We start from the raw sequence: 48,366 nt of genomic DNA on the forward strand, positions 1-48,366 counted from the left end.
AGTGCCCACACAGATTGCTTGATTCAAATTGTTAAAGAGCGACGCAGCTTTTGGCTGCTGCGGGAGTGGCATTCTACTCAACCGCCTTCTCGAGTCAAGCCTTATTTTCAACGACTTTTCGAGGTTATCGACTCGGGCTTTGCGTTGCCGCTTGCCGTGTCGATGGAGGCGCATTATAGGGAGCGAATTCGTTCTGGCAACCCCTCCCCTGCAATAAAATTGCAAAAAACTGCACTTTTTTAGTTATTCATATCCAAGCACAGCTTTTATACAAACTTATCCACAGAAACCAGCGCCGAATTGCTAGAATGGCCGAAAACAAGGAGGCCAAGATGGACTTGCGACTGAGACCTTACAAGGGAAAACGCCCGCAACTGGGCAAACGGGTATATGTAGACCCCTGCGCCACCCTGGTGGGCGATATCCAGCTGGGTGACGATGCCAGCATCTGGCCCATGGTGGCCGCCAGAGGGGACGTCAACCATATCCGCATCGGTGCGCGCAGCAACATTCAGGACGGCACAGTGCTGCACCTGACCCGTAAGAGTGCCAGCAACCCCGGCGGCTATCCACTGCTGATCGGCGAGGATGTCACGGTCGGTCATAAAGCCATGCTGCACGGTTGCACCATAGGCAACCGGGTGCTGGTCGGCATGGGGGCCATCCTGCTGGACGGGGCCGTGGTCGAAGATGATGTGATGATCGGTGCCGGCAGTCTGGTGCCACCGGGCAAACGGCTCGAGGCCGGCTTTCTTTATATGGGTAATCCCATCAAGCAGGCTCGCCCGCTCAAGCCCGCCGAGATCGCCTTCCTCAAGACCTCGGCCGACAACTATGTGCTGCTCAAGGACGAATACCTGCAAGAGTCCTGAAACACCGTAGCCACAAACAGGAAGCCCAGCATCAGGCCGGGCTTCGCTTCTTATATAGCTATATAGGTGTCGATGACGACTGACAGGGGATCAGTGGGCCTGATCCCAGTTGTCACCGGTGCCCGCCTCGACCACCAGCGGCACATGCAATTCGGCAGCGGCTGACATCTTCTCCTTGATGATGGCGATGTACTCTTCCAGCTTCTCTTCGCGGATCTCGAACACCAGTTCATCGTGCACCTGCATCAGCATGCGGATCGACTCGTCTTCAATCCCCCGGATCCAGCCATCCACGTTGATCATGGCGCGCTTGATGATGTCGGCGGCCGTCCCCTGCATGGGGGCGTTGATGGCAGCCCGTTCCGCCGCCTTGCGCAGACCGGCGTTGCGGGACTTGATGTCCGGCAGATAGAGGCGGCGACCAAACAGGGTTTCGACATAGCCCTGGGCTTCCGCCTGCTGGCGGGTGCGCTCCATGTACTCCAGCACGCCCGGGTAGCGCTCGAAGTAGAGATCCATGTACTTCTGCGCCTCGGCACGGCCGATCCCCAGCTGCTTGGCCAGACCGAAGGCGCTCATGCCGTAGATGAGGCCGAAGTTGATCGCCTTAGCGCTGCGACGCATGTCGCTGGTCACCGCATCAAGTTCAACCCCGAATACCTCTGCGGCGGTCGCCTTGTGGATGTCCTTGCCCTCGGCGAAAGCGGTCAGCAGCCCCTTGTCACCGGAGAGGTGGGCCATGATGCGCAGCTCGATCTGGGAGTAGTCCGCCGCCACCAGCTTGTAACCGGCGCACGGGATGAAGGCCTGCCGAATGCGACGCCCCTGTTCGTTGCGCACCGGGATGTTCTGCAGGTTGGGGTCGGTGGACGAGAGCCGCCCGGTCGCCGCCACCGCCTGGTGATAGGAGGTGTGCACCCGCCCGGTCTGCGGCTTGATCATCAGCGGCAGCTTGTCGGTGTAGGTGGATTTAAGCTTGGCCAGACCACGGTGCTCCATCAGCAGACGCGGCAGCTCATAGGTCTCCGCCAGCTCGGCCAGCACCTCTTCCGCAGTGGATGGCGCGCCCTTGGGGGTCTTTTTGATGATCGGCAGCCCCAGCTTGGTGAAGAGGATCTCCCCCAGCTGCTTGGGCGAGGAGAGGTTGAACTCCTGCCCGGCCAGCTCGTGGGCCTGTTTCTCCAGCTCTGCCAGCCGCACTTCGATCTCCTGGCTCTGCTGATGCAGCAGCTTGGGCTCGATGGTGGTACCGAGTCGCTCCATCCGTGCCAATACCGGCAGCAGCGGCAGCTCGATCTCGCTGAACACCTTGGCGAGGCCCGGCTCGGCAGCAAGCTTGCCCCATAGCGCTTGGTGCAGACGCAGGGTGATATCGGCATCTTCCGCCGCGTAGGGGGCCGCCTGCTCCAGCTCGATCTGGTTGAAGGTGAGCTGCTTGACACCTTTGCCGGCAATGTCCTCAAACGAGATGGTCTCGGCATTCAGATACCTGCGGGCCAGCGAATCCATGTCGTGGCGGCTGGCAGTGGAGTTGAGCACATAGGACTCGAGCATGGTGTCGTAGGCGATGCCCTGCAGCTCGATGCCGTGATTGAGCAGCACGTTGCGATCGTACTTGAGGTTCTGCCCCACCTTGAGGCGGGCCGCATCTTCCAGCAGCGGTTTGAGCTTGCCGAGTACCACGGCCTCGGTCAGCTGCACCGGCGCCCCCAGATAGTCGTGGCCGAAAGGCACATAGGCCGCCTTGCCCGGCTCGATGGCAAAGGAGACGCCAACAATGCGCGCCTCCATATAGTCGAGACTGGTGGTCTCGGTATCGAAGGCAAACAACGGCGCCGCCTGCAGCTGGGCCAGCCAGCCGTCAAACTCGGCCTCGTCCAGAATGCAGCGGTAGTCGGTTTCGATGGCGGCAGCCGGGGCGGCGCCTTCCTCATCACCCTCGGCACCGCTCTCCTCGCCACCGGACTCCAGCTCTTTGATCAGGTTGCGCAGCTCATACTCGCGATAGACCGCCAGCAGGGCTTCCTTGTCGATGGGGCCGAGCTCCAGCTCTTCCAGGCTCTGCTCCAGCTCGACGTCGGTCTTGATGGTGGCCAGCACATAAGAGAGGCGCACCTGCTCCTCCTGCTCGCGGAACTTGTCGGCAAAGGTCTTGGAGCCACGGAAGCCGAGGGCCGCCACCTTGTCCAGATTGGCGGCGATCTCGTCGATGCTGCCGATACCCTGTAGCAGGGCCAGGGCTGTCTTCTCGCCGACACCGGTCATGCCGGGGATGTTGTCCACCTTGTCTCCCATCAGGGCCAGGTAGTCGATGATGAGCTCGGGCGGCACGCCGAACTTCTCGATCACCCCTTCCCGATCGGTCTTCACGTCCTTCATGGTGTCGATCAGGGTTACATGGTCGGAGACCAGCTGCGCCATGTCCTTGTCCCCCGTGCTGATCAGCACCGGCAACTGCTTCTCAGTCGCCTGACGAGCCAGGGTGCCGATCACGTCGTCGGCCTCGACCCCCTCCACCATCAGGAAGGGGAAGCCCATCGCCTTGATCATCTGGTGGATGGGTGCAACCTGGCTGCGCAGATCATCCGGCATGCTGGCCCGGTTGGCCTTGTATTCGGGATAGATGTCGTCGCGGAAGGTCTTGCCCTTGGCGTCGAACACCACGGCCACGTGGCAGTCGGGATACTGCTTGCGCAGGCTGCGCATCATGTTGGCCATGACACGGACGGCGCCGCTCGGCAAACCGGTCGAGGTGCGCAGATCGGCCTGCTGAGAGGCAAAGAAGGCGCGGTAAAGATAAGAGGAGCCGTCGACCAGAATAAGGGGGTTGCTAGGGGCCATGAAATCGTCCTGCCAGAGATAAACAGCCGCTAGGATGCCACAGGGCCCCCCTCACACCAAGAGGGGGGGCGACCCGGCCGAGGGATCCTCATCGACTACCATGCTGTGGATAACTCTGTGCTCAAAAATGGAGTGATTGATGAACCCCAGTGAAACCACTGTGGATAAAAAATGAAAACTGCATACATAACAATGAATTGAGTTCGTTAAAACCGATCACCAGACCGTTGAAATGATCTCGATCAATGTGGAAAAAGTTTTAAGGGAGTAGATACGGCAGGATCCAAAACGAAACAATCCTAGCACAGCAAGATGACTTGACCAGCGGATGGCGAGCGATAACCATACAAAAGTACAACAATCCATCCTGGCTCACATTTTCAACAACGAGGAGTTTTCCATGAAAAAAGTGGCCGTGATTTTGAGTGGCTGCGGCGTCTTCGACGGGGCAGAAATCCATGAAGCCGTCATCAGTCTGCTGGCCCTGGCTCGCCATGGCGCCACCACCCAATGCTTTGCCCCGAACGTGGCGCAACTCCACGTGATCAACCACCTGACCGGCGAGGTGAGTGAAGGAGAGAGTCGCAACGTGCTGGTCGAAGCCGCCCGCATCTGCCGCAGCCAGATAAAGGACGTGGCCGAGCTGGATGCGGCCGATTATGACGCCCTGCTGGTACCCGGCGGCTTTGGCGCCGCCAAGAACCTGTGCGACTTCGCCATCAAGGGAGCCGAGTGCCAGATCCAGCCGGATGTGCTGAAGGCCTGCCAGAGCTTTGCCAGGGCCGGCAAACCGGCGGCCTATATCTGCATCGCCCCGGCCATGATCCCGCTTATCTACGGCGCCGGCACCCTGGCCACCATAGGCCACGATGAGGGCACCGCCAACGCCATCGAGACGATGGGCGGCAGCCATCTCAACTGCCCGGTCAACGAGTTCGTGGTGGATCAGGAGCGCAAGGTGATCTCCACTCCCGCCTACATGCTGGCCAGCAACATAGTGGAGGCCGCGGACGGCATCGAGAAGACAGTCAAGCAACTGCTTGCCCTGTGATCCCCCGCTGCGCCAAGACAAACGGGCCGCTCATGGAGCGGCCCGTTTTCAATTCTCGCGTATAGCGGCGGATTAGATGCTTTCACCCATCTGATCCATCTTGCCCAGCAGGGCACGCAGACGCTCCTGCCATGCAACGTGTTCGTTGCGCAGCTGATGGTTCTCGTCTTGCAGCTTGCTGTTCTGCTCTTTCAGCTCGTCCAGCTCCATCTTCAGCAGGGAGATGTTGTCGACGGCGGATTGTACTTTGGATTCGAGTTGCTCAAGGACTTCTAGTGACATATGCATACCTGTTTGTTCAATTGCGATGCCCCACAAAGGGCGATTCAAGCGCGTGAAGCCAGCATACCCCGAGCACATCGGCACAAACAAGCCAGCACGCTGTAAAATGCGCCTTCCGTAGAGGTATTGTCCAAATATGCGTCTATTTTTCTCGCATCCTGCTCCCCAAGTCGGGGCCAGCTCCGACCATCAGCCGTGCAGGGCGATATAGGCCCCCAGCAACAGGCAGGCGACACCGTACATCGACAGGCCATAACCCAGGTTCCAGCGCAGAATAGACCCCGCACTCAGGTTGTAGCGGGAGGCCAGCGCCAGGTTGGATCCCGAGAGCGGGCTGGTGCCGGTAGCGAGCCCCCACCCCAGCAAAAAGCTCATGCCGAGCAGGCTGGGATCCGGCGCCAGGGGCCAGAGCAGGGGAGCCAACCCCGAGATGCTGATGAGGGGATGCACCCCGACGATGGCCACCAGCAGGATCAGCAGCAGGGTGAGGGAGGCTTCGAGCCAGCCGAAGTGGTTGAAGAACGGTAGCCCGTGGCCGCCTCCCAGATCGATCACCGACAGGGCGCTGTTGATGCCGGCAGCCAGCAGACCCGCCCCGAGAAACAGCACCAGCTGGCCGCCGATGGCAGGGAAGCGCTCCACCACCTGGCGCTTGAGGGCCGCCTTGCGACCGGCGCTTGGCATGAAGATCAGTGCCAGCAGCGGCGCCACCAAGGCGATCACCGCCAGAATGCCGAGCTCTGGCCAGATCTGCTTGATGAGCAGCACCAGCAACGCCAGCGCCACCGGCAGCCCCAGGGTCTGCAGGCGCAGTGGATAACCGGCAAAATCCTGCACGCCGAGGCGCTCCACCTGCCAGGCAGTCAGCCCCATCGCCAACAGGGCGCCGACGATGCCGAAGGGCAGGATCGCCGAGAGCTGCAGGCCGGGAGCGTAGGTGAGCGCCACCGCCATGGCGACGAAGAAGGGGGACCAGAAGGCGGCGGCACAGAAGATCCGGCTCAGCACCATCACCTGGCGCCGCTCCAGGGTGCCGTTGCGTTCCAGTCGATCGCCGATGATGAAGAGCACCGAAAGGTTGATGACGGCCCCCAGCAGGTTGAGGCTGGCCATGGTGCACCACAACCCCTTGCGACCGGGCCAGGAGGTGGTGCCGGTGAGCAGGCCGGAGGTGGCGAGGTTGAGGGTGCTCACCGCGGCAAACATGGTGAGCATGTTGATGTTGGGCAGCAGCCAGTCGCCGGCCTTGAGGCTGGCCCCCTGCGACCAGGCGAAGAGCAACAGCAACAGGGCCGCTCCGTACAGGGCCAGCGCCTGGCGTCTGGCCGCCCCCACCAGCCAGGGCCAGGTGAGGAGAGAGGCTGCCCAGGCCGCGATGGCCGCGGGCCAGGGGGAGAATCCCAGATAGAGATGCAGCAGGTTGAGCAGCCACATCCCCAGGATCAGATAACCTGACCAGCGCTTGGCCATCGAATCGTCTCGGTCAGGGGATCAGAGGCACTGATCCATATCCAGGGAAGGCTTGTCGCACTCCGGGTGGCCCACAATCCTGGCCGGCACCCCGGCCACCGTGGTGTGGGGCGGCACCGGGTTGATCACCACGCTGCCGGCACCTATCTTGGCGCCCCTGCCCACTTCGATATTGCCGAGCACCTTGGCGCCCGCCCCTATCATCACCCCTTCGCGGATCTTGGGATGACGATCGCCGCTCTCCTTGCCGGTCCCGCCCAGGGTCACGCTCTGCAGGATGGAGACATCATCCTCGATCACCGCCGTCTCACCCACCACTATGCCGGTGGCATGATCAAACATGATGCCCTTGCCGATGCGCGCCGCCGGGTGCACATCCACCCCGAACACCACGGAGATCTGGTTTTGCAGATAGAGCGCCAGGGAACGGCGCCCCTGGCGCCACAGCCAGTTGGCGACCCGGTAACCCTGCAGGGCGTGGAAGCCCTTGAGGTAGAGCAGAGGGGTGGAGAAGAGATCGACCGCCGGGTCGCGCTCCTGCACCGCGCATATATCGGCCGCCACCATGGCCAGCAGTTCGGGTTCGCTGCGCAGGGCCAGCTCGATCACCTCGCGCAGGGCGATGGCGGGCATGGTGGCACTGTCGAGCTTGTTGGCCAGCTGGAAGCTGAGAGCCGAACGCAGATTCTTGTGATTGAGAATGGTGGAGTGAAAGAAGCTGGCCAGCATGGGCTCTTCGGCCGCCATGCAGAGCGCTTCTTGCTGAATTTTTTGCCAGGTTTTGGCAACCAGATCATCCATGTGGTGCAACCTACTGTTGTTCGGGGTGAGGACTCTGTTGTTCTTTTATCAGTACCGAGATGGGGTCCATATGGATGATGACATCCATTCGCTCGAATGCCTGGCGTATCGCCTGCTCGGCTTCATCGGCTATCTGATGGGCCTTGACCAGGGGGATCTGATCGTCAAGTTCCAGATGCAACTGAACGAATCGGGTCGGCCCGGATTGACGGGTTCGCAGATCGTGGACGCCGTGAACGCCATCTACGGCACAGCAGAGGGTCATTATTCTCGCTTGTTCTTCCGCTGGCAACTGACGATCGAGCAGCGCCTGCACCGACTCGTAGCCGATATGGACGGCGCCCCACAGCAAAATGCCACCGATCAGCACGGCAAACAGACCATCTGCCCAATACCAGCCCTGCCCCGCCAGCACCAGCGCCAGCAGCACGCCACCGTTGAGCAGCAGATCGGAGCGGTAGTGCAGCATGTCGGCCTTGATGGCCACGCTGTTGGTCTTGCGGATGACAACACTCTGGAAACTGACCAGCAGCAGGGTCAGCACGATGGAACCGACCGTCACCCAGATCCCCGCCTCCAGCCGCAGAATGGGCGTCTGGTTGAGCAGGGAGGAGATGCCGTGCATCACCAGCAACAGGGCCGATCCCGAGATGAACGCCGCCTGGATGAGCCCGGCCAGGGACTCCGCCTTGCCGTGGCCGAAGCTGTGTTCGTCATCGGCGGGAGCCAGCGCATAGCGGATCGCCAGCAAATTGATGATGGAGGCGCTGACATCCATGAAGGAGTCGGTGAGGGAGGCCAGCAGGGTCGACGAGTCGGTCATGATCCAGGCGATCAGCTTGCCGATGATTAGCAGGGTGGCTGTCGCAACCGCTGCCATGCTGGCAAAGGTCACCCAACGGGAATAGTGTTGATGGCTCAAATCCGGCTTTCCTCTGTCGCGTAAAAAATTATTATACCTTCACCCCGGCGTCAGTTTGGCGCGAAAATCTGCGGAAGAACACCCGATGAACAGAATACTCCTGGTCGATGACGATCTTGAATTGACCCAGCTGCTCACCGAAATTCTGACCCTGGAAGGATTTCAGGTCACGGTCGCCGAGGATGGTGAAGAGGGCTTGCAGCGCCTGGCGGAACAACGCTTCAATCTGGTGCTGCTGGACGTGATGATGCCCAAACTGAACGGCTTTGCCATGCTGACCCGGCTGCGCAAGACCCACGACACCCCGGTGCTGATGCTGACCGCCCGCGGCGACAGCCAGGACAGGGTCAACGGCCTAGAGGCCGGCGCCGACGACTATCTGGCCAAGCCATTTGATGATCGGGAGCTGCTGGCGAGAGTGCGGGCCATCCTGCGCCGCACCCAGAATCATCAGCCCCAGCGCGGCCACGGCTCCGACGAAATCCACTTCATGGATATCGTACTGCAACCGGGCCTGCAGCAGGCGTGCTGCGGCGACCAGCCGCTGGAGCTGACCGCCACCGAATTCGGCCTGCTGGAGTGCCTGCTGCGCAACCCGGGCCAGATCATCAGCAAGAGTCACCTCTCGGAACAGGTGCTCGGCAAGAAGCTGGAGCCCTTCGATCGCGCCATCGACATGCACCTGAGCAACCTGCGCAAGAAGTTGCCGGAACGGCTCGATGGCCAGCCCCGCTTCAAGACTGTACGGGGGCGCGGCTATCTGTGGCTAGAACAGGAGTAATCAAGGCGCCCTCGATCAGCGGTCTCTCCACCCAGATCTTCGTCTGGTTCTGGCTGATCCTGCTGGTGATGATGGCCGCCGTCATCAGCCTGCCCAACCTGGATCCGCGCAACCAGCTCCCGTTGCCTGCCCATGAGGTGATGCGGATGCAGCACAACGTGCAGATCCTCAAGGATGCCGCTGACCCGGCGCGGGATTTCGAGCTGGCAAAGGCGATGGAGAAGATCACCATGCTGCCGGTGGACAACGTCTATGTACGCGGTGCCAACGGCCAGATCCAGTCCACCGTCCATCCCCGCAAGTTCGTGGTTCGCTTCATGGTAGATGCCGACAATCCCAACCACCCCATGTTGGGTCACGAGGATCGCAAGGCCATCGCCGGCCCCTTCCTGATGGAGCATCGCGGCCAGCAATACCACGTCTATTTCGGGCTCAACGTCGATACCCCCTATCTGTTCCTGTTCATCCAGATCCTGGATCACCCGATCCGCATCCTCGGGGTCGCCATGCTGGTCAGCACCCCGCTCTGCCTGCTGCTCGCCTGGCGCCTGACCCGCCCCATACTGCAATTGCAAAAAGCGGTCTCCCTGCTGGCTGCCGGCAGCCTGGAGACCCAGATCCCCAACCTCGGCCGGGGTGACGAGATAGGCCAGCTGGCCGACAACGTGAGCCACATGGTGGATACCCTCAAGAGCATGATCCAGAAGCAGAAACAGCTGCTCTCCGACATCTCCCACGAGCTGCGCAGCCCGCTCACCCGGATGCAGCTGGCCCAGGCCCTGATCCGCCGCAAGCAGGGCGACAGCGCCGAGCTGGCGCGAATCGAGTCGGAGATTGGCCGGCTGGACAAGCTGATCGGCGACCTGCTGGATCTGTCGCGGGTACAGCAGCATGTAGAGGCCCCCGTGGTGCAGCCGCTGGCCGAGCTGCTGGAGCCCATTCTGGAAGACGCCATGTTCGAGGCCAACCAGAGCGGCAAGCAGCTGCGTCTGCCGCCACTGCCTGCCGAGTCGCTGCCGATGTGGCCCGAGCTGCTGGCACGGGCGGTGGAGAATCCCCTGCGCAACGCGCTCAAATATGCCCGTGAATTCATCAAGGTGGAGTGGTATCGGGAAGGGCGGGAGTGGGTGATGATCATCCGCGACGACGGCCCAGGCGTGCCGCCAGAGCAGCAGGAGCAGCTGTTTCTGCCTTTCTTTCGGGTCGACGATGCCCGCAACGCCAAGACCGGGGGCACAGGGCTCGGGCTCGCCATCGCCTCGGAGGCGATCCATCGCCACGGCGGCACCATCCAGGCCAGCAGCAACCAGCCGACCGGACTAACCATTACCATCCGCCTGCCCATCGCCTGATCTTTTCAACGCCACGGGCGCTGGGTATGCTGGCGCCCTTTCCGTCCCAGCAGGAGCCCTGCCATGCTCGATATCGTGCTCTACCAACCCGAAATTCCGCCCAATACGGGCAACATCATCCGGCTCTGTGCCAACACAGGTTACCGGCTGCACCTGATAGAGCCGCTGGGGTTCGAGTGGGATGACAAGCGGGTGAAGCGGGCGGGACTCGACTATCACGAATTTGCCGAGGTGAAGCGCTGGCCGAACTTTGAAGCCTTCCTGGCGGCGGTGGCGCCGAAGCGGGTGTTCGCCTGCACCACCAAGGGGCGCACCGCCCACTCGGCGGCCCAGTTTGCCTTGGGCGATGCCCTGCTGTTCGGCCCCGAGAGCCGCGGCCTGCCTGCGGATCTCATCGAGAGCCTGCCGTTCGAACAGCGGCTGCGCATCCCCATGCTGCCCCAGAGCCGCAGCATGAACCTCTCCAACGCCGTGTCGGTGTTCGTCTACGAAAGCTGGCGCCAGCTGGGCTACGAAGGCGCCCTCTAAGGTTGGAAAATCAGTGGCGGGCGTCGAGCAGGCGGCCGCTGCGCTCCAGTTGCCAGCACAGGAACCCCAGGGTCAGACCGCGCCCCACCATGAGCGCGGCCATCGCCGCCCACAGGGCAGCCACGCCCCACGACTGGGTCAGCCACCAGACCGGGAAGAAACCGCCGAAGACCGCCAGCAGCATGCTGTTGCGCATCTCCTTCGCCCGGGTGGCGCCGATAAAGACCCCGTCCAGCAGGAAGCACCAGACCGCCAGCAGCGGCATGGCCACCAGCCAGGGCAGCTGGCCATTGGCCGCAGCCACCACCTCAGGGATATCGGTGATCCGGCCGATAAACTGGCTGCCCAACAGGGCAAATCCCAGGGTAAATCCGGCCGCGATCAGGGCGGCCCAGCCCAGATTGAGCAGGATGGCCTCCCGCAGCTTCTGGCGATCCCGCTGGCCGATGGCGCGGCCCACCATGGCCTCCACCGCGTAGGCAAAGCCGTCCAGCCCGTAGGAGATCAGCATCAGGAAGTTGAGCAGTACCGCATTGGCGGCCACCGCCACGTCCCCCAGCCTGGCCCCTTGCAGGGTCATGAAGGCAAAACAGAGTTGCAGGCAGAGCGCCCGCAGGAAGATATCCCGGTTCAGCCCGAGCAGTCGCTTCAGGGGGGCGAGCCGCCGCCAGCGCTGCCAGCCGTCCTGCCACACCTCGGGCAACAACTGGCGCAGATGGTGGCGAACCAGCCAGATACCAACCGCCAGCGCGCCGTAATCCGCCAGCACCGAGGCCGCTGCCACGCCGCGCACCTGCCAGCCCAGCCCCAGCACGAACAGGGCATCCAGCGCCATGTTGACTAGATTGGTGAGGATCAGCATCACCATGGGACTACGGGCATCCTGCATTCCCAACAACCAGCCCATGAGCACCAAATTGCACAGCGCCGCCGGCGCGCTCCAGATCCGCACCGCCACGTACTGGCCGGCATAGAGCTGCACCTCGGCAGAGCCGCCACTCAGAGCGATAAGCCAGGGCAGCAGGGGAAAGAGCAGCACAAGCAGCCCCAATCCCATGACGATGGCTAACCCCAACGCCCGCACCAGGGCATCGAGCTGGGCGCGCTGATCGGCGGCGCCATGGGCCTGGGCCGTGAGCCCGGTCGTGGACATGCGCAGGAAGCCGAGCAGCCAGAAGATCAGGTTGATGAGGGTCGAGCCGACCGAGACACCGCCGAGAAACCAGGCCTCGCCGAGATGACCGATCACCCAGGTGTCCACCAGCCCCAGCATGGGGGTGGTGATGTTGGAAAACACCATGGGCAGGGCGAGGGCAAAGACGGCGCCGTGGCGAGCGGGATCCCGCCACCAGGGCGCAACCGGACGGGTCACTCCCGGTTGCCCGACAGCTTCAGAATGCGGGAGAAGTCAGAGAGCAGGGTCGCCATCTGCACCCGTGGCACCTGACCCGGCGTCACCTGCGGGCGAAACACGCCCTGCAGCTTGCCCTTGGGGTTGATGAGTACGATGGAGGCGGAGTGATCGATCAGGTAATCCTTCTCCCCCTGATTGGCGATGGAGTAGATGAGCCCCAGGTTGCGCACGAAGGGGAACAGCTTGTCGTGATCCGCCGTCACCGCCTTGAATTCGGGATTGAAGAAGGCGGTATAGGTCTTGAGGCGCTCCAGGGTATCCCGCTGGGGATCCGCCGAGACGAACACCACCTGGCTGTTGGGCGCCAGCTGCTTGAGCTCGCCGTAGATGGAACGCAAATCGGCCATGGTGGTGGGGCAGATATCGGGGCAGAAGGTGTAGCCGACGAACAGGAAGGTCCAGTGTCCCAGCAGATTGGCGGGGGTAAAGGGCTGATTGTCCGCGTCGGTAAAGGTGAAGTCATTGATGTCCCGTGCGGCGGGATAGTAGTCGGCATGCTCCGGCATCTCTGGCCGGGTAACGTAGAACGCGAAGATGAGGCAGCTTGTCAACAGCAGAAAAATCAGGGGATAACGAAGCTTCATCATAACAAGAGACCCTTTCAGTTCGGTGCATCTGACCTGCAGTGGTCACATGGAGGCCGGTATTGTAACTCCAATGGGCCGGAAACGGGTCGTCATCGCGCATCAACCTCTTGTCGGGCAATTTGCCAGCGCCAGATCCTGTAAAAACAAAAGCCCCCTCTATAACGAGGGGGCTTTGGGATGGAGCCCGCCAATGGGGCCCCGGGCATAGAGAACGCGTAGACGCTACTCCCGCTCCTTCACATAAGGGGTGCCGAGCGCCTTGGGCGCCACCGCACGACCGATAAAACCGGCCAGCAGGAACACCGTCAGGATATAGGGAAGCGCTTCGATGGCCTGTACCGGGATGGCAAAGCCCCCCACGCTCACCCCTTGCAGGCGAATGGCCACCGCATCGAGGAAGCCGAACAGCAGGCAGGCGGCCATGGCATTCCAGGGGCGCCACTTGCCGAACACCAGCGCCGCCAGCGCCATGAAGCCCTTGCCAGCGCTCATGTTGGGGATAAACTGGGCAGTCTGGGCCACCGACAGGTAGACGCCGCCCAGCCCCGCCAGCAGGCCGCCGATGATAAGCGCCGTGTAGCGCATCCGCACCACAGAGATGCCGGCAGTATCGACCGCCGCCGGCGCCTCGCCCACCGCCCGTAACCGCAGGCCGAAGCGGGTGCGAAACAGCACCCACCAGGCCAGCGGCACGGCGGCGAACGCCAGGTACTCCAGCAGGGAGTGGCCGCTCAGGAGCTCGCTGTAGAGCTGGCCTATGACGGGCACGTCATACAGCTCCTTGGCATAGGGCAGATCGATGGGGGCGAAGCGGGCATCGCCGGAGAGCGCCGGTGTCTGGCCCCCCTGATCGAACCAGTAACGGCCCAGGGTAACGGTCAGACCGGCCGCCAGGATATTGATGGCCATGCCGCTCACCACCTGATCACCCCGGTGGGTGATGGTGGCAAAGCCGTGCATCAGGGCAAACAGCACCGAGACCAGCACCCCGGCCCCCAGCCCGACCCAGGCCGAGCCGGAGACCGCGGCGGCGGCACCGCCGGCGAAGGCGGCCGCCAGCAGCTTGCCCTCCAGGGCGATGTTGACCACCCCGGAGCGCTCGCAGAACATGCCCGCCATGGCCGCCAATATGAGGGGCGGCGCGGTGCGGATGGTGGCATCCAGCATCAGGATCAGCAGTTCAAACATATGATCAGGCCCCCTTCACTTGTGCAGTTGAGCGGCTGGCAAAGGCCAGATAGAGCTGCTCGATGCGCGGGCGCATCATGTGCTCCAGCGCGCCGCAGAACAGGATCACCAGCCCCTGCAGCACCACCACTATGTTGCGGTCAACGCCGAACTCGAAGCTGAGCTCGGCGCCCCCCTGATAGAGGAAGCCGAACAGCAGGCTGGCGATGATGACGCCGACCGGGTGGTTGCGCCCCATCAGGGCCACCGCGATGCCGGTGAAGCCAAACCCTTCCACGAAGTTGAGCTTGATCTGGTGCAGCTCCCCCTGCAGCACGTTGAGGGCAAAGAAACCCGCCAGCATGCCGGAGATCACCATGGCCAGGATCACCACTCTGGGATAGGAGATGCCCGCGTAGGCAGAGGCACTCTGGCTCGCCCCCACCGCCCGGATCTCGTAACCCCAGCGGGTATGCCAGATGAAGACCCACACCAGGAGCGCACAGATCAACGCCCAGACGAAACTGATGTTGAGCGGGCTATTGGGCACTTCCATCCCGAAGCTGGCCGCCATGGTGCTCAGCTTGGGCAGCCAGCTCGCCTCGGCGAACACCCGACTCTCGGTGGCCATGGATCCGGGCGGCTTGAACACCTCCACCAGCAGATAGGCCATCAGGGAGGCGGCGATGAAGTTGAACATGATGGTGGTGATGACGATGTGGCTGCCGCGCTTGGCCTGCAGCCAGGCCGGGATAAAGGCCCAGGCCGCGCCGAACAGGCCGCCGGCGATGATGGCCAGCGGCAGCAACAGGGCAAACGGCAGCACATCGCCGAGCAGCAGACAGACCAGGCCGACGCCGAGACCGCCGATGTAGGCTTGCCCCTCACCGCCGATGTTGAACAGACCGGCGTGAAAGGCCACCGCCACCGCCAGACCGGTGAAGATGAAACCGGTGGCGTAGTAGAGGGTGAAACCTATCCCCTCGCCGGTGCCGAAGGCGCCATACCACATGATCTCGGCGGCATCGACCGGGTTGATGTCGAGGTAGTAGAACAGGATGGCCGACACCAGGAAGGCCAGCAGAATATTGACCGCAGACAAGACGCCCACGGAGACCCAGGCAGGGACACGAACTTGGCTCATCAGTGGGCCTCCTTGGCAACGTCATCGGGCACAGATGTATTGACCATCATCAGACCGCGCTGACGACAAACAGAGGTGATCATCATGGCGTCGCTCCTTGTGTCGGGCCAGCAGCCACGTCATCGGGCACGGATATATTGACCATCATCAGACCGCGCTGACGACAAACAGATGTGATCCTCATGACGTCGCTCCTTGTGTCGGGCCAGCAGCCACTTCATCGGGAACGATATTCGCCATCATCAGGCCGATGGTGCGCTCATCCGCCCTGGCGGCATCCAGCTCGCCGACGATGCGGCCATCGGCGATGACCAGGATGCGATCCGACAGGCTCATGATCTCGTCCAGTTCCACCGACACCAGCAGCACCGCCTTGCCCTTGTCGCGCATGGCGATCACCTGCTGGTGAATGTACTCGATAGCGCCGATGTCGACCCCGCGGGTCGGCTGACCGATCAGCAGCACGTCCGGGTCTTGCTCCACCTCACGGGCGATCACCAGCTTCTGCTGGTTGCCGCCGGAGAAGTTGGCTGTCTTGTGCTCGGGGCTGGGCGGGCGCACGTCCCACTTCTCCATCTTGGCCTGGCAATCCTGCTGGATCGCGTCTTTGTTCTGCAGCCACCCCTTGTTGTATTGCGGGCGGCGGTGATAGCCGAGGATGAAGGCCTCTTTCGCCTCGAAGCGGTTGATGAGGCCCATCTTGTGCCTGTCTTCCGGCACATGGCCGAGGCCATAGTTGCGCACTAGCTCGGGATCGGCGGGATGCTCGGCGCTGACCCGGTGCACCCCGTCGCGACTGCTGATAGTAAAGCCCCCCTTGCTCGGCTTGAGGATGCCCCCCAGCAGGCTGAGCAGTTCGGACTGGCCGTTGCCGGAGACGCCGGCAATGCCGACCACTTCACCGGCCCGCACCTCGAAGCTGACCGATTTGACCCGCTCCACCTTGCTGGCGTCGACATAGCTGAGCCCTTCGACCTTGAGCTTGGCCTCGCCCGGCTGGGTCGGCCCCTTGTCGACCTTGAGGCGCACCTTGCGCCCCACCATCAGCTCGGCGAGCTGCTCCTTGTCGGTGTCTTTGGTGGCCACGTGGGCCACCATCTCGCCACGGCGCATGATGGAGACCTGATCCGTGATGGCCAGGATTTCCCGCAGCTTGTGGGTGATGAGGATGATGGTCGCCCCCTGATCCCGCAGCTTTTTCAGCACCTCGAACAGGTGATCCGCCTCTTGCGGGGTCAGTACCCCGGTCGGCTCGTCGAGGATCAGGATGCGGGCGCCACGATAGAGCGCCTTGAGGATCTCGACCCGCTGCTGCAGGCCCACCGGCAGATCTTCCACCTTCTCGTGCAGCGGCACTTCGAGACCATAGTCCCGGGCCAGCTCGCCGAGCAGCTTTTCCGCCGCCGCCACGCTCTGGCGCAAGTGCCAGCCGTTCTCGGCGCCGAGGATGACGTTTTCCAACACAGTGAAGTTGTTCACCAGCATGAAGTGCTGGTGCACCATGCCCACCCCTGCGGCAATCGCATCTTGTGAGCCATGGGGTTTGAAGGGTTTCCCGTCGATCAGCATCTCGCCTTTGTCGGCATGGTAGAAACCGTAAATGATGCTCATCAGGGTGGATTTGCCGGCGCCGTTTTCGCCGACAATGCCGTGAATGCTGCCTTTACGAACCTGGAGGTCAATCAGCTTGTTGGCGTATACGTCGCCGAACCGCTTATCGATACCTCTTAATTCGATGGCATAGCGATCTGTCTGGTCCATGATGCAGCCCTGCGTGTCATGAAGTAAGACTAAAAACCGGCCCGTGCGGGCCGGTCGGTGCGTTGAGAGTCGTAGCTAGGTTCTGATTAGTATTTGCAGGAGTTGTCGCTCATGTAGTCATGAACCTTGATCTTGCCAGCGATGATGTCGGCCTTGATGGCGTCTACCTTGGCCTTCATTTCCGGAGTGATCAGCTTCTCGTTATCCTTGTCGAGTGCCCAATCCACCCCGCCCTCGGCCAGGCCCAGGTTCTTGATGCCCGGCTTCCACTCGCCCTTGGCTGCGTCATCCCAGGTCTGGTAGGCGGCCAAGCCGACCGACTTGACCATGGAGGTCAGCATGGTGCCCGGTTGCAGGTGGTTCTGGTTGGAATCCACGCCGATGGCCAGCTTGCCCTCGTCCTTGGCAGCCTGGTAAACACCGATGCCGGTACCGCCGGCGGCGGCATAGACCACGTCCGCGCCCTTGGCGAACTGGGACTTGGCGAGCTCAGCACCCTTGGCCGGGTCAGCAAAGGCCGCCGGGGTGGAGCCGGTCATGTTCTGGAACACGTCGATCTTCGGATTGACGTACTTGGCGCCCTGCTCGTAGCCGCATTGGAACTTGCGGATCAGCGGGATATCCATGCCGCCCACGAAGCCGACCTTGCCGCTCTTGGAGGCGATGGCCGCCAGCGCACCGACCAGGAAGGAGCCTTCATGCTCCTTGAAGATGACGGACTGCACGTTCGGCTTGTCGACCACCATGTCGATGATGGTGAACTGGGTTTTCGGGAATTCGGTCGCGACCTTCTCTACCGCCGAGCCCATGTTGAAACCGACCGCTACGATGGGGCCGTTGCCACGGCTGGCCAGACGGCGCAGGCCCTGTTCGCGCTGGGCTTCGTTCTGGGGTTCGAACTCCTTGACCTTGACCCCCTTGTCCTTGTTGTAGACTTCGACGCCGTTGCGGAACACGGCTTCGTTGAATGATTTGTCAAACTTGCCGGCGGTGTCGTAGATCACGGCGGGCTCGGAAGCAGCCTGAGCTGAGAGGGCGGCGAGGGTGAGGGTGGCCACGGTGGCCAGCTTGAGCACTTTAGTCACGATCGTATCCTTGATTGTTATTAAGTGAGGGAACCTGCTTGCCTGCCCGGGCAGGCCAACTAGCACGCAGACTTACTCTAAGTCAGCCCGGGTGGGGGTCAAGCAGATGATAATAGAAAAACGTTTGCGCTAACGGTTTGAGTTATAAGCAAGTAACTATATAACATGTTGTTTTTTGGCGATTTTTAAGTTTTTTGTTCTGAATAACTAAAGACCCAAACGACATTTCTCTTATTGTTCAATGGGTTAATGTAAATCGTTTTCCTGAGATTCATCTCTCCCCCTGCCCGTCCGTGATCCGGCTCGCAAATTCCCGCGATGTGCCGAAGCTGTACCGACAAAGCGTGCCGCCGCCCCCTTCATTCCCTTTTCGGTTTACACCCGAGTGTCGACATCACATCGGAATGCTGGCCCCCTCCCCCGATGCCCGCCCCCTGACTTTGGGTTTGGTCTGACGGGGGGATGGCCGTATAATCGCCGCCTGTATAAATAAACAGGAGTGGTGATGGACGTTTCAACCCTGCTCGACGGGCTCAATGACAAGCAAAGAGACGCGGTGGCGGCCCCCCGTTGCAACCTGCTGGTGCTGGCCGGTGCCGGTTCGGGCAAGACTCGGGTGCTGGTGCACCGTATCGCCTGGCTGATGCAGGTGGAACGCTGTTCGCCCTTCTCCATCATCGCGGTGACCTTTACCAACAAGGCGGCGGCCGAGATGCGCGGCCGGGTCGAGAAGGTGATCGGTGACGGTGTGCGCGGCATGTGGATCGGCACCTTCCACGGCATCGCCCACCGCTTGCTGCGGGCCCACCATCTGGATGCGGGGCTGCCGCAGGATTTCCAGATCCTCGACTCCGACGACCAGTACCGTCTCATTCGCCGGGTGCTCAAGGCGCTCAACCTCGACGAGAAGCACTGGGCCCCGCGCGTCGTGATGGGCTACATCAACGGCAAGAAGGACGAGGGACTGCGCCCCGGCGACATCGACCTCTACGGCGACCCTGTCACCCGCACCTATCAGCAGATCTACAAGACCTATCAGGAGACCTGCGATCGCTCCGGGCTGGTGGATTTTGCAGAACTCCTGCTGCGTGCCCACGAGCTGTGGCTGAACAAGCCCCACATCCTCGAGCACTACCGCGATCGCTTCCAGAACATCCTGGTGGACGAGTTTCAGGATACCAACGGCATCCAGTACGCCTGGCTGCGGATGCTGGCGGGCAACAGCGGCAAGGTGATGATCGTCGGCGACGATGACCAGTCCATCTACGGCTGGCGCGGCGCCAAGATAGAGAACATCCAGCGCTTCCTGACCGACTATCAGGGCGCCGAGACCATCCGCCTCGAGCAGAACTACCGCTCCACCGCCAATATCCTGAAAGCCGCCAACAGCGTCATCGCCAACAACGCCGAGCGCCTTGGCAAGGAGCTGTGGACCGAGGGGGCCGAGGGCGAGCCGATTTCGCTGTATGCCGCCTTCAACGAGGTGGACGAGGCGCGCTTCGTGGTCGGCCGCCTCAAGGATTGGAAAGAGAAAGGTGGCCTCTTGGCCGACTGCGCCATCCTCTATCGCTCCAACGCCCAGTCGCGGGTGCTGGAAGAGGCGCTGATGCAGGATGCCATGCCCTACCGCATCTACGGCGGCCTGCGCTTCTTCGAGCGGCAAGAGATCAAGGACGCCATGGCCTACCTGCGCCTTATCAACAACCGTGGCGACGACGCCAGCTTCGAGCGGGTGGTCAACACCCCGACCCGTGGTATCGGCGATCGCACCCTCGAGATCCTGCGCGGCAACGCCCGCGATCAGGGGCTCAACCTGTGGCAATCGGCCAAAGCACTGCTCAATGACAAGGTGCTGACCGGCCGCGCCGGCAACGCGGTGCGCGGCTTTGTCGAGCTTATCGACGCGCTGGAAGAGCAGGTCTCCATGCTGCCCCTGCATCAGCAGGCGGATATCGCCATCCAGAATTCCGGCCTCAAGGCCATGTATCTGGCGGAGAAGGGCGAGAAATCCCAGGCACGGGTAGAAAACCTGGACGAACTGGTCACCGCCTGCCGCCAGTACCAGCGCCCGGACGAGCTGGAAGATATGAGCGATCTCTCCGCCTTCCTCGCCCACGCGGCGCTGGAATCCGGCGAGAATCAGGCCGACGAATACGCCGACGCAGTGCAGCTGATGACCTTGCACAGCGCTAAGGGGCTGGAGTTCCCGCTGGTGCTGCTGGTCGGGGTGGAAGAAGGGATGTTCCCCAGCCAGCAATCGACCGAGGAGTCGGGCCGGCTGGAGGAGGAGCGGCGCCTGTGTTACGTCGGCATGACCCGCGCCATGGAGAAGCTCTACATCTGTTATGCCGAGAGTCGCCGCATCTACGGCCGCGAGATGTTCCACAAACCGAGCCGCTTTATCCGCGAGATGCCCGCCGAGTGTCTGGAAGAGATCCGGCTGCGTACTCAGGTCAGCAGACCCACCCAGTACGGCCGCTTCAGCCAGAACGAGGTACAGCAGAGCTTCGACGCCAGCGGCATCACACTCGGCCAGCGGGTGCTCCATCCGAAATTCGGGGAAGGCATAGTGCTCAACTTCGAAGGGGTCGGCCAGCAGAGCCGGGTACAGATCCAGTTCGACGACGTCGGCGCCAAGTGGCTGGTGACCGCGTATGCCAGATTGGAAGCGCTTTGATTTTTCCCGCTTTTTGATAAAACCAACCCGGCTTAGGCCGGGTTGGTTTTTATATCATCATCGCAACAACTTTAAACTTAAATATGAGGCTATCCGAATACGCTTCGCCATTAGGACATCAGTTTTATTCCTTTTCAATGACAAGACTGATTTATCTCACATCTCTGAGCTAAAAAGCTTCATCAATCACCTAGCCAGCAGTACACTTTGAGGCCATCTGTAAAAATAGTAGTATCGACATTTGGGGATATTTAAAATATGGCTGTTCGAAAAAGTATTCCTACGGAAACTAAGCTAAGGCTATTTTCTGCCGCAGCTGGACACTGCCAAAACCCGGACTGCCTTCGGCCTCTTTTCCCTGCAGAAATGGGTGGAGATAAACATATAGCTGAAATGGCACATATGATCCCATATGGGGATCAAGGTCCTCGTCACGAAGATAGGCCTGATAAAGACTTTAACAGTGATTCTTTTGATAACCTGATTCTTTTATGTCCTACTTGCCATACAATAATAGACAAGGATCCTATTGCTTATCCTAGGAATAAGCTATTAGATTGGAAGACCAATCATTTAGCCTCGTTAGCGAATAGACAAGGTGTTATTTCTTATCAAGAACGCAAACAAGTAAGAGATGCAGTTATTTCAGTTATGGCTGAAAATAGGACTGTATGGGCAGAGTTTGCACCGGTTGATGGACGTCGATTTAACTATGATCCAGAGTCTGAATCAGCAATTACGTGGACTCAAAGAATGAGAAGCGTTATTCTACCAAACCACTTCCGCATTCAAGCCATAATTCAGGCAAATTCTCACCTTATGAATGCAGAAGAACATGAAGTATTTGCTCAATATAAAGAGCATGTTCGAGGTCTTTCTGCACGTCATATTTGTGGTGTTGCAGGTGGGGTTATTCGGTATCCTGTAGCAATGGATGGTATATTTGCATGAAATGGCAGATTAAGTATGCACTTGAAAATATTAAAAAAGAAACAAATGTAATATCTGCAGGGCATGTTGGTGGTGATGCTATAAATATTTCTATCAGAGAGCAACCAGATGTGTTGGCTATAATATCCGACTCATATAGAGTTAATGAAGAACAAGCAAGAAACTATCATGCAGAATTTCCTAATTTAGATTTCCTTTGTGGTTATAGGAAAGAGTGTATCTGGGAAGGAGGGGCAATCTCGTATCTAGAGAACAATGGTATTGGCTGGGGAAGTGCAGGCACACTATATTCTGCTATTTATAGCGAAAATATAAACATTGCTTCTCATAAAGATTATTCTTTTGCAGTGCGGATAATTAATCAGCTGCGAGTTGTCAGGAATGTAGTTAGAGAATTTGATCGCATACTATCTGTAACTTTAGTCAATGGGCGTCATTTTCGAATTGGAATGGTCAGGGAATATGAACCAACGGCTGACGCCATCCGCACAATCTGGGAAATATGTGGACCAATTGATATTGCGTGGAACATCAATCCTAATGGCAATCCAACATTGAATGCTATCGACGCAGGTCTTGAACTTGGATGTAAGGTTATGAAATGGGAAGAATTGAAAACATTTCTACAGAGCCCCTAATGACTGCGACTGAAGTTGCTAATTATTTGATTAGAACTTGCAAGACACTCAAAAAATTCGACGCATTCATGTTTGGCTCATCGCTCTATCATATTGGCAGTGATTACGACATATTGATTGTTGGACCATCTGGTGAATCACTATATCGATTGAAAGAAGAATTGAAAATTGCGGGTCAAGAGCTCCCTCTTGATTTGTTATACATGCTTCCAGAAGAGGAAACTGAAACCCAGTTTGTGGCGAATGAGGGCTGTATTCCTCTCTGGCAGTTAGTTAAAGGGCTTCCACCTTCCAAAGTACAGCTATGAGGGCTGGGACTCCCATCTTTTTGACAGAGGCGTAGCTGATAAGGCTATGCCTCGTTTGTTAGGGCCGTAGGTTCGATTAGCGAAGCGTAATCGAACCTACACGGACAGGAAATATGGGACACCCACCTTTCTGACAGAGGCGTAGCTGATGAGGCTACGCCCTGTTTGTGAGGTGAAAATATCTGGTCACTTGACCAACTTGCTCTCCATCACCCCTTTCTTGCCTTCTTCTTCACTGACCTGACTCAGCTTGGAGCGGGCCATCAGCAGGCCCATTTTGACCTCCTGCCAGACGTAGTAGTTTTTACCCGCCTCGGTGCTGAGGGTCAGGGTGGCATCGTTCTCCGACTTGGAGGTGATGGTGTGGCTACCCGGCGTCACCTGCTTGAGGATATAGGTGTGGGCCACCGTGTCACCGACCGCCATGCCATCCACCAGCACCGGCATCTTGACGGCGGCCCCGAAGGTTTCATTGCGATAGATATAGAGGTTGGCGGCATTGGCCGGGGCGACAAACTGCTTGGCCTGAGCATCCGCCGAGGTGTCGGCCATGGGCACGGAGGCACAACCAGACATCAGACCCGCCGACAGCAGGGCGGCGGTTACCATTATTTTCCTGAACATAGTCTTTGTTTTTATTGGATTAAAGGGAGGTAAAGGTTCGCATGAGACTTAATTGGCAAGCAACCGCTCAAACCACAGCGGGTGTGACCGGACTCAATATTCCGGCAATTAATGGTGATACCACAGCGCTTTGAAGGAACCCTCAAGCACGGCATACTGCCCGTTGCTTGATGGGAGTCATTAATGTCTAAATGGATGCCAAGGGTGCGCCGACTGGGTCGGTGGATCGTGTTCAAAATGGTACTGGCGCTACTGGCCAGCCTGCTGTTTGCCCTCTCGTTCACCCTGTTCCAGTACGCTTCCTGGTGGCCGATGCTGACAGACAATGCATTTCTTGTGTGGGGCGGCTCCTATCAAGGAAATACCTTTGCCGAGCTGGCTCTGCCCATGCTGGAGTTGGGTACCCTTCTGGGCACACTCTTCTGGCCACTGTTTCTGCTGGCGCCCCGTCTGTTGCTGTTACCACTCTTTACCATGATCTGGCTATGGCAGGCTTACGAAACAGCCTTTATGACGGCGACGGCCTCAACCTGGCAACCCCATGAGATTATTTGGTCCTTTATCCTGCCCCACTGGCACTGGCTGCTGGCCATCCTGTTGCCAGCTCTGTTGCTGATCCACCATCTTGGCAAACGACAACCCGGCCTGCGCGCTGATCTAGTGAAACGTGGTAGGTAAACAGGGGGAAATCAGAAACCCGGCCGTCAGACGGGGTGCTGCGGCCGGGTGAATTGTAAAGAGTAGGGTGACAGATAAAGCGGGTTATCAGCCTAGTCTAATCAACTCGATGGGCGCGTAACGCTCCCCGGAGTTTGCCAGCAGCACGCACTTCTCGTGCTCTGCCTGATAGGGGGTCATATTGTCGGTGTGGGCCTCCTTCAGGGTATCGACGGCGCCGGTGGCGGCAATCATTACGCGCTGGCCGATGTTGAGCACGTTTCTGTTGCGATCATAGATCTTCATTACTTTCTCCTTTTCCTGTGTCCGGGCCTGTGCCCGGGACAACGGAGCCAGACTACGCCCCTGAAAAAACGGGATGTATGTCACAGATCAAAAAAGGGGCAAAGAGGGACTCATCACGGCGAGGAAACCCGGGGGCGCAGGCAGAGCCTGTCGCGCTACACGCGCGCGAGCTGCTCTTTCTGCCGCCATGGGCTCGAAGCAAAAGGCGGATCCGTTATAGTGAACCTCGCTAGCACCAAGCCGCTTTCAACCTACAGGGAATGCACCATGAACCGCGATATCACAGCCCAGTTTATCAAGATGCTGACCAACCTCGACCACTGCCTGGCCAAGGCGCAATCCCATGCCGAGGCGAAACAGTTCAATGTGGAGAACTTCTTCAACGAGCGCCTTATCGTCGACATGCTGCCGCTCGCCAAACAGGTGCTGATCTGCTGCGATTCGGCCCGCGCCGTGGTGGCCACCGCCAGCCACAGCGAGACACCGGCCATGGGGGACGAACCCAAAACCATGGCGGATCTGCGCGCCCATATCGGCAACACCATCGCCTTTTTGCAAAGCAGGCTGGATGCCGACTACAGCGATTACGAAAGCGGCCACTACTTCCCCTACTGGGCCGGTGGCAAGGGGATGGACGGCCATACCTGCGTTCATGAGTACGGTATTCCCAACTTCTACTTCCACCTCACCATGACCTATGCCCTGCTGCGCCAGGCGGGGGTCGATCTCGGCAAGCGCGACTATCTGGGCGGGATCAAGCTGCAGTAAGGATTGCAGGCACTACATCGACTCACCGTCGCGGGAACAAGCCACCAGATAACCAACCGCCTGCCATCCGGCAGGCTGTTGCATTTCAGAGGGACAGCCAGGCGTTAAAACGGCCCCAGGCTCTCGCGCAGCTGGTCGGGCAGGCCATCGTGATCACCCAGCTCGCGGGCAGGTACATCGTCCCAGTGGCGCTCGCCGATCTGGCGATTGCGCTCGGGGTGCAGGGCATAGTGGATGCGATTGTCATCCCGATCCCTGTCGCCGACACAGAGCAGCCGCACCGGCTTGTCAGTGTTGTTGATAAAGGTGTGGGCCAGGCCGTCGCCCGCCTTGAAGCCGACCGAGTCGCCGGGCTGCAGCCGATGGAGCTCGCCATCGAGCCAGACATCCGGGGTGCCTTCCAGCACGTGGACGAACTCGTCCTCGGTCTCTTCGGCGTGAGGCCAGCTGGTGCGATGACCCGGGGCCAGCAGTTCGTGGTGTATGCCGATGCGGGCAAAGCCGTAGTGCCTGCCAAGGGGACTACCCTGGGACAGTCGCTCCTGGCTGCCGGCGTAGCAACCCGGCTCCGCTTCTTGCAGTTCGCTCCAGTGTTTGATGCAGGGGTGGCGGCTCATGGAGGGCTCCTCTGGCACGAGCGCTAAAGGTGGATGCTCATCCTACCTTTGCCGCAGGGCACAAGAAAAGCGGAAGTCGGCTGGCCAGATCAGCCCCTCAGGCGAGGGGCTCGATGGGAGTCGTTGTTACTTCCCCTTGATGCAAGGCAGCGGGGGCAGCTGGCCCTGTTGGGCAACCCGGGTCATCTGGTAATTGCCCTGCAGATCCCGATAGACGCGGGTGTTCCATACCTCGCCGTTGTCGAGCTGAAATTCGATATCGTAGTTGACCCCGGACACCACCTGGCTGCGCACCTCGCGGATGCTATCGAGCTTGGCGGCCGTGTTCATGCGGGCCAGCACGCTGGCCAGTGCGACGTCGGCCTGGGTATTCGGCAGAGCCTGAACCTGCCAGCCACCGGCCAGCGCGGCACACTGCGGTTGCTGCGGCACGCTGCTGCAGGCCCCCAGCATGCCCGCCATCAGGATGGGAAATAGCATTCGCTTCATCTGGTGTTCTCCAGTCTCAAAATGACCACTCTATCAAGAGTGCGCGCGCAATATTGTCGCAGCGGTCACGACCAGACAGGCAAGAGAGCGCAGATCCATCCGGTATGAGCGCCGGGAGAAGGCCGGGAAAAGAAAGAGGCGTGAACCACGCCAAGCCTCGGGATGACGGGAAGGCCAGGCCACCCGGTTCAAGAGAAAGCCAGAGTTGCCGCTGTGTGGCTCTGGCGCACTCACGATAGCGGTCAATCACGGGGCAGACGTCAGTTCTCCACATCCCAGGGACACTGCTTGGCCAGTTCCGCCTTGCCGCTGGCGACCAGTGCCTGCTGCACCATCCGCTTGTAACGGTTTTTGATATGGGCGGGCAGGGCGGGCACCAGCAGCCGTTCATCAAATTCAGGCATGGCACGTTCGGGCAGCACAGCCTGCTCCTCGGGAGTGAGCGGGGGTCGGGCAGCCAGGTTGCTGCCCGATATGGTGGGGGTGCCCACCAGCATCCGGCTTTGCAACGGGGCACTCAGCAGAAAGTCGATCAGCATGTAGGCAGCCTTGAGCTTGTCCGGATCATCCTTCACATGGCGGGCGATGGAGAGCGCATCCAGCGCGTAGATAGCCCCCTCCTGCACCATGGCGATCCGCCATTGCTGGCCGTTTTGCCGGTTGCACTCCACCAGCTCCAGTCCCCAGGTGGTGGCCAGCCGCTGCTGACGCAGAGCCTCGCAGTTATTGGTCTGATTGAACCAGAAACCGCGACTGGACTTCAGACGCCGGGTCAGGAGCCGCTCCACCTCCTGCTGCAGTGGTTGATCGGCCAGCATCTCGCCACTGGCAAACAGGGCGGGTGATTTGCCAAGGGAGAGCAGCACGGAGAACAACAGGGGCTCGAACTGATCGCAAAACACGGCAAATTGCCCCTGGGGCAGATCGTCAGCCAACACCTGCCAGCTGGCCGGCGCCTGGGCAATCTGCTTACTGTCGTAGGCCAGGCTGAACATGGCGTATGTGAACGGGACCGAGTAGTTGCGCTCCCCCTGCTTGTCATATTCGGTATTCCTAAGGGTCGGTTTCAGCTCCGGATAGTGGCTCAGACGGCTGAAGTCGATGGGCAACAGCAACTTGAACAGGGGGTGATGATGCGCCTTGTAGAAATAGCTGGTCGGTATTACCACGTCGGCAGAGCGGGTCCGCAAGGCCCGGTAAACGCTGTCAAAGTCGGTCAGCAGTGGTTCAACCCGGCTGACCGTCACCTCCATCCCGTTGGCCCTGGCATAGTCGGCAAACTGCTGCTCATACCCGGCAGGCAGATAGCCCCACTCCAGCAACTTGAGCTGGATCGGCGCCGCCAGCAGCGGAGTCCCTACGATCAAGCAGCAGAGAAACAGTAGACGCATGGCCGTTTACTCCTGAGATGAGCATCTTGATGGAGTATAGGAGTGCGGCGCGATCGCACCTTTGATGTATGTGAAGAGATAACCGGCCCAGCCAGCACGTCCCCAAATAGCATCAGCCCCGCACGAGGGCGGGGCTGATGGGTTATCAGGGTTGGCGAGGGGCGAGGCCTTCCTCTTGCAGATAGGTTTCGACCTGCTGCTGGTAATCCGCCTGATAGGAGAACTTGGTGCTGTCGGTGGCGGCGATCAGGTTGACGACAGTGCAGAACAGGGTCGCAGCCAGCAGTCCCTTGCCCACCCACTGGGGATAACGGCGACTCCACTCCACCAGCAACAACAGCATGGGGAACAGGGCATAGGGGAATATCAGCATCAGGTGCCAGTAGTTGAAGATGATGGGCGAGAGCGCCGCACTCACCAGCACCGCCAACACGGCCGCGACGGCATAGAGGCCGAGCCAGCTTTCGCCATCCACGGAGGCGCGGTCGCTGCGCATCAGACGCGGCTTGAGCCTCTTCCACAATTGCCAGTTGGCTTTGGCCGCCAGCAGCACGGTGGCCGAGCCTACCCCGTAGATCACCAGGCGCCACAGCCAGACCGCAGCCAGTTGCAAATATTCATGGCCCGCCAGCCAGATGAACTGGGTATCGTTGACCAGCTTGCTGGCAAACAGCCAGGAGCCGTAACGCAGCCAGTAGAGCACGGATTTGAGCACCGGATAGACGTGCACCAGACCCCAGCCGATGTAACGCTGGCGAGCCTCGGGGTCGACGTTCTGGGTGATCTGGCTGTTGCTCATCACCTCCATGGCGTAGGGGATCAGGGAGGCGCCGATCAACAGGGCCGCCACCGCCACGCCGCTCCAGCTCACCTTGAGGATGCGACGCCAGAACAGGTAGGTCGACATCACCGCCAGCAGCGGCCAGGAGTAGTGCAGCTGCATCGCCATCCCGATGGCCAGCAGATGGACGATCATGTGCCAGAAGGAGGCCCGCTCGCGCATATGCCAGGCCGACCAGCAGTGCATGGCCGAAAAGAGGAAAAGATAGGAAGGGTTGTAAAGCAGGCTCTCGTACTGGAACCAGGGGTTGAGCCAGCAGAGCACCAGAAACAGCAGCCGCACCCTGTCACCAAACACCTGACGGATCACCGCATCAAACAGCAGGAAGCCCACCAGCCGCATCGCCAGCAACAACAGCACGGGCGCGTAGGGCGAATCCCACAGCAGCAGCGGCCCGCCGATCAGCCAGGCCGACAGGCTGCCCGGCACATTGCCCACCGCACTCGCCGCGTTGCCATAGCTGAGCCAGACCCCCTCATAGGCACCGAGATAGCCCTTGTAGAGCATCTGGGTCTGGTCACCGGTGAGGATCTGAAACTGGAAGAAGACAAGGGACATCAGCAAGCCCCCGATAACTCCCAGATAAAAAAGTCTGTCCGACTTCGCCTTCTCATTCATGTCATTCAGTCCCTGCGGCTCGGTTGGTTGTCACTGCGGTGTTAAGCACGATTTTCTCCTCCCATGGTGGCAACCCATCTGGCAAATGCCTGCTCGAAAGCCTGCATATCCAGCGAGTTGATATCCTGGGTCTCCAGCGATGTTGAAAACAGGATCATCGCATCCGGTGTGTTCGGATGCCATTCGGCGTAATTTTCGCCTCCACCACCCAGATCCGGGTTGTAGAGCCCGAGGATGGGCAGACCCAGCCCGGCCGCGATATGCACAGTTGCCGTATCGACCGACACCAGCGCGGCGCTGTGCCGAAGCTGGGTAAAGAGGCCGCCGAGTGAGGGCTGCTCGGGAGAGAGCAGGATCCGCTCTGGCGCAGAAGCGCCGGCCTTGAGGCCGGCAACTTCCTGTTCCAACCCGGGTGGAAACAACAGACAGATGGATTGCGAGCAGCCTGTCAGCATGATTTCCAGCATGGAAGCGATGCGGTCCGGCCGTAGCCGACGGGCACCACCGCTACCATAGGGATTGAAGGCAATAACGGGTCGATCCATCGGCCACCATACGGCCAGGGCACTCTCCCATTCAGCTTTTGCCGGGATGATGTAGCGAGTGTCAGGGGATGCGATCCCCATGCAGGCAAGCAGCTCGGCGAACTTGTCGGCAAAATGGCGCCCTACGGTGCGGGCTCCCAGCTTGATATCGATGCAGGCAAGCTCGTCATCCATCCCGGCCACGTGGCAAGCATCGACCTGGCTCAGGAAGTAGATATCCTTCATCTTCAGCGATTTGCCCAGATGTACCAGATAGCCGACCCGCCCCAGGGAACGAGCCAACCGCTTGAGTTCACCATAACCGGGACGTTTTGGGATTTCGACCACCCTGTCCACACCGAAATGCTCGCGAAACAGCGGTGCCATGGCCGGTGTCGTCACCACCCAGACTTCACGGCCGGGTTGAGCCTTGTGGATCTCCCGCGCCACCCAGGAGGAGACGATGGCGTCTCCCAGCTTGGCATCCCAGCGCAACAATACGACCTTGCTCTTGCCATCATCGGCAGGACGCGAGCTGGCTTTGTCAAACAGCCAGCGTCCCAGTCGGCGACGCAGCACATCGCGCGCCAGCTGCAGCTTGTTAATCAACGCCATGGGATCCTCGAATGCAGAGAAAGGGGGCTCAGGATACCAGCATGTCACTCAGGGCGGCAGCCACTTCACCAGACTTGAGTGCATCCAGAGTGTTGCCAGGCACCTTGATAATGCGGTGGGGACCGTGCAGGGGAATGAAGGCCTCGCGCCAGGGCTCGTCGTTCATCAGGATCAGGGTCGGCACATCATGGGAGGCGGCGATATGGACGATCGAGGTATCCGTCGAGACGACCGCCACCGCATCACGCACCAGGCTGGCGGCATCCAGGATCGAATCGGGGTAGAGCGCTGTGAGGTCGGGGCGCTCGGCCGCCAGCGGCTCGGAGCTGAAGCAGAGATAGCGCACATCCTCCAATATCGGCAGGGCGGCCAGAATGGCCGTTTGCCGCTCCCGGCTGATGGAGTTGCCGCTCTGACTTCCCGCCAGGTTGACGACGACATAACGCCCAAACCGGCGCGTGTCATAGTCCGGGCTGTATGGGCAGGGAATATTGGCAGGCAAGGTCCCCTCTCCCTCCACGATGGCCAGCATACGGTAGACGAAATGGGGCTGGGTCGTTGCGGCCACCTCACGCGCACACTGGCGAAAAAGCGGCAACAGTTTTTGCTGGTTGTCGCTCTTTCGACGCAGCGGCAGGGAAAGCAGGCAGCCATTGGCCACATAGAGCATTCTGGCCATCGCCAGCTCGTCCGGTTCATCGAAAAGGTTAATTACCGCATCGAACCGCCGAGCCTTCAGCTCACGAAGCGTATTCCAACCGGCGCGATCAAACAGACGATCATTGAGCGTCACCGGATGGCATGCCACCACGCCATCCACCTGTCTGGCCAGCACCAGATTGCGTGGGCTGCAGAGCAACTCCATCTGCGCATCAGGGTAACGACGCCGCAGAGCATCAAGCGCCGGCAGGGAGAGCACGAAATCCCCGATGGCATCGAAACAGATCACCAGCAGAGATTTGACCGGCTCATTTATTGGGGTCGCAGCTGGCTGCGCCGCCACCAGACGGCGAGCAAACCGGTATTTGACCCATCTTTTCAGATTCATAACGCAACAGCCTTGCTCTTAACCCTTGTCACTCTCGTTTTGCTCGAGATAGTGGCCATAGGCACGGTCCTCTATGGTCGTGGCAAACAGATCCACATCCAGACAACAGGGCTCGACACCGGCGGCGCTCAGGCCGGTCATTTGCAGGCGACCGGTCAGATAATCTGCCGGCATGCGAACGGGATAAGCCTGAGCCAACAGCTTTTTGGCCCCCTCAAGAGTCAGTACATAACCTGCTGCGGAAAGCACAGCCCGTTTGGAATGTTTGCTGGGCGTTCGATATCTGGCAAGCCGGTATCCTTCTGGCAAGGCACGCAAGAGGGGCCATTTTTTGGCTTTGCCATGATGCAAAAAAACAATGTCAGAGTGATTGCAGGAGACGATGGCTTCAACAATTTTCTTGAAATGCATGTGCAGATAGGCGTCATCCTCGAGAATGACGCAGCGTTCAATTCCCTCTTCAACCATCATCTCGTAGAGCTTGATGTGACTGAGCGCACAACCAATCTCGCCCGGGCTCAAATCATGGCCAGAAAACTTTTTGGCTTCAACCTGGTCGACTCGACGGACATCCTCATCCATCAGATTACGGCCATCCACGGCATCAAAAAAGCTGTAGCTGATGCCTAGGTGGCTCATCTGTTTACGCGCCATTTCCCGACGTTCGAGACTACGGGAAAGACTGATGACAAAAACTGGAATCATGGAATATATCACTCAAGAGGCCGAAAAATGCAAAAACGCCAAGCGTCATAAACGGCTATAAAAGCTCTTGCAGCATAGTATCAAAGTCACGCAGCACACTCTCGCTTGAATATTTATCAAGATCGATATTTGGAAGCTTTGGCCCCGTGTTTGAAAGAGCCTCGGCCAATGCCGAGACATCCCCCATGGGGATCAAAGTGCCCAATCGTCCTCGCTCAAGGATCTCACTTGGCCCCACAGGACAATCTGTCGAGATGACTCTGCCACACAAATACAGTGCCTCCACCAGTACCAACCCGAATCCCTCCCCCTTGGAGCTAAGGACAAACGTATCGGCATGTTTCATCCATACATAGGGGTTGGCCTTAAGCCCGAGAAAATGGACTCGGTCCTGCAACGCCAGGCGTTGAGCCACGCGTTCCAGATGTGTTCTGTCTGGCCCGTCACCAATGATTAACAGCTTTTTATCTAGTCCCCCTTCAACCACTTTGGCATAGGCAAGAAGCAGACCTTCAATATCTTTGGTCTGCTCGTCAAGGCGAGAGACACTCAATATATAATCTTGCTCAAGCAGTACTTTCTCTTCCTGCGAGTTTTCAGCGGCCTGCTCTGCCAGATTGAGTAGTCGGTTAAAATCGAAAGGGTTATAAATCACACGAGCCTTGTGCAACCAACTAACATGTCCACGCTGGAGCTCGGTCAGCATATCCTGACAAATAAGAACGACGCGATCATAACTGGCACATCGTTTACCCATGTGCCTTTTTCTCTTTTCAAGATTAAAGAAACTGGAGTGCAGCCACATCACTTTAGGCTTCTTGCATCTCTTCAGATATTTGAAAAAATCGCCATCCAAAAAATCAATTACGACGTCATGCTCATCAATCAACTTGTTTATTTTTGACTGCTTTTTGAAAGAAAATCTTAGCTTTTCAATAAAATTATTTTTTTTACTGCCATCAAAATCGAAATGAACCACTGTTGCCACGTCAGCTATTGATTTTGCAACTATATGCTGACTACTGTCTTCGTTCGTTGCTACCGTTATTTTATAACCATAGCGGTCAACCAAACTGCGTACATAAGAAAGAAGAACCTTTTCAGCCCCTCCCATGCCCAATGAGTGGATAAAAAACAAAAGGTTCTTGGTCATGACATAACCTCTTTATTTTTTTCTATCTCATAAGACAAGCACAATGAAAACAATGTTATCATGTATATATATAAAGTGTTTTGATGCTCCATTGGCACATCGGAAAGAGCACAAACAAAGATACCAAAAGATACCATAAAGCCTGCAGAGAGCACTTTTGTTCTATGGTAAAAAAATATCATTGGGTAAACAAGAACAGCAATTGCGCCAAGCAACCCAAAAATGCCACGAACTACCATGTTCTGCATAAACTGATTATGGGCATGATACATGCCGTAATTGACATAGAAATTGTCAACTATCCCATCCAATAGTTGCTGGTGTTGTATGTTCTTAAATCCATCCAGACCGTTCCCCAGTAATGGATGTTCAATAAAACCAAACCAGGCACTTTTCCAAGCCATCACTCTCAATCCCCAAGAGGTATTGTAGTTGTTGCTCTCCATCATGCTCAATTCAGATAGGCTTTCCTGGATGCGAATTTTAAATATTTCAGTTTCAGAAAAAACGATAGCAAGCAAAATAAATACTATGATGAATAGAGCTATATACTTCACTGGTTTTTTAATTGCTTTTATCGAAAGTGCCAGCATTGTAAGCATCAATAAAGCAAGCCACACCCCTCGACTCTGTGATAAATAAATAGCGATAACAGCAGCCCCAGCACCGATAAAATAACCACACTTAACAAACTTGTTGGAGTCAACTTGACTGAAGAATCCATTTAGAATCACCAGAATCAATGCACCTTGAGCAAATAATATGGCATTGGTGAAACCTTCGACTCTGAACATACCATTGTGATGCTGCCAAATGGCAAGCAAACCAATGGATATACCACCAAGGAGCGCCCCTAATTTGAAAGCACGAATGACGATAGCCTCTCTCGGAATGAGCAGAAAGAACACCAAAATATAGAACAAGTTTCGGATCAACCAGCTTTCATCATCATGTACCAGTCGACTGGCACCAATAGCAGCAATATAAATAAGAACACAGACGTAAAGGTTCCTAGCTGATACGCCAAGCTTATCCTTGTTTCCAATAAAATAATTTATGAAGCCAACAAGAGATGACAGAACCAATAGTTTGGAAAGATAATGATTTCCCTGTGGAACGAGAAATAACCCACACAATGTAAAAAATAAAGTGCAAGAAAAAAGAAGAACATTCAACCGATGAAAGTGCTGCGCCATATTCATTATGCCTTTCTAAAAACATAATTCCCGCGGATTTTGCGCCATAGCCCGAACACATCGGTACGAGGGAAGATGGCGATCCGGCGGATCTGGAAAGGGTCCTGGTGCATGGCTTTGGGGCCGCTGTTGGTGGCGACGGCAAAGCGATAACCAGCATTTTTGGCCTGTTCCTTGGCACTCTCGTTCATATCCCCGTAAGGATAGGCAAACGACATCAACGGATAACCAAGCAGGGCCTCAAGCTGACGCTTATTTTCCTGAATTTCATGAACTTGCTGCTCTACAGACAGTTGGCTCAGGCGGGGATGGGTCAGGGTATGGCCCCCGATCTCCACATGGCCGCTGGCCGCCAGCGTCTTGATCTGCTCACCGTTCATCAGGGACACCCGGGTATCCGAGTTGGTCGTATGTTCCACATCCCAACGGTTATACCCTTCCCCCGTGACTACGTATACCACAGCTTTATAACCGTATTTTTCCAGCAGCGGCAACATGCGGGTCAGGTTGTCCTGATAGCCGTCATCGGCAGTGATCATCAGATACTTCTTGCCGTACTGCAGACGATGGATGAAGCCCTTGTCTGCCAAATCGCCAAACGTCAGAGTCTCATAGCCGAGCCACTTCATTAAACGAAGGTGCTTCTCGAACATGGTGATCGGCATCCAGGTACCGTGTACCCCCTTCTCGCTCTCATGCTCGATAAAGCGGTGATACATGATGACCGGCATCTCCCGGCGCAGGGTTTCGACCACTGCATCCTGGTAGATGGACTCCAGCCCGGAGACAACCCCCTGCAAGCCATACTCATCCTGGATACGCTGGCGGATCGCCTCCGGCACCTCCTTGCTGGCAAGCGCAGGGGCAATACTGGCTTTGAGGGCGACAAAATCGATCGCCAGATCCTTGGGGCCTATATCGCCGAAGTTGCTGGCGAGCGCCTCGGCCAGATTCTCTTCCGTCACCAGGCCGATGGCCTTGGCCTCGCCGATGGCAAACGCCGGGCGACCACACAGCAGGGCCTCCATCGCCACCCTGCCGGCACCGATCACCAGATCGCACTGCGCCATCAGAGCGGGGACATCGTCAACGTAACCGACGAAGTCGACCCGGTCACGAAAACGCGCGAAGCGCTCGGGCACCTGGCTGCCACTCACGACCCGCACCTGGCAGGCGTCCAGATCCAGCACCTCGTCCAGCAGACGATAACAGAGCTCCCCCTTGGGACCGCTCAGGCGACCAATGATGGCGATCACCGGCTTGTCATTGGCGGGCGCGGCGACGGGCTGAAATTTGTCGGTCTCGATGCCGTTGCGCAGCACCTGAACGATGGCGGGATCGACTCCCAGATTGTCGATGATCTGGCTGGCAATATCTTCGCACACCGCCACAGCCCGATAGCCGAGGGCATGGAAGGCCTTGCGGGAAGCATGCACCGGCTGGCGGCCATGCACAGTGGTGATCATGGGTGTACCGGTCAGCTTGCAAGCCACATAGCTGCTCCAGCCGGAGGCGCGAGAGTGGGCATGAACCAGCTGGATGTGATGCTTCTTGATGAGATAGATGAGGTAAAAAACGTGCCAGAAACGGCGCAGAATGCTGCGCTTGTTGAACCGCAGCTTGAATACCGGGCCCAACGTGGGCTTGGTCAGAGTATCTGACACATAGAAAACATTGTGACCACGCCGGGTGAGTTCGTTACCGACCGTGGTGGCATAGACCTCTGCGCCCGTTACTTCGAGCTGGGAGAGTGCCATCAAGATATTCATTGCGTGGTTACTCGTTGCAGAAAGGGAAAGTCAGCCCAGAAAAACCGGAAGCGGAGTAGAGTCCGCTTCCGGTTTCACTAACAGTATCAATATATTGCTATTACGCGTTATCTATTGAGCCAGGCCATGTAATCGGCCACCCCTTCGGCCACTGTCATGAACTCGGCGTCATAACCCACGCTGCGCAGCTTGGTCATATCGGCCTGGGTGAAACTCTGATAGCGGCCTTTCAGGTGATCCGGGAAGGGGATGTATTCGACAGACCCCTGTTGGTGATACTTGATCACCGCCTCTGCCACGTTCTGGAACGGCTCGGCGCGGCCGGTACCGCAGTTGAAAATGCCGGAGTGCTGCGGGTTCTGCCAGAACCACAGGTTCACTTTGCAGACGTCATCCACATAGATGAAGTCGCGCATCTGGCCGCCGTTCGGAAAACCATCGCAGCCTTCAAACAGCTTGGGATTTTCACCCTTCTTCACCTGGGTGTTGAGGTGGAAGGCAACGGAAGCCATTGAACCCTTATGCTGCTCGCGCGGGCCATAGACGTTGAAGTACTTGAGGCCCACCACCTGTGAATTGATTTCCGGCATCAGGCGGCGCACGTACTGATCAAACAGCTGCTTGGAGTAGCCATAGACGTTGAGCGGCTGTTCGAACCTGGGATCTTCGATGAAGTTGTCGTTGCGGCCACCGTAGGTAGCAGCGGAGGACGCATAGATGAAGGGAATTTCCCGCTCGATGCAGTAGTGGAACAGATCCTTGGAGTACTCGTAGTTGACCTCCATGATGAATTTGCCGTTCCACTCGGTAGTAGCAGAGCAGGCACCTTCGTGGAAGATCACCTCGATACCGTCATCCCACTCTTCAAACTCATCACCGGAGACGATCCGCGCCTGGAATTCGTCTTTGTCCATGTAGTCAGCGATGGTCAGGTCGACCAGGTTGACGAACTTGGTGCCGTCGGTCAGGTCGTCGATGACCACGATATCGGTCCGTCCTTGAGCGTTCAGCTGTTTGACCAGATTGCTGCCGATAAAGCCAGCACCGCCAGTTACTACGATCATGGAGTTTGCCTCGCGTACGTTGATGGCTACATGTGACTGCTTGTTAAAGCTGTGTATAGTGAGCCAATTTGAAATTGCCGAAAAGTTTATCATGGGCAGTCAGGGGATTCGACCACGTTACGTCGACCCGGGCGAATCCCGCAGGAGAGAGGCGTGATGAAAACCAGAGACAGGATCATTCACAGCGCGACCGAGCTGTTCAACGATCAGGGTGAGCCCAACATCACCACCAACCACATTGCGGCACACATGGGCATCAGCCCGGGAAACCTCTATTACCACTTCCGCAATAAAGAAGACATCATCCACTCCATCTTCGATCAATATGCCCGCCACCTGAGCGAGAGCTTCGTCCCGGCGCGCAACCGCGAGATTACCCTGCAGGATTTGATGGGCTATCTGGATGCCATCTTCTACCTGATGTGGCAGTTCCGCTTCTTCTACGCCAACTTGCCGGACATCCTGAGCCGCGACGAGCCGCTGCAGCAGAAGTACCTCAAGGCCCAGGAGCAGATGCGTGCCTCCGTAGTCGCCCTGCTCAAAAGCCTGCGCGAGGGTGGCATCATAGACGTCAATGATGAGGATCTGCCGGATCTCGGTCAGACCATCAAGATGGTGGTCACCTGCTGGATCCCGTTCCAGATCGCCCAGGCCCCCAATACCCGCATCACCAAGCCCCTGCTTTATCAGGGCGTATTGAAGGTGCTGTTCCTGCTGCGTCCCTACGTACAGCCCCAGGTGGCTAACCAGATCCGTCAGCTGGAGCACCATTACCGCCAGCTGGCCCAACCAGCCAGGTGAGATCCTTTTCACATTTGTTGAAAATCAGCACAATCATTTGAATTACGCGCAACAAATTGCAGTAAAATGTTGCTCTCTGTTGATACGCAGCTGAAATAGCCAATAAGGATCGAGGATGTCTAACGGATTCTATCGTCACCTGACCGAGCAGCTCGACCAGGTCAAAACCGAGGGCCTGTACAAACAGGAACGCGTCATCACTTCCGCCCAGCAGGCAAGCATTGCCGTCGCAGGCGAACAGGTTCTGAACTTCTGTGCCAACAACTACCTTGGGCTGGCCAATCACCCGGACCTTATCGCGGCGGCCCATCAGGGGCTCGACAGCCACGGCTTCGGCATGGCTTCGGTGCGCTTCATCTGCGGCACCCAGGACCAGCACAAGGAGCTGGAGCAGAAGATGTCCGCCTTCCTCGGCACCGAGGACACCATCCTCTACTCCTCCTGCTTCGATGCCAACGGCGGCCTGTTCGAGACCCTGTTTGGCGCCGAAGATGCCATCATCTCCGACGCTCTCAACCACGCCTCCATTATCGATGGCGTACGCCTGTGCAAGGCCAAGCGCTATCGCTATGCCAACAACGACATGGCCGAGCTGGAAGCCCAGCTCAAGCAGGCCGACGCCGATGGCGCCCGCTTCAAACTGATCGCCACCGACGGTGTCTTCTCCATGGATGGCGTCATCGCCGATCTGAAATCCATCTGCGATCTGGCCGACAAATACGACGCCCTGGTGATGGTGGATGACTCCCACGCCGTCGGCTTCATCGGCGAGAACGGCCGCGGCACCCACGAATACTGTGGCGTCATGGATCGGGTAGACATCATCACCGGCACCCTGGGCAAGGCGCTTGGTGGCGCCTCCGGTGGCTATACCTCCGGCAAGAAAGAGGTGATCGACTGGTTGCGTCAGCGCTCCCGTCCCTACCTCTTCTCCAACTCCCTGGCCCCCTCCATCGTCGCGGCCACCATCAAGGTGATCGACATGCTGGCCGAAGGACATGACCTGCGCGCCCGCCTGAAGGAGAACAGCCAGTACTTCCGCGAGCGGATGAGCGCCGCCGGCTTTACTCTGGCCGGTGCCGATCACGCCATCATCCCGGTGATGCTGGGGGATGCCAAACTGGCGTCCGAGATGGCAAGTCGCATGCTGGCTGCCGGCATCTATGTGGTGGGTTTCTCCTTCCCCGTGGTCCCCAAAGGCCAGGCTCGCATCCGCACCCAGATGTCTGCCGCCCACACCCGCGAGCAGCTGGACAAGGCTATCGATGCCTTCATCCGCATCGGCCGCGAACTCGGCATCATCTGATTTGAACAAAAGGGGCCGAGCGCCCCTTTTTCTGTATTCATCGTGAAGGAACAAGCATGAAAGCCCTCTCCAAGCTCAAGAAAGAAGTCGGCATCTGGATGACGGACGTCCCGGCCCCCGAACTCGGCCATAACGATCTGCTGATCAAGATCCGCAAAACCGCCATCTGCGGCACCGATATCCACATCTACAACTGGGACGAATGGTCCCAGAAGACCATCCCGGTCCCCATGGTGGTCGGCCACGAATACGTAGGCGAAGTGGTCGCCGTGGGTCAGGAAGTGCGCGGCTTCGCGGTCGGCGACAGGGTCTCAGGTGAGGGTCACATCACCTGTGGCCACTGCCGCAACTGCCGTGCCGGTCGCACCCATCTTTGCCGCAACACCATAGGTGTCGGCGTCAACCGTCCCGGCTCTTTTGCCGAGTATCTGGTGATACCCGCTTTCAACGCCTTCAAGCTGCCGGACAACATCCCGGATGACCTGGCCGCCATCTTCGATCCGTTCGGCAACGCGGTGCACACCGCCCTCTCCTTCGACCTGGTGGGTGAGGACGTGCTGATCACCGGCGCCGGCCCTATCGGCATCATGGCTGCAGCCGTCTGCCGCCATGTCGGTGCCCGCCACGTGGTGATCACCGACGTCAACGAGTACCGACTCGAACTGGCTCGCAAGATGGGTGCCACTCGCGCGGTCAACGTGGCCAAGGAGCAGCTCTCCGATGTGATGAGTGAACTCGGCATGACCGAAGGATTCGACGTGGGGCTGGAGATGTCCGGCGTACCCAGCGCCTTCCAGGACATGATCGACAAGATGAACCACGGCGGCAAAATCGCCATGCTCGGCATTCCGCCCTCCACCATGGCCATCGACTGGGGCAAGGTGATCTTCAAGGGCTTGTTCATCAAGGGGATCTACGGCCGCGAAATGTTCGAAACCTGGTACAAGATGGCGAGCCTCATCCAGTCCGGGCTGGATCTCTCCCCCATCATCACCCATCGCTTCCACATCGACGACTTCCAGCAAGGCTTCGATGCCATGCGGTCTGGCCAATCCGGCAAAGTGATCCTGAGCTGGGACAAATAAGCGTTTCTACGCCTGTGACCACGAAACCCGGCTCAATGCCGGGTTTTTTACGATCAGGGCTCCCTGACACGACCCGATACGGGCAAAACTTTGTACGCAGAGTGTTTAACACTTCACACACAAGCGTTTAAATGGCTGTAACTATTCGGTTATAATCCCGTCGTTTACAGGGATAATAAAAGACTGCTGGGAGTATATGAGCGTGTTGAAAAAACTGAGCTATTTGCTGGCTGTCGGGATGACGGCCGCCAGCTTGTCTGGTGCCGTACTGGCTGCCGATGAACTGTCACCGGAAGCGATTGCCGAGCGGATCAAACCGGTCGGTGAAGTCTATACCGCCAAGGATCTGGAAGGCATTGCCGGTGCGGGTGCAGCCCCGGCTGCGGCGGCCGCATCCGGTCCCCGTGATGGTGAAGCCGTCTACAAGGGCGCCTGCTTTGCCTGCCACGATACGGGCGCTGCCGGTGCCCCCAAACGCGGTGACAAAGCCGCCTGGGAACCCCGTGTTGCACAGGGGATAGACACACTGAAGAAACATGCCATCGAAGGCTTCACCGGCAAATCCGGTATGATGCCGCCGAGAGGGACTTGCGCGAATTGTAGCGATGAAGAGATTGAAAACGCGATTCATTACATGACCGACAACCTCTAAGTATTTGAAAGGGCCGCAATTGCGGCCCTTTTAATCTCTCGGCTTCCGGCTACTCTTGTAGGGTAGATACCTCGGGAGTTGCTCATGTCGGCCCAATCCATCGAACCCCATTATTCGACTCCCTTGCTGGCGTTGGTTTCCACTATCATGGACTTCCCTGCGCCCCATACCGCCACGACCCAGGATTACGACGCCCTCATCCACCAGATCGACGAGCTTTGCCCACTGCAGCATTTTGGCATGCTGGGCCTCTCTGGCTCAGGCTTGCACTGGCTCTATGCCTACAAGATCAGCAACGCCTTCAAACAGCAGCTGGGGCGAGAGCAGTCCCGCATCACGGAACAGCTCACCCAGCTGGACGAAGTGGAAGGCTGGTGCGTGTTCCCTATCGAACATGGCCAGGTGCAGTGGCTGCTGGCACGGGGCACCCCGGCCGATCTCCCGACTCTGCGTCTGTTGCTGGAGTGTCTGGCCAAGCGGTTGACCGAAACCCAGGCGGGCACCCACCTTGCCGAGCCTCCTTCCCCCCTGATCCGCAAGGATCCGAACTGGAAAAAAAAGATAGAGAGCATCAGCCGCATCATGCGACTGGCCAATACCCTGCCCGGTCAGGCGCTCTTTTCCCAGCTGGAAGCCGTTTTGCGCCAAATGCTGGCCATCAATGACATGCTGCTGGTACGGCTCAACAACCACAAGCTGGAGCGGATCTACCCCGCTCACCCTCACCAGAGTGACGCCTTCATCAGCGGACTGTGCCATGGCACCAGCAATATCGAGGTCAACCGGGAGTCACACTATTGGCACAGCATGCCGCTGCGGCTACAGCAACAATATTTCGCTCATTTCATCATCAGCACATCCCAGCCACTGGAGACAGACGACAAGCTGTTTCTCGATTTCCTTCGCGCTCAACTGACCCTGTTGCTGGAACTGAAGCGGATCCGTCAGCAGCTCCATGAAATCAATTCGGAAGAGTCCATCAACCAGCGGCTGCAACAGCTGCGCCAAACCAACATAAGGCTGCAGAAGCAGCTCAAGCAGCATCAGGAGCTGGAACGGCGCCTGCAATTCGACGCCCTCCACGATCCGCTGACCCAGCTACCCAACCGGGCGCTGCTGATGAACCACCTCAACCACGCCATGACCCACTTCAATCGCTACAAGTCGCCGGGATTTTCCCTGATTTTCATCGATGTGGATCATTTCAAGCAGATCAACGACACCCTGGGCCATAGCGCGGGAGACATGTTGCTCAAGGAGATCAGCCGCCGCCTGCAGACCTGCATCCGGCAAAATGACATGGTGGCCAGGCTGGGGGGAGACGAGTTCGTCATCTATCTGGACAACAGCAGGCACGAAGATGACATCAGCCCGGTGCTCAACCGCATCGTCAGCCGACTCTCCTACCCGTTCCGGCTGATGGGCAACGAACTGGGTATCACCGTCAGCCTGGGAGTTTCAAGCGTATCCGAGCAGACCACGGACATCAGCCAGTTGCTCCATCAGGCCGATCTGGCCATGTACCAGGCCAAACGCAATGGTCGCAGCCGCATTGTCACCTACTCGGAAGAGTGCATCAGCCAGAATTGGAACTCGCCGGAAGAGATGTTGGCCAGGGCCCTGCGGGACGGGCGGATCGTGCCCTATTTCCAGCCGGTGATCCGGTTGCAAGACAGCCGCCTGACCGGACTGGAAGTGATGGCCCGCTGGCTAACCGAAGAGGGGGTAATCAAGGATGCCTTCGACTTCATCCCGCTGGCAGAGCAGTGCGGCCTGATCCTGGAGTTGGATTACCAAATCCTGCGCCACACCTGCCAACAGCTGAAAAACTGGCTGCCGTTGTCAGGGCAAGGCAAGTTCAAGGTGGCGATCAATCTCTCTGGCAAGCACTTGGTCAACCATGAGCACATCATGCGGCTGATGAAGATCATCGAGGAGGAAGGGATCTCCCACGGCTACCTCATCTTTGAATTCAATGAGCGGGAGCTATCGCGGCAAGACTCGGATGCCCTGGCATCACTGCACGATCTGAGGGCCAAGGGCATCCAGATTAGCCTGGATGACTTCGGGACCGGCTTCTCCTCCCTCAACGCCCTTTTCCACTTCCCGGTGGATTACATCAAGGTGGATGACAGCTTCACCCAACGCATGCTGCAATCCCCCAAGGATCTGGCCCTGATCCGCGCCATGAGGGACATCTGTCAGGATCTCGATTACACCATGGTGGTCGAGGGGATAGAGAACCAGCAACAGTTGCAGAAGCTGATCGATATCGGCTGCCAGATGGGACAAGGCCGCTATATCTCTCCCCCCATGCCGGGAACGGACATCATCCCCTTGTTGACCCCGGACAGCCCGCAGGTCTAATTCTTCTTGAACATGGCCCTCAGGTTGGCCACCGCCATCTGCCCTTTCTGCTGGCGCTCCTCGGCGGTCACCTTCTTCTGGTTTTCCCACTCCAGGTCATCTTGCGGCAGTTCCAGCAAAAAGCGACTCGGTTCCGGTCGCACCGACTCGCCAAACTGGCGCCGCTCCTTGCAAAGGGTAAAAGTGAGTTCAGTCTGGGCCCGGGTGATGCCCACGTAGGCGAGGCGCCGCTCCTCCTCCACGTTGTCTTCATCGATGCTGGTCTGGTGCGGCAGCAGACCCTCCTCCATGCCCACCATGTAGACATAGGGGAACTCCAGCCCCTTGGAGGCGTGTAGGGTCATCAGCTGTACCTGATCGGCTTCATCCTCCCCCTCATTGCGCTCCATCATGTCGCGCAGAGTGAGACGGGTCACGACTTGAGCGAGCGTCATCGACTCTTCTAGCTCGTCCCCCTCCAGCATCTCGGTGATCCAGCGATAGAGAGTGGAAACGTTCTGCATCCGCATCTCGGCCGCCTTCGGGCTGGGAGAGGTCTCGTAGAGCCACTCCTCGTAGTGGATCTCCTTGATCATGTCCCGCACCGCCTCCACCGGATTGCCACGCTGGGCCTGCTCACCGAGCCGTACCAACCAATTGGTGAAGGCCTGCAAGGCGGAAAGGCCGCGCCCGGAGAGGTGTTGCTCCAGCCCCAACTCGAAGCTGGCGGCAAACAGGCTCTTGCCACGCTGGTTGGCGTATTGGCCAAGTTTTTCGAGCGTGGTGGGACCTATCTCCCGGCGCGGCAGGTTCACCACCCGCAGGAAGGCGGTATCCTCGTCCGGGTTCACCAGCAGCTTGAGGTAGGCCATGATGTCCTTGATCTCGGAACGGGAGAAGAACGAGGTGCCCCCCGAGATGCGGTAGGGAATGCGATTGGTCATCAGCGCCTTCTCGAAGATGCGCGACTGATGGTTGCCCCGGTAGAGGATGGCGTAGTCCTTGAAGCGGGTACGATTCATGAACTTGTGGCCCATCAGCTCGGCGGCGATGCGCTCCGCCTCATGCTCCTCGTTCTTGGCAAACAGCACCTTGAGTTTCACCCCCTCGTCCAGCTCGGAGAAGAGCGCCTTGTCGTAGACGTGGGGGTTATTGGCGATCAGGATGTTGGCGCACTTGAGGATGCGCCGCTTGGAGCGGTAGTTCTGCTCCAGCTTGATGAGCCGCAGATTGGGGAAATCCTCGTTCAGCAGCACCAGGTTCTGCGGCTTTGCCCCGCGCCAGGAGTAGATGGACTGGTCGTCGTCCCCCACCACGGTGAAGCGGGCCCGCTCGCCGACAATCTGCTTCACCAGCTCGTACTGGCTGGTGTTGGTGTCCTGGTATTCGTCGACCAGCAGGTAGCGGATCTTGTTTTGCCAGCGCTCGCGTACCTCCTGGTTGCTCTTGAGCAGCAGGGTCGGCATCACGATGAGGTCGTCGAAATCCAGGGCGTTGTAGGCCACCATCTGGCGGTGATAACGCTCGTAGAGCTGGGCCATCAGCACCTCTTCCGGCCCGCGGGCGATGCGCATGGCGCGGGCAGGCAGGATGAGGTCGTTCTTCCAGTTGGAGATCTGGCTGATGAGGGCCGAGAGCTTGTCCTTGTCGTTGTCGAGCTCCGCCTCGGTCAGCTCCTTGAGCAGCGCCAACTGATCGGTATCGTCGAACAGGGAAAAATTGGCCTTGAGGTTCAGGCTCTTGTGCTCGCGGCGAATTATCTCGAGCCCCAGGGTATGGAAGGTGGAGACCATCAGCCCCCGCGCCTCCTTGCGGCCAAGGGTCTGGCCGACCCGCTCCTTCATCTCTCGCGCCGCCTTGTTGGTAAAGGTGACCGCCGCTATGTTGCGCGCGTTGTAGCCGCACTGCTGCACCAGATAGGCAATCTTGTTGGTGATGACGCGGGTCTTGCCCGATCCGGCACCCGCCAGCACCAGGCAAGGGCCGGAGACATACTTGACCGCTTCGTTCTGATTGGGGTTGAGCTTCATGGGCCGGATCTCTTGGCTTATGATGAGGGGCGGCATTGTAACAGAAATCACCCGGCCAGCCCCATCGAGCAATAGCTCGCCAGATGCCTTGTGTTCGGCGACGGTTTTCAGGATCATGACCGACTTTTCGAGATGATGACCACTTTTCCAGACAGTGAGGGGAGCATGAACCAGCAACAGCACGACCGGCTGCGCAGCCAGTTTCCGGCTTTGGCGCAGGAGGTCAACGGCCACCCGCTGGTCTATCTGGACAATGCCGCCACCACCCAGAAGCCGCAGGCGGTGCTGGATGCCATCACTTACTACTATCGAGCCGACAACGCCAACGTCCATCGTGCCGCCCATGCCCTGAGCGCCCGGGCCACCCGTGCCTTCGAGGCGGCTCGCGAGACGGTGACCCGCTTTATCAATGCGCCTCGCAGTCACGAAGTGATCTGGACCCGCGGCACCACGGAGGCGATCAATCTGGTGGCCCAGAGCTGGGGGATGAGCGAGCTTAAGGCTGGGGATGAGATCCTGCTCAGCACTCTGGAGCATCACGCCAATATCGTCCCCTGGCAGCTGGTCGCCGAACGTACCGGCGCCGTGATCCGGGTCATCCCCCTCGATGAGTGGGGCGATCTCGACATAACCGCCTATCGGGCCCTGTTGGGGCCGCGCACCCGGCTGGTGAGCATAGCCCACGTCTCCAATGCCCTCGGTACCGTAAATCCGGTCGAGCAGATAGTGGCGGCCGCCAAGTCGGTCGGCGCCCTGACCCTGATCGACGGCGCCCAGGCTGTGGCCCATCTCGAGGTGGATGTGCAGGCCATCGGTTGCGACTTTTATGCCTTCTCCGGCCACAAGCTCTACGGCCCGACCGGCATCGGCGTGCTGTGGGGGCGCACCGAGCTGCTGGAACAGATGCCGCCCTGGCAGGCCGGCGGCGAGATGATCGACAGGGTCAGTTTCAACGGCACCACCTTCAACACCCTGCCCTTCAAGTTCGAGGCAGGCACCCCCCATATCGCCGGTGCCATCGGCCTTGCTGTCGCCATCGACTTTGTGATGGAACAAGACCGGGGGGCATTGGCCCGCCATGAGGAGGCGCTGACCGACTATCTGGTCGCCGGCCTGCGTCAGGTGCCGGGGCTGCATCTGGTCGGCGAACCCGGTCAGCGTGCCGGCGCGGTCTCCTTTCTGCTAACGGATATCCACCCGCAGGATGCCGCCACCCTGCTCGACATGCAGGGGATCGCCCTACGAGTCGGCCATCACTGCGCCATGCCGCTGATGGACTCGCTCGGTATTGGCGGCACCATACGTGCCTCGCTGGCCTGCTACAACAACCGGGACGATGTGGACGCCCTGCTGGCCGCCCTGCACAAGTTAAGCGACTTCTTTTAAGGCAGACAATTTCATGAGTAGCCTCGCAACCTATACCCAGATCGGCCTGGAACCCAACGCCGACACTATCCGCCAGCAATTTGCCGCCACCCATGGCTGGGAGAATCAGTACCGGCTTATCATCCAGCTAGGCAAGCTGTTACCCGCCTTGCCCGCAGAATGGCAGACCGAAGAGCACCGCCTGAAAGGGTGTGAGAGCCAGGCCTGGCTGAAGGGTGAGAAGAGCGAGGATGGCCGTTGGCACTTTGCCTGCGATTCCGACGCCCGCATCGTGCGCGGCCTGATCGTCATCGTACTGGCAGCGCTCAATCATCAGACTCCCGACACTATCCAGGCTTTCGATATGGATGCCTATTTCAGCGAGCTAGGGCTCGAGAAACACCTGAGCCCGTCGCGGGGCAACGGGCTCAGGGCAATCGTCTTGGCAATCCGGGAGCAAGCGGTATAGCCGCACACTCCTGGCTTCAATGGCCGATTACGCCTCGCTAACCGGCCCGACCATCTCTTTCTCGGCGCGAGCCCCGCGCTCGGCAATCTTCTTCAACACCCGGGACGCGGCCACCAGACCAAAGGTCGCCGTCACCGGCGTCACGGCGCCAAAGCCGGAGGCACAATCCATCTTCATGTTGCCGTCGCTGGCCGCTTTGGCCTGACAGGTGCCACCATTACCATCCGGGTAGCTCAACTGCTCGGTTGAGAAGACACACTCCACCCCGAACTTGCGCGCCGGATTCTTGCTGAAGTTGTGTAGCCGGCGCAGGTCAGAGCGCACCTTGGCGGCCAGCGGATCCTGAATGGTCTTGGCCAGATCGGCCACGGTGATCCGGGTCGGGTCCATCTGCCCACCGGCGCCGCCCGCCACAATCACCGGGATCTTGTTGCGCTTGCAGAAGGCAATCAGCGCCACCTTGGCCTTGACCGAGTCGATGGCATCCACCACATAGTCAAACTCCCGCTTGATATGCTCGGCCAAGTTGTCGGCGGTAACGAAGTCATCCACCTCGATCACCTCGCAATCCGGGTTGATGGCACGAATGCGCTCGGCCATCACCTCCGTCTTGAGGCGACCAACTGTGCCCTGCATGGCGTGGATCTGGCGGTTGGTGTTGGTGATGCAGATATCGTCCATGTCGATCAGGGTGATCTGGTTGATGCCGGCACGGGCCAGCGCCTCAGCCGCCCAGGAGCCGACGCCGCCGATCCCGACCACGCAGACTCTCGCCTGGCTGAAGGAACCAAGTGCACCCTGACCATAAAGACGGGCTATGCCCCCGAATCGCTGTAGATACTCTGCTTTCATACCACCACCTTGCTTGAGGGCGGCCATTATAGCGACAACCATGGGCGGCGGCGAATTTCAGATAACCATGAAACGGGATGGAGCAACGAAATCGGGCTAACCGAGATGAGATAGAGAGATCGTAGAGACGAAAAAAAGCCCAGTCTTTCGACTGGGCTTCTTAAATAGTGGCGGAGCGGACGGGACTCGAACCCGCGACCCCCGGCGTGACAGGCCGGTATTCTAACCGACTGAACTACCGCTCCGCATTCGGTTAGCTTTCGCTAAATCATTTGCCGCTTCTTGATGAGGTGTCATCCTCGCAGCCGGTCATGTCTTTCACATCACCGTTTAATTGGGTGCCTGGCAGTGTCCTACTCTCGCATGGCGAATGCCACACTACCATCGGCGCTACCGCGTTTCACTTCTGAGTTCGGCATGGGTTCAGGTGGTTCCACGGCGCT

At 58.7% G+C, this 48,366-nt stretch carries 45 protein-coding genes, 1 tRNA gene and 1 rRNA gene; 19 read left to right on the forward strand and 28 right to left on the reverse strand.

All coding sequences use genetic code 11. The features are described 5' to 3' along the window. A partial coding sequence (locus ACB034_RS20320) for a hypothetical protein (RefSeq protein ID WP_371173612.1) occupies window positions 1-243 on the forward strand: 243 nt, incomplete at its 5' end. A gap of 89 nt (window positions 244-332) precedes the next feature. Then, window positions 333-872 carry a gamma carbonic anhydrase family protein gene (locus ACB034_RS20325; protein ID WP_371173613.1) on the forward strand — a complete coding sequence of 180 codons (540 nt, stop codon included), beginning with the start codon at window positions 333-335 and terminating at the stop codon, window positions 870-872. 90 nt (window positions 873-962) lie between these two features. Here the strand turns inward: ACB034_RS20325 and polA are convergent, their stop codons facing one another. Beyond that, window positions 963-3,713 (reverse strand): DNA polymerase I, encoded by a 2,751-nt coding sequence (gene polA, locus ACB034_RS20330; RefSeq protein WP_371173614.1) that lies wholly within the window; start codon window positions 3,711-3,713, stop codon window positions 963-965. Window positions 3,714-4,113: 400 nt separating this feature from the next. Here polA and elbB point away from each other — a divergent pair, with 400 nt between their 5' ends. Then, the gene (elbB, locus tag ACB034_RS20335; RefSeq protein WP_371173615.1) at window positions 4,114-4,764 is read left to right on the forward strand and encodes an isoprenoid biosynthesis glyoxalase ElbB; all 651 of its coding nucleotides are present in this window, start codon (window positions 4,114-4,116) and stop codon (window positions 4,762-4,764) included. Between the two features lie 72 nt (window positions 4,765-4,836). On the opposite strand, the gene ACB034_RS20340 is transcribed toward elbB, so the two are convergent. The 4 genes from ACB034_RS20340 to ACB034_RS20355 form a co-directional block, all read right to left on the reverse strand. Next, window positions 4,837-5,046 carry a cell division protein ZapB gene (locus ACB034_RS20340; protein ID WP_005307594.1) on the reverse strand — a complete coding sequence of 70 codons (210 nt, stop codon included), beginning with the start codon at window positions 5,044-5,046 and terminating at the stop codon, window positions 4,837-4,839. 189 nt (window positions 5,047-5,235) lie between these two features. Then, window positions 5,236-6,516: a hypothetical protein gene (locus ACB034_RS20345; RefSeq protein ID WP_371173616.1), complete on the reverse strand. Its 1,281-nt coding sequence runs from the start codon at window positions 6,514-6,516 to the stop codon at window positions 5,236-5,238. Window positions 6,517-6,537: 21 nt separating this feature from the next. Continuing rightward, on the reverse strand, window positions 6,538-7,317 hold the full coding sequence (cysE, locus tag ACB034_RS20350) for a serine O-acetyltransferase (RefSeq protein ID WP_124238642.1): 780 nt from the start codon (window positions 7,315-7,317) through the stop codon (window positions 6,538-6,540). Window positions 7,318-7,327: 10 nt separating this feature from the next. Further along, a complete protein-coding gene (locus tag ACB034_RS20355; protein WP_201943097.1) occupies window positions 7,328-8,239 on the reverse strand; it encodes a cation diffusion facilitator family transporter in 912 nt (303 codons plus the stop codon). An 85-nt stretch (window positions 8,240-8,324) separates the two neighbouring features. Between ACB034_RS20355 and ACB034_RS20360 the strand changes: the two genes are divergently transcribed. The 3 genes from ACB034_RS20360 (at window position 8,325) to trmL (ending at window position 10,900) form a co-directional block, all read left to right on the forward strand. Then, window positions 8,325-9,020, forward strand: a complete 696-nt coding sequence (locus ACB034_RS20360; RefSeq protein ID WP_026457439.1) for a response regulator — start codon at window positions 8,325-8,327, stop codon at window positions 9,018-9,020. After that, a complete protein-coding gene (locus ACB034_RS20365; protein ID WP_216993295.1) occupies window positions 9,002-10,372 on the forward strand; it encodes an ATP-binding protein in 1,371 nt (456 codons plus the stop codon). Before ACB034_RS20360 ends, ACB034_RS20365 begins: the two co-directional genes overlap by 19 nt. Before the next feature lie 63 nt (window positions 10,373-10,435). Continuing rightward, entirely contained in the window at window positions 10,436-10,900 is a 465-nt protein-coding gene (gene trmL, locus ACB034_RS20370; RefSeq protein WP_042072469.1) for a tRNA (uridine(34)/cytosine(34)/5-carboxymethylaminomethyluridine(34)-2'-O)-methyltransferase TrmL, read from the forward strand. A 10-nt stretch (window positions 10,901-10,910) separates the two neighbouring features. On the opposite strand, the gene ACB034_RS20375 is transcribed toward trmL, so the two are convergent. The 6 genes from ACB034_RS20375 to ACB034_RS20400 all read right to left on the reverse strand — a co-directional run bounded on the left by ACB034_RS20375 (window position 10,911) and on the right by ACB034_RS20400 (window position 18,058). After that, the gene (locus ACB034_RS20375; RefSeq protein WP_082037538.1) at window positions 10,911-12,200 is read right to left on the reverse strand and encodes an MATE family efflux transporter; all 1,290 of its coding nucleotides are present in this window, start codon (window positions 12,198-12,200) and stop codon (window positions 10,911-10,913) included. 68 nt (window positions 12,201-12,268) lie between these two features. Continuing rightward, window positions 12,269-12,901, reverse strand: coding sequence for an SCO family protein (locus tag ACB034_RS20380; RefSeq protein WP_371173617.1), 633 nt, complete (start codon window positions 12,899-12,901; stop codon window positions 12,269-12,271). Window positions 12,902-13,123: 222 nt separating this feature from the next. Then, a complete protein-coding gene (locus ACB034_RS20385; RefSeq protein WP_042027341.1) occupies window positions 13,124-14,089 on the reverse strand; it encodes an ABC transporter permease in 966 nt (321 codons plus the stop codon). Between the two features lie 4 nt (window positions 14,090-14,093). Then, entirely contained in the window at window positions 14,094-15,212 is a 1,119-nt protein-coding gene (locus ACB034_RS20390) for an ABC transporter permease (protein WP_042072464.1), read from the reverse strand. 180 nt (window positions 15,213-15,392) lie between these two features. Then, a complete protein-coding gene (locus tag ACB034_RS20395; RefSeq protein ID WP_371173618.1) occupies window positions 15,393-16,973 on the reverse strand; it encodes an ABC transporter ATP-binding protein in 1,581 nt (526 codons plus the stop codon). A gap of 86 nt (window positions 16,974-17,059) precedes the next feature. Then, window positions 17,060-18,058 carry a BMP family protein gene (locus ACB034_RS20400; RefSeq protein ID WP_026457413.1) on the reverse strand — a complete coding sequence of 333 codons (999 nt, stop codon included), beginning with the start codon at window positions 18,056-18,058 and terminating at the stop codon, window positions 17,060-17,062. A gap of 505 nt (window positions 18,059-18,563) precedes the next feature. Between ACB034_RS20400 and uvrD the strand changes: the two genes are divergently transcribed. The 4 genes from uvrD to ACB034_RS20420 all read left to right on the forward strand — a co-directional run bounded on the left by uvrD (window position 18,564) and on the right by ACB034_RS20420 (window position 22,632). Continuing rightward, window positions 18,564-20,735 (forward strand): DNA helicase II, encoded by a 2,172-nt coding sequence (uvrD, locus tag ACB034_RS20405; protein WP_371173619.1) that lies wholly within the window; start codon window positions 18,564-18,566, stop codon window positions 20,733-20,735. Window positions 20,736-20,993: 258 nt separating this feature from the next. Further along, window positions 20,994-21,686, forward strand: coding sequence for an HNH endonuclease (locus ACB034_RS20410; protein ID WP_371173620.1), 693 nt, complete (start codon window positions 20,994-20,996; stop codon window positions 21,684-21,686). Then, entirely contained in the window at window positions 21,683-22,324 is a 642-nt protein-coding gene (locus ACB034_RS20415) for a hypothetical protein (RefSeq protein WP_371173621.1), read from the forward strand. The genes ACB034_RS20410 and ACB034_RS20415 overlap by 4 nt, the downstream gene beginning before the upstream one ends. Beyond that, a complete protein-coding gene (locus ACB034_RS20420; protein ID WP_371173622.1) occupies window positions 22,324-22,632 on the forward strand; it encodes a nucleotidyltransferase domain-containing protein in 309 nt (102 codons plus the stop codon). The genes ACB034_RS20415 and ACB034_RS20420 overlap by 1 nt, the downstream gene beginning before the upstream one ends. A 186-nt stretch (window positions 22,633-22,818) precedes the next feature. On the opposite strand, the gene ACB034_RS20425 is transcribed toward ACB034_RS20420, so the two are convergent. Beyond that, the gene (locus ACB034_RS20425; protein ID WP_216993303.1) at window positions 22,819-23,256 is read right to left on the reverse strand and encodes a DUF2846 domain-containing protein; all 438 of its coding nucleotides are present in this window, start codon (window positions 23,254-23,256) and stop codon (window positions 22,819-22,821) included. A 183-nt stretch (window positions 23,257-23,439) separates the two neighbouring features. Between ACB034_RS20425 and ACB034_RS20430 the strand changes: the two genes are divergently transcribed. Further along, the gene (locus ACB034_RS20430) at window positions 23,440-23,934 is read left to right on the forward strand and encodes a hypothetical protein (RefSeq protein ID WP_342011267.1); all 495 of its coding nucleotides are present in this window, start codon (window positions 23,440-23,442) and stop codon (window positions 23,932-23,934) included. An 87-nt stretch (window positions 23,935-24,021) separates the two neighbouring features. On the opposite strand, the gene ydfZ is transcribed toward ACB034_RS20430, so the two are convergent. Next, window positions 24,022-24,219, reverse strand: a complete 198-nt coding sequence (ydfZ, locus tag ACB034_RS20435; protein ID WP_225633647.1) for a putative selenium delivery protein YdfZ — start codon at window positions 24,217-24,219, stop codon at window positions 24,022-24,024. 267 nt (window positions 24,220-24,486) lie between these two features. Here ydfZ and ACB034_RS20440 point away from each other — a divergent pair, with 267 nt between their 5' ends. Further along, window positions 24,487-24,987 (forward strand): DUF1993 domain-containing protein, encoded by a 501-nt coding sequence (locus ACB034_RS20440; protein ID WP_354688730.1) that lies wholly within the window; start codon window positions 24,487-24,489, stop codon window positions 24,985-24,987. Window positions 24,988-25,091: 104 nt separating this feature from the next. Here the strand turns inward: ACB034_RS20440 and ACB034_RS20445 are convergent, their stop codons facing one another. The 11 genes from ACB034_RS20445 to rfaD form a co-directional block, all read right to left on the reverse strand. After that, window positions 25,092-25,604, reverse strand: coding sequence for a cupin domain-containing protein (locus tag ACB034_RS20445; protein ID WP_371173623.1), 513 nt, complete (start codon window positions 25,602-25,604; stop codon window positions 25,092-25,094). A 126-nt stretch (window positions 25,605-25,730) separates the two neighbouring features. Next, window positions 25,731-26,093 carry a cystatin domain-containing protein gene (locus ACB034_RS20450; RefSeq protein WP_371173624.1) on the reverse strand — a complete coding sequence of 121 codons (363 nt, stop codon included), beginning with the start codon at window positions 26,091-26,093 and terminating at the stop codon, window positions 25,731-25,733. A 260-nt stretch (window positions 26,094-26,353) separates the two neighbouring features. After that, window positions 26,354-27,484: a PotD/PotF family extracellular solute-binding protein gene (locus tag ACB034_RS20455; protein ID WP_371173625.1), complete on the reverse strand. Its 1,131-nt coding sequence runs from the start codon at window positions 27,482-27,484 to the stop codon at window positions 26,354-26,356. Between the two features lie 145 nt (window positions 27,485-27,629). Continuing rightward, window positions 27,630-28,832 carry a 3-deoxy-D-manno-octulosonic acid transferase gene (locus ACB034_RS20460; protein WP_371173633.1) on the reverse strand — a complete coding sequence of 401 codons (1,203 nt, stop codon included), beginning with the start codon at window positions 28,830-28,832 and terminating at the stop codon, window positions 27,630-27,632. Between the two features lie 152 nt (window positions 28,833-28,984). Beyond that, the gene (locus ACB034_RS20465; RefSeq protein WP_371173626.1) at window positions 28,985-30,082 is read right to left on the reverse strand and encodes a glycosyltransferase family 9 protein; all 1,098 of its coding nucleotides are present in this window, start codon (window positions 30,080-30,082) and stop codon (window positions 28,985-28,987) included. A 28-nt stretch (window positions 30,083-30,110) separates the two neighbouring features. Beyond that, complete coding sequence (locus ACB034_RS20470; RefSeq protein WP_371173627.1) at window positions 30,111-31,130, reverse strand: glycosyltransferase family 9 protein; 1,020 nt, start codon at window positions 31,128-31,130, stop codon at window positions 30,111-30,113. Window positions 31,131-31,148: 18 nt separating this feature from the next. After that, window positions 31,149-31,835: a glycosyltransferase family 25 protein gene (locus ACB034_RS20475; protein WP_042072447.1), complete on the reverse strand. Its 687-nt coding sequence runs from the start codon at window positions 31,833-31,835 to the stop codon at window positions 31,149-31,151. A 55-nt stretch (window positions 31,836-31,890) separates the two neighbouring features. Continuing rightward, on the reverse strand, window positions 31,891-32,988 hold the full coding sequence (locus ACB034_RS20480; RefSeq protein ID WP_371173628.1) for a glycosyltransferase: 1,098 nt from the start codon (window positions 32,986-32,988) through the stop codon (window positions 31,891-31,893). Next, window positions 32,985-34,184, reverse strand: coding sequence for an O-antigen ligase family protein (locus ACB034_RS20485; RefSeq protein ID WP_371173629.1), 1,200 nt, complete (start codon window positions 34,182-34,184; stop codon window positions 32,985-32,987). The genes ACB034_RS20480 and ACB034_RS20485 overlap by 4 nt, the downstream gene beginning before the upstream one ends. A 5-nt stretch (window positions 34,185-34,189) precedes the next feature. Then, window positions 34,190-35,953: a polysaccharide deacetylase family protein gene (locus tag ACB034_RS20490; RefSeq protein ID WP_371173630.1), complete on the reverse strand. Its 1,764-nt coding sequence runs from the start codon at window positions 35,951-35,953 to the stop codon at window positions 34,190-34,192. 107 nt (window positions 35,954-36,060) lie between these two features. Continuing rightward, window positions 36,061-37,017: an ADP-glyceromanno-heptose 6-epimerase gene (gene rfaD / locus ACB034_RS20495; RefSeq protein WP_042027023.1), complete on the reverse strand. Its 957-nt coding sequence runs from the start codon at window positions 37,015-37,017 to the stop codon at window positions 36,061-36,063. A 156-nt stretch (window positions 37,018-37,173) separates the two neighbouring features. On the opposite strand from rfaD, the gene ACB034_RS20500 reads away from it, so the two are divergent. The 5 genes from ACB034_RS20500 to ACB034_RS20520 all read left to right on the forward strand — a co-directional run bounded on the left by ACB034_RS20500 (window position 37,174) and on the right by ACB034_RS20520 (window position 43,228). Then, window positions 37,174-37,818 (forward strand): TetR/AcrR family transcriptional regulator, encoded by a 645-nt coding sequence (locus tag ACB034_RS20500; RefSeq protein WP_026456568.1) that lies wholly within the window; start codon window positions 37,174-37,176, stop codon window positions 37,816-37,818. Between the two features lie 115 nt (window positions 37,819-37,933). After that, window positions 37,934-39,124, forward strand: a complete 1,191-nt coding sequence (locus tag ACB034_RS20505) for a glycine C-acetyltransferase (protein WP_042072443.1) — start codon at window positions 37,934-37,936, stop codon at window positions 39,122-39,124. Between the two features lie 56 nt (window positions 39,125-39,180). Next, window positions 39,181-40,209 carry an L-threonine 3-dehydrogenase gene (gene tdh / locus ACB034_RS20510; protein WP_042027022.1) on the forward strand — a complete coding sequence of 343 codons (1,029 nt, stop codon included), beginning with the start codon at window positions 39,181-39,183 and terminating at the stop codon, window positions 40,207-40,209. 196 nt (window positions 40,210-40,405) lie between these two features. Continuing rightward, window positions 40,406-40,861, forward strand: a complete 456-nt coding sequence (locus ACB034_RS20515; RefSeq protein WP_026458477.1) for a cytochrome c5 family protein — start codon at window positions 40,406-40,408, stop codon at window positions 40,859-40,861. Between the two features lie 84 nt (window positions 40,862-40,945). Next, entirely contained in the window at window positions 40,946-43,228 is a 2,283-nt protein-coding gene (locus ACB034_RS20520; protein WP_371173631.1) for a putative bifunctional diguanylate cyclase/phosphodiesterase, read from the forward strand. Here ACB034_RS20520 and rep read toward each other — a convergent pair. Continuing rightward, entirely contained in the window at window positions 43,225-45,237 is a 2,013-nt protein-coding gene (gene rep, locus ACB034_RS20525; RefSeq protein ID WP_371173634.1) for a DNA helicase Rep, read from the reverse strand. The genes ACB034_RS20520 and rep overlap by 4 nt on opposite strands. A gap of 165 nt (window positions 45,238-45,402) precedes the next feature. On the opposite strand from rep, the gene ACB034_RS20530 reads away from it, so the two are divergent. Next, complete coding sequence (locus tag ACB034_RS20530; protein ID WP_371173632.1) at window positions 45,403-46,623, forward strand: aminotransferase class V-fold PLP-dependent enzyme; 1,221 nt, start codon at window positions 45,403-45,405, stop codon at window positions 46,621-46,623. Between the two features lie 13 nt (window positions 46,624-46,636). After that, window positions 46,637-47,071 carry a SufE family protein gene (locus tag ACB034_RS20535; RefSeq protein ID WP_026457570.1) on the forward strand — a complete coding sequence of 145 codons (435 nt, stop codon included), beginning with the start codon at window positions 46,637-46,639 and terminating at the stop codon, window positions 47,069-47,071. Between the two features lie 27 nt (window positions 47,072-47,098). On the opposite strand, the gene tcdA is transcribed toward ACB034_RS20535, so the two are convergent. The 3 genes from tcdA to rrf form a co-directional block, all read right to left on the reverse strand. Further along, on the reverse strand, window positions 47,099-47,923 hold the full coding sequence (gene tcdA / locus ACB034_RS20540; RefSeq protein WP_026457571.1) for a tRNA cyclic N6-threonylcarbamoyladenosine(37) synthase TcdA: 825 nt from the start codon (window positions 47,921-47,923) through the stop codon (window positions 47,099-47,101). Window positions 47,924-48,091: 168 nt separating this feature from the next. Next, a tRNA-Asp gene (locus ACB034_RS20545) sits at window positions 48,092-48,168 on the reverse strand. A gap of 95 nt (window positions 48,169-48,263) precedes the next feature. Continuing rightward, window positions 48,264-48,366, reverse strand: a 5S ribosomal RNA gene (gene rrf / locus ACB034_RS20550); the annotation flags it as partial.

It is taken from the genome of Aeromonas sp. S18(2024) (genome assembly GCF_041402525.1).
Taxonomy (GTDB): Bacteria; Pseudomonadota; Gammaproteobacteria; order Enterobacterales; family Aeromonadaceae; genus Aeromonas; species Aeromonas enteropelogenes.

Coding starts and splice junctions, on each gene's coding strand:
- ACB034_RS20325 (WP_371173613.1), top strand. CDS start 333: ATGGACTTGCGACTGAGACCTTACAAGGGAAAACGCCCGCAACTGGGC.
- polA (WP_371173614.1), bottom strand. CDS start 3,713: ATGGCCCCTAGCAACCCCCTTATTCTGGTCGACGGCTCCTCTTATCTT.
- elbB (WP_371173615.1), top strand. CDS start 4,114: ATGAAAAAAGTGGCCGTGATTTTGAGTGGCTGCGGCGTCTTCGACGGG.
- ACB034_RS20340 (WP_005307594.1), bottom strand. CDS start 5,046: ATGTCACTAGAAGTCCTTGAGCAACTCGAATCCAAAGTACAATCCGCC.
- ACB034_RS20345 (WP_371173616.1), bottom strand. CDS start 6,516: ATGGCCAAGCGCTGGTCAGGTTATCTGATCCTGGGGATGTGGCTGCTC.
- cysE (WP_124238642.1), bottom strand. CDS start 7,317: ATGGATGATCTGGTTGCCAAAACCTGGCAAAAAATTCAGCAAGAAGCG.
- ACB034_RS20360 (WP_026457439.1), top strand. CDS start 8,325: ATGAACAGAATACTCCTGGTCGATGACGATCTTGAATTGACCCAGCTG.
- trmL (WP_042072469.1), top strand. CDS start 10,436: ATGCTCGATATCGTGCTCTACCAACCCGAAATTCCGCCCAATACGGGC.
- ACB034_RS20375 (WP_082037538.1), bottom strand. CDS start 12,200: ATGGTGTTTTCCAACATCACCACCCCCATGCTGGGGCTGGTGGACACC.
- ACB034_RS20380 (WP_371173617.1), bottom strand. CDS start 12,901: ATGATGAAGCTTCGTTATCCCCTGATTTTTCTGCTGTTGACAAGCTGC.
- ACB034_RS20385 (WP_042027341.1), bottom strand. CDS start 14,089: ATGTTTGAACTGCTGATCCTGATGCTGGATGCCACCATCCGCACCGCG.
- ACB034_RS20390 (WP_042072464.1), bottom strand. CDS start 15,212: ATGAGCCAAGTTCGTGTCCCTGCCTGGGTCTCCGTGGGCGTCTTGTCT.
- ACB034_RS20395 (WP_371173618.1), bottom strand. CDS start 16,973: ATGGACCAGACAGATCGCTATGCCATCGAATTAAGAGGTATCGATAAG.
- uvrD (WP_371173619.1), top strand. CDS start 18,564: ATGGACGTTTCAACCCTGCTCGACGGGCTCAATGACAAGCAAAGAGAC.
- ACB034_RS20410 (WP_371173620.1), top strand. CDS start 20,994: ATGGCTGTTCGAAAAAGTATTCCTACGGAAACTAAGCTAAGGCTATTT.
- ACB034_RS20415 (WP_371173621.1), top strand. CDS start 21,683: ATGAAATGGCAGATTAAGTATGCACTTGAAAATATTAAAAAAGAAACA.
- ACB034_RS20420 (WP_371173622.1), top strand. CDS start 22,324: ATGACTGCGACTGAAGTTGCTAATTATTTGATTAGAACTTGCAAGACA.
- ACB034_RS20425 (WP_216993303.1), bottom strand. CDS start 23,256: ATGTTCAGGAAAATAATGGTAACCGCCGCCCTGCTGTCGGCGGGTCTG.
- ACB034_RS20430 (WP_342011267.1), top strand. CDS start 23,440: ATGTCTAAATGGATGCCAAGGGTGCGCCGACTGGGTCGGTGGATCGTG.
- ydfZ (WP_225633647.1), bottom strand. CDS start 24,219: ATGAAGATCTATGATCGCAACAGAAACGTGCTCAACATCGGCCAGCGC.
- ACB034_RS20440 (WP_354688730.1), top strand. CDS start 24,487: ATGAACCGCGATATCACAGCCCAGTTTATCAAGATGCTGACCAACCTC.
- ACB034_RS20445 (WP_371173623.1), bottom strand. CDS start 25,604: ATGAGCCGCCACCCCTGCATCAAACACTGGAGCGAACTGCAAGAAGCG.
- ACB034_RS20450 (WP_371173624.1), bottom strand. CDS start 26,093: ATGAAGCGAATGCTATTTCCCATCCTGATGGCGGGCATGCTGGGGGCC.
- ACB034_RS20455 (WP_371173625.1), bottom strand. CDS start 27,484: ATGCGTCTACTGTTTCTCTGCTGCTTGATCGTAGGGACTCCGCTGCTG.
- ACB034_RS20460 (WP_371173633.1), bottom strand. CDS start 28,832: ATGCTCTACAAGGGCTATCTCGGTGCCTATGAGGGGGTCTGGCTCAGC.
- ACB034_RS20465 (WP_371173626.1), bottom strand. CDS start 30,082: ATGGCGTTGATTAACAAGCTGCAGCTGGCGCGCGATGTGCTGCGTCGC.
- ACB034_RS20470 (WP_371173627.1), bottom strand. CDS start 31,130: ATGAATCTGAAAAGATGGGTCAAATACCGGTTTGCTCGCCGTCTGGTG.
- ACB034_RS20475 (WP_042072447.1), bottom strand. CDS start 31,835: ATGATTCCAGTTTTTGTCATCAGTCTTTCCCGTAGTCTCGAACGTCGG.
- ACB034_RS20480 (WP_371173628.1), bottom strand. CDS start 32,988: ATGACCAAGAACCTTTTGTTTTTTATCCACTCATTGGGCATGGGAGGG.
- ACB034_RS20485 (WP_371173629.1), bottom strand. CDS start 34,184: ATGGCGCAGCACTTTCATCGGTTGAATGTTCTTCTTTTTTCTTGCACT.
- ACB034_RS20490 (WP_371173630.1), bottom strand. CDS start 35,953: ATGAATATCTTGATGGCACTCTCCCAGCTCGAAGTAACGGGCGCAGAG.
- rfaD (WP_042027023.1), bottom strand. CDS start 37,017: ATGATCGTAGTAACTGGCGGTGCTGGCTTTATCGGCAGCAATCTGGTC.
- ACB034_RS20500 (WP_026456568.1), top strand. CDS start 37,174: ATGAAAACCAGAGACAGGATCATTCACAGCGCGACCGAGCTGTTCAAC.
- ACB034_RS20505 (WP_042072443.1), top strand. CDS start 37,934: ATGTCTAACGGATTCTATCGTCACCTGACCGAGCAGCTCGACCAGGTC.
- tdh (WP_042027022.1), top strand. CDS start 39,181: ATGAAAGCCCTCTCCAAGCTCAAGAAAGAAGTCGGCATCTGGATGACG.
- ACB034_RS20515 (WP_026458477.1), top strand. CDS start 40,406: ATGAGCGTGTTGAAAAAACTGAGCTATTTGCTGGCTGTCGGGATGACG.
- ACB034_RS20520 (WP_371173631.1), top strand. CDS start 40,946: ATGTCGGCCCAATCCATCGAACCCCATTATTCGACTCCCTTGCTGGCG.
- rep (WP_371173634.1), bottom strand. CDS start 45,237: ATGAAGCTCAACCCCAATCAGAACGAAGCGGTCAAGTATGTCTCCGGC.
- ACB034_RS20530 (WP_371173632.1), top strand. CDS start 45,403: ATGAACCAGCAACAGCACGACCGGCTGCGCAGCCAGTTTCCGGCTTTG.
- ACB034_RS20535 (WP_026457570.1), top strand. CDS start 46,637: ATGAGTAGCCTCGCAACCTATACCCAGATCGGCCTGGAACCCAACGCC.
- tcdA (WP_026457571.1), bottom strand. CDS start 47,923: ATGAAAGCAGAGTATCTACAGCGATTCGGGGGCATAGCCCGTCTTTAT.